Genomic DNA, 57,671 nt, shown 5'->3' with positions numbered 1-57,671 from the left:
AAGACCCTGGATGAGGCTGTCACCATCAGCAACACCCAGCTGGCCGAAGAACTGGCCCTGCCGCCGGTGAAAATCCACTGCTCGGTACTCGCAGAAGACGCCATCAAGGCGGCCGTTCGCGACTACAAGCAGAAGAAAGGCTTGATCTAAGCATTTGGCGACGAGTAAGGAGTCAACGATGGCTATCAGCATGACAGAAGCGGCTGCACAGCACATTCGCCGCTCCCTGAATGGGCGCGGTAAAGGTGAGGGGATTCGTCTGGGTGTTCGCACCACAGGCTGCTCCGGCCTTGCCTACGTGCTGGAGTTTGTCGACGAGGTGGTTGCGGAAGACCAGGTGTTCGAAAGTCACGGCGAGAAAGTGATCATCGACCCTAAAAGCCTGACCTACCTGGACGGCACCGAGCTCGATTTCGTCAAGGAAGGGTTGAACGAAGGCTTCAAGTTCAACAATCCCAACGTGCGCGGTGAATGTGGCTGCGGCGAAAGCTTCAACATCTGAGGCTATTCGTGGGTACTCCTTGTCATTTCGCTTTATTCGAGCTGCAGCCGAGCTTTCGGCTGGACCTTGAGCAGCTTGCCACGCGCTACCGAGAACTGGCGCGTGGCGTGCATCCGGACCGCTTCGCTGACGCCTCCGAGCGTGAGCAACGCCTGGCACTGGAGCAATCGGCCAGCCTCAACGAAGCCTATCAGACGCTCAAAAGCCCCCCCAAGCGCGCGCGTTACCTGCTCGCGATGAATGGGGGCGAGTTGCCGCTGGAAGTCACGGTTCACGACCCGGACTTCTTGATGCAGCAGATGCAGTGGCGCGAAGAACTCGAAGACTTGCAGGACGAGGCCGATCTGGCCGGCGTCGCAGTCTTCAAGCGTCGTCTGAAAACCGCCCAGGACGAGCTCAACGAAAGCTTCGCAGCCTGTTGGAACGATGCAGCGCAACGCGAACAGGCCGAACGCCTGATGCGGCGCATGCAGTTCCTCGACAAGCTCACCTACGAAGTGCGCCAGCTAGAAGAGCGCCTCGACGATTAACCCAGTGTGCTGCCCGTGATGCACGCCTGATAGACAGATAAGACCTGATTACCATGGCCCTACTGCAAATCGCCGAACCCGGCCAAAGTCCTCAACCGCACCAGCGTCGCCTGGCGGTCGGGATTGACCTGGGCACCACCAATTCCCTGGTTGCTGCCTTGCGCAGCGGCCTGTCCGAGCCGTTGCCCGACGCTGATGGCCAGGTGATTCTGCCGTCTGCCGTTCGCTACCACGCCGACCGCATCGAAGTCGGTGAGTCGGCCAAGCTGGCGGCGTCTACCGATCCGTTGAATACCGTGCTATCGGTCAAGCGCTTGATGGGTCGTGGTCTGTCCGACGTCAAGCAATTGGGCGACCAGTTGCCGTACCGCTTTGTTGGCGGTGAATCCCACATGCCGTTCATCGACACCATCCAGGGCCCGAAAAGTCCGGTGGAAGTGTCGGCCGATATCCTCAAGGTGCTGCGCCAGCGCGCGGAAAAAACCCTGGGCGGAGAACTGGTCGGCGCAGTGATCACTGTTCCAGCTTATTTCGATGACGCTCAGCGCCAAGCCACCAAGGACGCGGCAAAACTCGCCGGCCTGAACGTGCTGCGCTTGCTCAACGAACCGACTGCGGCGGCCGTGGCTTATGGCCTGGACCAGCACGCCGAAGGCCTTGTCGCTATTTACGACCTGGGCGGGGGTACCTTTGATATTTCGATCCTGCGCCTGACCGGCGGCGTCTTCGAAGTGCTTGCCACCGGTGGCGACAGCGCCCTGGGCGGCGATGACTTCGACCACGCCATCGCGGGCTGGATCATCAGCAGCGCTGGCTTGTCTGCCGACTTGGACCCGGGCGCGCAGCGCAACCTGCTGCAAACCGCTTGCGCGGCCAAGGAAGCGCTGACCGATGCTGCAAGCGTTGAAGTTTCCTACGGCAGCTGGTCGGCCCAGCTGACGCGCGAAGCCTTCGATGCGTTGATCGAACCGATGGTTGCCCGCAGCCTGAAAGCCTGCCGCCGCGCGGTGCGCGATTCCGGTATCGAGCTGGAAGACGTCGGCGCCGTGGTCATGGTCGGCGGCTCCACCCGTGTGCCGCGCGTGCGTGAAGCCGTCGCCGAGGCCTTCGGTCGCCAGCCGCTGACTGAAATCGACCCGGATCAAGTGGTCGCCATTGGCGCTGCGATCCAGGCCGATACGCTGGCCGGTAACAAGCGCGATGGTAGCGAACTGCTTTTGCTTGACGTGATCCCGCTGTCCCTGGGGCTGGAAACCATGGGTGGCTTGATGGAGAAGGTGATTCCACGCAACACCACCATCCCCGTCGCCCGCGCCCAGGACTTCACTACTTACAAAGATGGCCAGACGGCCATGATGATTCACGTGTTGCAAGGTGAGCGCGAGCTGATCAGCGACTGCCGCTCCCTGGCGCGCTTTGAATTGCGCGGCATTCCGGCGATGGTGGCGGGTGCGGCGAAGATTCGCGTGACCTTCCAGGTCGACGCCGACGGCTTGCTCAGCGTCGCCGCGCGTGAATTGGCCTCCGGTGTTGAAGCCAGCATCCAGGTCAAGCCGTCCTACGGCCTCACCGACGGTGAAATCGCCAAGATGCTCAAGGACTCGTTCCAATATGCCGGTGACGACAAGGTCGCCCGTGTATTGCGTGAGCAGCAAGTCGACGCCCAGCGCCTGCTCGAAGCGGTGCAGGGCGCGCTGGATGCTGACGGCGAGCGCCTGTTGGATGCCGAAGAGCGCATGGTCATTGACCTGCAAATGCAGGAACTGGCCGAACTGATGAAAGGCGACGATGGTTATGCCATCGAGCAACAGACCAAGCGCCTGTCCCAAGTGACCGATGCCTTTGCCGCCCGTCGTATGGACCAGACGGTCAAAGCCGCCCTGGCGGGACGCAACCTGAATGAAATCGAGGAATAATTAATGCCGCAGGTCATTTTTCTGCCACACGCCGAGCATTGCCCGGACGGTATGGTCGTGGAGGCTGAGACCGGCAAGTCCATCCTCGAAGTTGCCCATGACAACCACATCGAGATCGAAAGCGCCTGCGGCGGTGTGTGCGCTTGCACCACGTGCCACTGCGTCATCCGCGAGGGCTTCAACAGCCTGGAAGAGGCTGACGAGCTGGAAGAGGACTTCCTTGACCGCGCGTGGGGCCTGGAAGCGACTTCGCGTCTAAGCTGTCAAGCAAAGGTCGGGACGGAAGACATCACCGTTGAAATTCCGAAATATTCCCTCAACCATGCCGCCGAAGCGCCGCATTGATTCAAGGAAGTGTCATGAGTCTTAAATGGGTTGATGTACAAGAGATCGCTATCCTGTTGGCCGATGCCAACCCGGATCTGGATCCTTACTCCCTGAACTTTGTAGCTTTGCGTGACATGGTCATGGCGTTGCCAGGGTTCGAAGATGAGCGTGATCGCGGTGGTGAGAAGGTTCTGGAAGCTATCCAGACTGCCTGGAAAGAAGAACAGGACTGACGCCTCCCTTTACGCAGTTAGGCAATACCCAATAACCCGCGTATAATTCGCGGGTTTAATTTTTCGTAAATTACCGTTTCTGGAGTTACACCATGGCTGTTCAACGTACTTTCTCCATCATCAAGCCTGACGCTGTTGCAAAAAACGTCATCGGCGAGATCACCACTCGTTTCGAAAAAGCCGGCCTGAAGGTTGTAGCTTCGAAACTCAAGCAACTGTCCAAAGCAGAAGCTGAAGGCTTCTACGCTGAGCACAGCGCTCGTGGTTTCTTCGGCGACCTGGTTGCCTTCATGATCTCCGGTCCTGTTGTTGTTCAGGTTCTGGAAGGCGAAAACGCTATCGCTCTGAACCGTGAGCTGATGGGCGCTACCAACCCTAAAGAAGCTGCTGCCGGCACTATCCGTGCTGACTTCGCTGAATCCATCGACGCCAACGCTGTACACGGCTCGGACTCCGAAGCTGCCGCTGCTCGCGAAATCTCGTACTTTTTCGCTGCTACTGAAGTAACCGCTCGCTAAGCATCGGCTTAAAGAGTGAGGGTGAATCCATGACTACATCGACTGTTAAAACCAACCTGCTGGGTCTGACCCAGCCGGAAATGGAGAAATTCTTCGACTCAATCGGGGAGAAGCGTTTCCGTGCCGGTCAGGTAATGAAGTGGATTCACCACTTTGGCGTCGACGATTTCGATGCCATGACGAACGTCAGCAAGGCCCTGCGCGACAAGCTCAAGGCCATTGCTGAGGTCCGTGGTCCCGAAGTGGTCAGCGAGGACATCTCCAGCGACGGCACCCGTAAGTGGGTGGTGCGCGTGGCGTCCGGCAGCTGCGTCGAGACCGTGTACATTCCCCAGGGCAAACGTGGCACCTTGTGCGTTTCGTCCCAGGCAGGCTGTGCCCTGGATTGCAGCTTCTGCTCCACCGGCAAGCAAGGCTTCAATAGCAACCTCACCGCCGCCGAAGTGATCGGCCAGGTGTGGATTGCCAACAAATCCTTTGGCAGCGTCCCGGCGACCGTCGACCGTGCCATCACCAACGTGGTGATGATGGGCATGGGTGAGCCGCTGCTGAACTTCGATAACGTCATTTCGGCCATGCACCTGATGATGGACGACCTGGGCTACGGCATCTCCAAGCGCCGTGTGACCCTGTCGACCTCCGGCGTGGTACCGATGATCGATGAGCTGGCCAAGCACATCGACGTCTCCCTGGCGCTGTCGCTGCATGCACCGAATGACGCATTGCGTAACCAATTGGTGCCAATCAACAAGAAGTATCCGCTTAAGATGCTGCTCGAATCTTGCCAGCGCTATATGGCAACGTTGGGCGAGAAGCGAGTGTTGACCATTGAGTACACCCTGCTCAAGGACATCAACGACAAGGTCGAACACGCGGTCGAGATGATCGAGTTGCTCAAGGACACCCCGTGCAAGATCAACCTGATTCCGTTTAACCCGTTTCCACATTCTGGCTACGAGCGGCCGAGCAACAACGCTATCCGCCGTTTCCAGGATCAACTGCACCAGGCCGGCTACAACGTCACCGTCCGCACCACCCGTGGTGAAGATATCGACGCCGCCTGTGGCCAATTGGTAGGGCAGGTGATGGACCGCACCCGCCGCAGCGAGCGTTATATCGCCGGGCGTGAGTTGAACGCCGCCGACGATCTGCCGCTGATTGCTGTGAATCGAATCTGAGAGAGGATCTCTATGCCCTTGCGCCTTGCGCTGCTTTTGCTTGTTACCGGTCTCGCGGCCGGTTGTGTTTCATCGGGTCATGAGAGCCCTTTGCAAACCGGTAAAGGCCGTGACGAGGCGCGGGTTGCCTATGTGCAACTGGGCTTGGGTTACCTTCGACAAGGCATGAGCGAACAGGCCAAAGTGCCGCTGCAGAAGGCCCTGGAGCTGGACCGCGACGATGCCGACGCCAATGGCGCACTGGCGTTGGTGTTCCAGGCCCAGGCCGAGCCTGAACTGGCCGAACAGTATTTCCATAAGGCCCTGGCCTCCCGTCCTGCCGACCCGCGGCTGCTGAACAATTACGGCAGCTTCCTGTTCGAGCATAAACGTTATGACCAGGCCGCCCTTTATTTCCAGCAAGCCAGCGCTGATACCCTCTATCCTGAGCGCTCGCGGGTATTCGAGAACCTTGGGGTGACCTCGATGCGCTTAGGTCAACGCGACAGCGCCCGCCAGCAACTGGAAAAAGCCCTGCATTTGAACAGTCGCCAGCCTCGGGCATTGCTCGAAATGGCTGAGATATCCTTTGATGACAGGCATTATGTGCCAGCACGTGACTATTACGAGCGTTTTAGCCTGCTCAGTGGGCAAAATGCACGTAGTCTATTGCTCGGCGTGCGCCTGGCGACGGTTCATGAAGAACGCGACACGGCCGCACGTTTTGGCCAGCAACTCGAACGACTCTATCCCGGTACGCCGGAATATCAGCAATACCTGTCGGAGCAATGATGAAAGCGGCGCACCCGGAAGTTGTAGCAGCTAATCGCGTAAACCCAGGCGACACCTTGCGCCAGGCCCGCGAAAGCAATGGTTGGTCGCTGGCGGAAGTGGCCCTCAAGCTCAATTTGACCACGACGTCCCTGGGCAACTTGGAAGCTGGCGCGTTCGATAAGCTGCCTGGGCACACCTTTGCCCGCGGCTATATCCGTGCCTATGCCAAATTGTTGGGTATCGACCAAGCCATACTGGTCCAGGAATTCGACCAATTCACCGGCACCGACTCCCAGGGCAGCAATGTCCACGGCCTGGGGCGCATCGAAGAGCCGGTGCGGGTTTCCCACACGATTTTGCGAATAGTCAGCCTGTTGCTGCTGATCGCGGTCATTGGTGGCGGTTTCGTCTGGTGGCAAGACCAGACCTCCCAGCGCGCCAAGGACTTGACCAGCAGCGCAATGGAGCACGTCGAAGTCGAGAGCGCTGACGGCACCACCCAGATTCACCCGCTGGATGAGCCAGAAGACCAGGCCGTTGCCGAAAGCCAGGCCGCGCCGGAAGCACCGGCTGCCACCGAGCAGCCAGCCGCACCGGAAACCGCGCCAGCCGCGACTGCTGCCGCACCGGCTCACACTCCGGCCGCTCCAGTGCAGGCGCCAGCGACTCCGGCTCCAGCCGCTCCCGCTGCCCCTGCGATTTCGCCGCCCACCACCCCAGCGTTGATCGCCGGTGATGGCCGTGTACAGATTACCTTCATCGCTGACTGCTGGACACAAGTCACCGATGGCAACGGCAAAGTGCTGTTCAGCGGTCTGAAGCGTAAGGGAGATACGCTCGACCAGGGCGGCAAGCCTCCTTTGACGCTGCGTCTGGGCTTTGCCCGTGGCGCGCAAGTGGCCTACAACGGCCAGCCTGTGGACGTAGCGCCGTTCACCAGTGGCGAGACCGCTCGCCTGAAGTTGGGACAATAGTCATGCACGGCGAATCTCCAATCAAACGTCGCGTATCGCGCAAGATCTGGGTCGGCTCGGTGCCGGTGGGTGGCGATGCCCCCATCGCGGTACAAAGCATGACCAACAGCGACACCAATGATGTGGCCGCCACGGTTGCCCAGATCAACCGTCTGGAAGCAGCCGGCGTGGACATCGTGCGCGTCTCCGTGCCGGACATGGATGCTGCCGAAGCCTTTGGCCGCATCAAGCAATTGGTCAAGGTGCCATTGGTTGCTGATATTCACTTCGACTACAAGATCGCATTGCGCGTGGCCGAGCTGGGTGTGGACTGCCTGCGTATCAACCCGGGCAACATCGGTCGTGAAGACCGTGTGCGTGCGGTGGTTGATGCGGCTCGCGACCGTGGCATTCCAATCCGTATCGGCGTCAACGCCGGTTCCCTGGAAAAAGACCTGCAAAAGAAATACGGCGAACCTACCCCAGCGGCGCTGGTTGAATCGGCGCTGCGCCACGTTGAGCACCTTGAACGCCTGAATTTCCAGGACTTCAAGGTCAGCGTAAAGGCCTCCGACGTGTTCATGGCGGTAGAAGCCTACCGCCTGCTGGCCAAGGAAATCGTGCAGCCGTTGCACCTGGGTATCACTGAAGCGGGCGGTTTACGCTCAGGCACAGTGAAATCTGCGGTAGGTCTCGGTATGCTGCTCGCCGAAGGGATTGGCGATACTATCCGCATCTCGCTGGCAGCAGACCCTGTAGAGGAAGTGAAAGTCGGTTACGACATTCTCAAATCCCTGCGTTTGCGTTCCCGTGGCATCAATTTCATTGCCTGCCCGAGCTGCTCGCGGCAGAACTTCGACGTGGTTAAAACCATGAACGACTTGGAATTGCGCCTTGAAGACCTGCTGGTGCCGCTGGATGTTGCAGTGATCGGTTGCGTGGTCAACGGGCCGGGCGAGGCCAAAGAGGCCCATGTGGGCCTGACCGGTGGTACGCCGAACCTGATCTACATCGACGGCAAGCCGTCGCAGAAGTTGACGAATGACAATCTGGTGGATGAGCTGGAAAAGCTGATCCGCGAGAAAGCGGCCGAAAAGGTCGCGGCTGACGCAGCGCTGATCGCGCGCGGCTGATTGAACGAATTTAAGGATTTGATGTGAGCAAGTCTCTGCAAGCCATTCGTGGCATGAACGACATCCTGCCGGAACAGACGCCGCTGTGGCGCTATTTCGAGGGCACTGTCGCGCGCCTGCTGGATAACTACGGTTACAAGCAGATCCGCATGCCGATCGTCGAGTTCACCGAGCTGTTCAAGCGCTCCATCGGTGAAGTGACCGACATCGTCGAAAAAGAGATGTACACCTTTGAAGACCGCAACGGCGACTCCCTGACCCTGCGTCCGGAAGGCACTGCCGCGTGCGTTCGCGCCGTACTTGAGCATGGCCTCACCGGTGCTGGCCAGCCGCAGAAGTTGTGGTACATCGGCCCGATGTTCCGCCACGAGCGTCCACAGAAAGGCCGTTATCGCCAGTTTCACCAGATCGGCCTGGAAGTGTTCAACATCGACGGCCCGGACATCGACGCCGAGCTGATCGTCCTGACCTGGCGCCTGTGGGGCCTGCTGGGCATCCGCGACGCGGTCAAGCTTGAACTCAACAGCCTGGGCACCAGTGAATCCCGCGGCCGCTACAAAGTGGCCCTGGTCGAGTACTTGTCCGCCCACCTGGACAAGTTGGACGAAGACAGCCAGCGCCGTCTGAAGACCAACCCATTGCGCGTCCTCGATACCAAGAACGCCGATACCCAGGCCGTGCTGGTCAATGCGCCGAAAATGGCCGACTACCTGGACGACGAGTCCCGTATTCACTTCGAGGGCCTCAAGGCTCGCCTGGATGCGGCCGGTATTCCGTTCGTGATCAACACCAAGCTGGTGCGCGGTCTCGATTACTACAGCAAGACCGTGTTCGAGTGGGTCACCGACAAACTCGGCGCCCAGGGCACCGTGTGTGCTGGTGGTCGTTACGACGGCCTGGTCGAGCAGATGGGCGGCAAGCCGACCACCGGCGTGGGCTTCGCCATGGGCATCGAGCGGCTGATCCTGCTGCTGGAAACCCTGGAGCAGGTCCCGGAAGAGATCTCCCGTCAAGTGGATGTGTACCTGTGCGCCTTTGGCGAGGCCGCCGAACTGGCTGCCCTGGCCCTGAGCGAAAAGGTTCGCGACCAACTGCCCAACCTGCGCCTGCAAGTCAATGCCGGCGCTGGCAGCTTCAAGAGCCAGTTCAAGAAGGCCGACAAGAGCGGTGCGCTGTATGCACTGATCCTCGGCGATGACGAGCTGGCCCAGCAAGTGATAGGTTTCAAACCCCTGCGTGGCCAGGGCGAGCAACAGAACATTGCCTTTGATGCGCTCGCTGCGCACTTGGCCACCTGCGTCGTGCAGGGTTGAAGCTGTCGAACAGCCGAATTTAGCGATTAAGGAGTATTGGGGTGTCGAGTTCTGATGATGATCAACTGGCCGAGTTCAAGGACTGGTGGCAGCGTAACGGCAAGCCCCTGGTTACTGGCGGTCTGCTGGCTTTAGTGGTGGTGTTCGGCTGGCAAGCCTGGACCAAGTATCAGGCTAACCAGTCCCAAGGCGCCTCGATCCTCTATCAGCAATTGCTGGAAACCACCCTGACGCCGGACGGCAAGCCTGATCCTGCGCAGGTTGCAGACCTGGCCGGCAAGCTGAAGAATGAATTCGGCGGTAGCACCTACGCCCAATACGGCAGCCTGTTCGTCGCGAAAGTCGCGGTCGACACCGGCAAGCTGGATGACGCCGCCGCTGAGCTGAAGGCCATCGCCGACAAGCCGACCAACCCGACCCTGGGTGAAATCGCACGTCAGCGCCTGGCTCAGGTACTGGCGGCACAGAACAAGGCTGACGAAGCACTCAAACTGCTCGACGGCGATGCTGACAAGGCATTTGTAGCCACTCGCGAAGAGCTCAAGGGCGACCTGTTGGTCCAATTGGGTCGTACCGACGAAGCCAATGCTGCGTACCAAAAAGCCAAGGCGGCGCTGTCTGATGAAGCGGCGGTCGGTGGCTTACAAATCAAGCTGGACGACTTGGCCAAAGGGGATGCGTGACGTGATCCGTTGGAAACATGCAGCATTGCTGGCTCTGGCCGTTCTGGCCGCGGGTTGCAGCAGCAACAGTAAAAAAGAACTGCCTCCGGCCGAGCTGACCAGCTTCAAGGAAGAAGTGGTCCTGCAAAAGCAGTGGAGCCGCTCCATCGGTGACGGTCAGGGCGACACCTACAACATGTTGGTACCGGCAATCGACGGTGACAACATTGTGGCCGCTGACGTGACCGGCGTGGTGATCTCCATGGATCGCATGAACGGCGACGTGAAGTGGAAGAAAGACCTCGAATTGCCAGTCTCCGGCGCCGTCGGCGTGGGTTACGGCATGGTGATGCTCGGCACGCTGAAAGGCGAAGTCGTGGCCCTGGACTCCAGCACCGGTGAAGAGAAATGGCGCGCTCGCGTGACCAGTGAAGTCCTCGCACCGCCTGCCACCAACGGCGATATCGTCGTGGTGCAAACCCAGGACGACCGTGTAATCGGCCTCGACGCCAGCACTGGCGAACAGCGTTGGTTGTACGACAGCACCCCAGCGGTGCTGACGTTGCGCGGTACCAGTGGTCCGATTGTGACCAACAATCTGGCCGTTGCAGGCCTGTCGACCGGTAAAGTGGTCGCCCTGGATACCCAGAACGGCGTGCCGGCCTGGGAAACCCGTGTGGCCATCCCGCAAGGTCGCTCCGAGCTGGACCGCGTAGTGGACATCGACGGCGGCCTGCTGCTGTCCGGTGAAACCCTCTACGTCGCTACCTACCAGGGCCGTGTTGCCGCACTGGACCTGCAGAGCGGCCGCGTTAACTGGCAGCGTGATGCTTCCAGCTACGCCGGTGTCGCCCAAGGGTTTGGCAGCGTCTACGTAAGCCTCTCGTCCGGCACCGTTGAAAGTGTCGACGAACGTTCCACTACCGCGCTGTGGAGCAACGACTCCTTGGCTCGCCGTCAATTGTCGGCACCGGAAGTGTTTTCCAGCTACGTCGCCGTGGGTGACTTCGAAGGCTACCTACACCTGCTGAGCCAGGTGGACGGTCGCTTCGTGGGTCGCGAGCGTATCGACAGCGACGGCCTGCGTGCGCGTCCGCTGGTCGTGGGTAACATGCTTTATGTGTTTGGCAACAGCGGCAAGCTGGAAGCCCTGACCATCAAGTAAGAACTATGCTTGGGGTAACACCCAGGCGGCCCCGCTTCGGCGGGGCATGCGGCATTTGATTATGCTGCCCCGAGCACCAGCCGCTGCCCTGCAGCGGCTTTTGTATTTTCTGAAATAACGAAGTGGAGAGCCGCATGGTTCCCGTAATCGCCCTGGTGGGCCGACCTAACGTCGGCAAGTCCACCTTGTTCAACCGCCTGACCAGGACTCGCGACGCCATCGTCGGCGACTTGTCCGGTCTGACCCGTGATCGCCAATACGGTGAGGCAAAGTGGCAAGGGCGCTCCTACATTATTGTCGACACCGGTGGTATCTCCGGTGACGAGCATGGCATGGACGAAAAGATGGCCGAGCAGTCTCTGCTCGCCATTGAAGAAGCCGATGTCGTGTTGTTCCTGGTGGACGCCCGTGCGGGCTACACCGCTGCTGACCAAATGATTGGCGAGCACCTGCGCAAGCGCAACAAGCGTTCCTATCTGGTCGCGAACAAGATCGACAACATCGATCCTGAAGCGGCCCGTGCCGAATTCAGCCCGATGGGCCTGGGCGATGCGATTCCGGTCGCCGGCGCTCACGGTCGCGGTATCACCCAGATGCTGGAAATCGCCCTGCGCGATTTCCCCAAGGATGATGTCGAGGAAGAAGAAGGCGAAGAGGAAATCGTTGCCGAAGGCGAGGAAGCCAAGCGCATTCCTGGCCCGAGCGAAAAAGACGGTATCAAGATCGCCATCATCGGCCGCCCTAACGTCGGCAAGTCGACGCTGGTCAACCGCATGCTCGGTGAAGATCGGGTTATCGTCTACGACCAACCCGGCACCACCCGCGACAGCATCTACATCCCTTTCGAACGCAACGAGGAAAAGTACACGCTGATCGACACCGCCGGTGTGCGCAAGCGCGGCAAGATCCATGAGGAAGTTGAAAAGTTCTCGGTGGTGAAAACCCTGCAGGCGATCAAAGACGCCAACGTGGTGATCTTTGTGATGGACGCCCGCGAAGGCGTGGTGGACCACGACCTCAACCTGCTGGGCTTTGCCCTGGAGGCCGGTCGGGCACTGGTGATCGCGATCAACAAGTGGGACGGCATGACGCCGAGCGAGCGCGATTTCGTCAAGATCGAGCTGCAACGCCGACTGTTTTTCGTCGAGTTCGCCGATATCCACTTTATCTCGGCACTGCACGGCACCGGCGTGGGCAACCTCTACGCGTCCGTACAGAACTCGTTCAAGTCCGCGGTCACCCGTTGGCCGACCAATCGCCTTACCCAGATCCTGGAAGACGCCGTTGGTGAGCACGCGCCGCCGATGGTCAACAACCGCCGGATCAAACTGCGTTACGCCCACTTGGGTGGTGCCAACCCGCCGATTATCGTGATCCACGGTAACCAGATCGAGAAGGTGCCGAAGTCCTATGTGCGTTACCTGGAAAACACCTACCGCCGTGTCTTGAAACTGGTCGGTACGCCGATCCGTATCGAGTTCAAAGGTGGCGAGAACCCATACGAAGGCAACAAGAACACACTGACTGACCGTCAGGTGAACAAGAAGCGTCGTTTGATGACTCACCACAAGAAGGCCGACAAAAAGCGCCGTGACAAGAAATAACGGCAGCTTCAAGTTGTGAGAGAGGGCTCCTTTGGAGCCCTTTTTTGTGCGCGATGGTTTGTGCCTTGACCCGGTGCAGTTGGCAGCTTAAAACTTGGGGCTCACCTGCAGGGGCCTTTCGATGATCACCAGTAAGCTGCCGAATGTCGGCACGACCATTTTCACCACCATGTCGCAACTCGCTGCCGAAACCGGCGCGCTCAACCTGTCCCAGGGCTTCCCGGACTTCAATGGCCCCCAGGCTTTGCTCGACGCGGTGGGCAAGCACATCGCCCTCGGTCACAACCAATATGCCCCTATGACCGGTCTGCCGGTGCTGCGTCAGCAGGTGGCCGCCAAGATTGCCCGCAGTTACGGCGCCACGGTCAATGCCGACAGTGAAGTGACCATCACCCCTGGCGCCACCGAAGCGATCTTCTGCGCGATCCAGGCAGTGATTCGCACGGGCGATGAAGTGATCGTGTTCGACCCCAGCTACGATAGCTATGAGCCTTCGGTGGAGCTGGCTGGCGGTTGCTGCGTGCATGTGCAACTGAGCCTGAACGGCTTTACCCTCGACTTCGAGAAGGTCAAGGCGGCGCTGTCACCGCGCACGCGCATGATCATTCTCAATACCCCGCACAACCCTACAGGTGCCTTGATCAGCCGCGCCGAGCTGGACCAATTGGCCGAACTGATCCGTGACCGTGATATCTATCTGGTCAGCGACGAAGTCTACGAACACTTGGTATTCGACGGCGTGTCTCACGTCAGCGTGTTGGCTCACGAAGAACTCTACCAGCGCGCGTTTGTGGTCAGCTCTTTCGGCAAGACCTATCACGTCACTGGCTGGAAAACCGGCTATGTCGTCGCGCCGCCAGCCCTCACCGCCGAATTGCGTAAGGTGCACCAATACGTCAATTTCTGCGGCGTGACCCCACTGCAATACGCGTTGGCCGATTTCATGGCCGAACACCCGGAACACGTCGACGAATTACCGGCGTTCTACCAGGCCAAGCGTGACCTGTTCTGCGACCTGTTGGCGCCGTCCCGTTTCAGCTTTACCCGAGTGACCGGTACCTACTTCCAACTGGTGGATTACTCACAGATCCGCCCGGACCTGGATGACGTCGCCATGTCCTTGTGGATGACCCGCGAACACGGTGTGGCCACCATCCCGGTTTCGGTGTTTTACCAGACCCCACCCCAAGGCCAGCGCCTGGTGCGCCTGTGCTTTGCCAAACGCGAGGAAACGCTGCGCCAAGCGGCCGAAAAACTATGCGTGATCTGAGTGCACTGCCAGACCTGAACATCGCTCTGGTCCAGACCAGCCTCGCCTGGCATGACCGCCAGGCCAACCTCGAACATTTCGAACTGCTGTTGGAGCAAGCCAAAGGCGCCGACCTGATTGTGTTGCCGGAGATGTTCACCACCGGCTTCTCGATGGAGTCGCAAGCCCTTGCAGAGCCTGAAAACGGCCCGACCCATCATTGGCTCCAGGCCCAGGCGGCGAAGTACAACGCGGTGATTACCGGCAGTGTGATCATCCAGGCCGCCGACGGCAGCCACCGCAACCGCCTGCTGTGGGCGCGTCCGGATGGCGAGGTGCTGCATTACGACAAGCGCCATCTGTTCCGCATGGCGGGTGAGCATAATCACTACACGCCGGGCGAACGCCAGGTGCAGTTCGAATTGAAGGGCTGGCGTATTCGCCCGTTGATTTGCTACGACCTGCGCTTCCCGGTATGGAGCCGCGACGCCCAGGACACCGACCTGCTGCTGTACACCGCCAACTGGCCGGGTGCGCGGCGTTCACACTGGAACCGGCTGCTGCCGGCGCGGGCTATTGAAAACCTGTGCTACGTGGCGGCAGTGAATCGGGTGGGCACGGATGGGAAGGGCTTTGCTTACACTGGGGATAGCCAGGTGTTGGACTTCCAGGGTGAGACCCTGCTGAGTGCGGGGGAGGCGGACGGTGTATTTGCAGTGAGTCTGGACGCGGCGGAGTTGGCGGCTTACCGCACGCGGTTTCCCGCGAACTTGGACGCCGATACATTCGAGTTCACTTAAACCCGGTGACGAAAAAGGCCCCAGGATTCTCATCCAGGGGCCTTCCTCATTTCAGCAGGTAAATTATGCCGCCTTGGCTTCCTGCTGGCTCAACGAGCGGTTCAGCGCACTGAACAGCGCCTTGAAGCTGGCGGTGGTGATGTTTTCATCAATACCCACGCCATGCACCGGACGCTCACCGTTCACACGCAGCTCGATGTAGGCCGCCGCTTTGGCGTTGGTGCCTGCGCCGATTGCATGTTCGTTGTAGTCCATGATCTCCACACCAATCGGCAGGCCTGCCACCAGCGCTTCCAACGCGCCGTTGCCTTTGCCTTTCCAGTGCAGGTTGGTTTCGCCCTGGCCCTTGCCGGAGACTTCCACCTCAACAAAGCTGTTACCGTTTTCTTCCTGCAGGCGATGGCTGACCAGCGCGTACGGGGTGTTGGCTTGCAGGTACTCACGCTGCAGCAATGCGTAGATCTGCGGCGCTGTCATCTCCAGGCCCACACGGTCGGTTTCGGCCTGTACCACTTGGCTGAACTCGATCTGCATGCGACGCGGCAAGCTGATGTCGTATTCCTGCTCCAGCAGGTAGGCGATGCCGCCTTTACCCGACTGGCTGTTCACGCGAATCACCGCCTCGTAGCTGCGGCCGATGTCGGCCGGGTCGATCGGCAAGTACGGCACTTCCCACAGCGCATCGTCTTTCTGCTGGGAGAAACCTTTGCGGATCGCGTCCTGGTGAGAGCCGGAGAACGCGGTGTGCACCAGGTCGCCGACGTACGGGTGACGTGGGTGCACCTGGATCTGGTTGCACTCCTCGACGACCTTGCGCACGCCGTCGATGTCGGAGAAGTCCAGCTGCGGGTCGAGGCCCTGGGTGTACATGTTCAGGGCCACAGTGACGAGGTCGACGTTACCGGTACGCTCGCCGTTGCCGAACAGGCAGCCTTCGACACGGTCGGCGCCGGCCATCAGGCCCAGCTCGGTGGCGGCCACGCCAGTGCCACGGTCGTTGTGGGTGTGCAGGCTGATGATCACGCTGTCACGACGGTTGATATGGCGACCGAACCACTCGATCTGGTCGGCATAGATATTCGGCGTGGCGCATTCCACGGTAGCCGGCAGGTTGAGGATCATCTTGTGCTCAGGCGTCGGGTTCCACACCTCGATCACCGCATCACAAACTTCCTTGGCGAACTCCAGCTCAGTGGCACTGAACGTCTCCGGGGAGTATTCGAAGGTCCACTGGGTTTCCGGCTGCTGGGCGGCGTATTTGACGAACAGCTTGGCCGCGTTGACCGCGATGGCCTTGATGCCGTCCTTGTCCTGGTTGAACACGATGCGGCGGAAGGACGGCGACGTGGCGTTGTACAAGTGCACGATGGCCTTCTTGGCGCCGCGCAGGGATTCGAAGGTGCGTGCGATCAAGTCTTCACGGCCCTGGGTCAGCACCTGGATGGTGGTGTCCTCGGGGATGTGGTTGTCTTCGATCAGGGTACGTACGAAGTCGAAGTCGGTTTGCGAGGCGGCTGGGAACGAGGCTTCGATTTCCTTCACGCCGACGGCAACCAGAGTCTTCCAGAAACGCAGCTTTTTCACCGCGTCCATCGGCTCGATCAGCGACTGGTTGCCATCACGCAGGTCCGAGCTGCACCAGATCGGCGCTTCGGTGATGGTCTTCGACGGCCAGGTGCGGTCCGGGATGTCGATAGTCGGGAACGCGCGGTACTTCGAAGACGGGTCTTTGAGCATGCTCATCGGGAAATCCTTTGTTGTAGGGGCCGAGAAAAGGCGGCCTGCCGTGGAACTGTTATTGGGGATAAATCGCGGGACGAGGCAGATCGATTCAGCCAGGCAGTCGTGCGCTGACGAGGCACAGGCTGCGGTGCTGGCGGAGCTGAATGAGGGTGTGAGAGGTTTTCATAAGCCCAACCCTAACCGTCGGGGTGAAAGATGGCAAGCAGTCGCGAAAAATTGAGAGAAGTTCTGCTATCTACGTAGGAAACGAGATTTTGTGCCTGGGGATTTGCCGAGGGTTGGTTTTAATTGCGCGCCCATTATCAGGCGCGCAATCTAGCGTTTCAGGGCTGGAACGCGCCAATGAAGATCGCCGGGTCGACTCGCGCGTCGTTCAGGCTGACGTTCCAGTGCATGTGCGGCCCGGTCGCGCGGCCCGTGGCACCGACTTTACCCACCACCGCGCCACGCGTGAGCGGGTCACCGACTTTCACGTCGATCTTCGACATGTGGCAGAACATGCTGATAAAGCCCTGGCCGTGGTCGACGAACACGGTATTGCCGTTGAAGAAGTAGTTGCCTACCAGAATCACTTTGCCGTTGGCCGGCGTCTTGATCGGTGTACCGGCCGGCACGGCGAAGTCCAGGCCCGAATGGGGATTGCGCTCTTCACCGTTGAAGAAACGCCGCACGCCAAACTTGCTCGACAGCGGCCCGTTTACCGGTTTGTCCAGCACCAGGTTGCTCGGCAGGTTCGGGCTGAAACTTCGGTAAGCCTTGATCTGCACCGCCAACTCCGCCTCGATGCGTTTCAGCTGCGCCGGGTCGGGGTTCACCTGGCTTTTGTTTTTCAGGGTGATGCGCTGTTCCGGGTACTTCTTGTAGCCGACGATAAACGGCAGGTTACGCCCGCCGCTGCTGATGAGTTCGTTGCCGGGCTTGACTGTCAACGGGATGCCGACAATTGCCAGCCAGTTGTCCGCCTCTTTCACCACCAGCACAGGCTTGCCCAAGTACGTGGCCTTGGGTGCAGCGGCGGAAGGGCCCAGTTCGACAACGGCAACACCACCTGGCACCGGCTTGTTCAAGGTGCGGGTGATGTAGCTATCGGCATGAGCGTTAACGGCAAGGCACAGCAGCATCAACACACTAAAGAGACGTGGCATCAATCAATCCAATAACGAAAGGGTGACGGGTGTCAGGTGGTTGTCTTCCACCCGCACTTGCAATTGGCCTTCACCGAGACGCGCGGTGAGGCGCTGGCCGGTGTGGGTCTGCGCAGCATTGCGAATGGCATGGCCGCGCTCGTCCAGCAGGATGCTGTAGCCACGGCCCAGGGTCGCCAGCGGGCTGACCACGTGCAGCGTCTGCATCTGACTTTGCAGTTGCAGGCGTCGCGCCTTGAGGCCTTCGCGCATGGCGCGGGGCAGGCGTTCTGCAAGGCTGTCCAGGCGCTGGCGCAGCAGTGCCAGTTGGCGACCGGGGTGCTGGCCGGCAAGGCGGGTTTCCAGGCGGATCAGGCGCTCGCGGCGGGTATTGAGGCTGCGCTCGAATGCACGGCGCAGGCGCATGTCCAGGTCATCGAGGCGCTGGGCTTGCTGGCGCAGGCGTTCGCCAGGGTGGCGCAGGCGTCGCGCCATGCCCTCCAGTCGCAGGCGGTCATGGCTCAGGCGATTGCGCATCAGCATCACCAGGCGGCGGTGCAGGTTCTCGACCTGGCGCACCAAATGGCTGGCGTCCGGTGCCAGTAATTCAGCAGCCGCAGAAGGGGTAGGGGCGCGCACGTCGGCCACGAAGTCGCTGATGGAGACATCGGTTTCATGGCCAACAGCGCTGACGATTGGCGTGACGCAGGCGTCCACCGCGCGGGCTACGGCTTCTTCGTTGAAGCACCAGAGGTCTTCCAGCGAGCCGCCGCCACGGGCCAGGATCAGCGCATCGAAGCCGCGTGCATCTGCCAGTTTCAGTGCGCGCACAATCTGCGGGATGGCTTCGCGGCCTTGCACGGCGGTGGGGATCAGGGTCAGTTCAATGTTTGGCGCACGACGGCGGAACACGCTGATGATGTCGCGAATCACCGCGCCGGTCGGCGAACTGATAATGCCGATGCGCCGAGGGTGCGCCGGCAGCGGCACTTTGCGCTCGGCGCTGAACAGGCCTTCGGCGCTGAGCTTTTCCTTCAGCGCGTCGAACGCCAGGCGCAGTGCCCCATCACCGGCTGGCTCCACGGTGTCGAGGATCAGTTGGTAATCACCACGCCCCTCGAACAGCGAAACCTTGCCGCGTACCTTCACCGCCAGGCCGTCCTTCAGCGCCTGGCGTACCCGCGCGGCGTTGTTGCGAAACAGCGCGCAACGCACCTGGGCGCCGCTGTCCTTGAGGGTAAAATACACATGGCCAGAGGCCGGGCGGGCGAGATTGGAGATCTCGCCTTCGACCCAGATATTGGTGAACACGTCTTCCAGCAACACCCGCGCACGGCCGTTCAGCTGGCTGACAGTCAGGACTTCGCGGTCCAGGCCCAGACGGGCAAAAGGATCTTTAATCATGGGCGGCAGTTTATAGGCATTCGTGCAAGGTTTGACAGAATTGCTCCACCAGCGCGCTCGGCCGTTGTGCGCAGGCCAGGGCCACGGTGCTAAGGCAGTCCGGGTCGGCCAGGGGCAAAAAGTGCACAGTGGCAGGGGCGATGTCCTGCATGGATTTTGGTAACAAGGCAATACCGAAGCCGGCCTGGATCAACTGCAATTGGGTGGTCTTACGTGACATCACCCGTGCAGCCTTGGGGAAAAATCCCGCACGCATGCACAATTCGGCTGACAGATAACTCAAGCCGCCCCGCTGGGGATGGGGGATCGAGATAAACGCTTCGTCCTTCAATTGCCCCAGTTCGATGGGCGCATTGCTGCGCGCCAACCCATGATTCGGCGGCACCGCCAGCAACAGTTGCTCGCTATATAAAGGCACGACTCGCACGCCTTCGCGCTGGCGCAACACGGGCAGGCGCAACAGCCCGACTTCCAGCCGACCGTCGGCGATTTCTTCCAACTGCGCTTCGGAGGACAGTTTGACGATGTCCATCGACACCCCAGGGCAGCGTTCCAGCCAGGTGCTGATGCCTTGCAGCAATGGGCCGCTCATCGGCACAGTGCTTGAATGGCTCAGGCGCAGCGTGCCCAGTTCGCCATTGCCCACTTGTTTGGCCATCTCGCTGGCCTTGATCAGCTCACTCAGCAGGTTGCGTGCTCGCGGATAGAAGGCCTCACCCGCAGCGGTGAGTCGTGGTTGGCGTGCAGTACGCTCGAACAGGGGTGTTTGCAACTGGGCTTCCAGCTCCTTGATCTGCCGGCTCAAGGCGGACTGCGCCACAAACAGGCGTTCGGCGGCGGCGCTGAAGCTGCCGCTGTCGGCGATTTCGACGAAGTAACGCAGTTGGCGGGTAGAAATCACGCGTCATGCCTTTTCGAGATGGGTGGAGGGCTTTGAAGATATTAGTCGCATCTCTCGGCGCTGGCTAAAGTGAAGGCCATCTCTAATAAGGAATGACCCATGAACCCGGTTGAGCTGATGAGCCAGTGGTCGTTTGGTGGTGTGGATTGGCTGGTGATCGGCCTGGGCATTGTCGTGGCCTATATCGTGTTCGGTATCGCGGGATTTGGCACCGCCTTGGTGGCGGGGCCGTTGCTGATCCTGTTCATGCCGCTGTCGAAGATCATCCCACTGCTGGTGCTGCTGGATTTTGTCGCAGCGTTTGGCAACCTGCTGCAATCGCGGCAGGACGTGAACAAGCCGGAGCTGCTGCGCTTGCTGCCGTGCATGGCGATCGGTTGCACACTGGGCGTGGTGTTTTTGCTCAATCTGCATTCGGACCTGCTACTGCTGCTGATGGGCTTGTTTATCAGCGTCTATGCGGTCTACAGCTTGGCAGTGAAGGCACGGCCAGCCCAACTGGCGGCGGGTTGGTCGGTTCCCATGGGCACCGTCGGTGGTTTGTTCGGCGCATTGTTTGGCAGTGGCGGCTTTCTCTATGCGATCTATCTCAATAGCCGCCTGCCCAAGGACGCCGCGCGCGCCACCCAGAGTGCGTTGATCAGTTGCAGCACGGTGGTGCGTCTGAGCCTGTTCCTGGTAGCCGGGGTGTATGCTGATTTGCCGCTGTTGATGTTGGCGGTGTGCCTGCTGCCGGCGATGGCCCTCGGGCTGTGGTGCGGGCGTAGGCTGACGATGCGCATGTCGCGTGAGGCGTTTGTAAGGTTGGTGACGTGGTTGGTGCTGGCGAGTGGGATTGCGTTGATTGGGCGTTACTTGAGCACTTGACCTCATTTTTTCAGGGATTAAGCTGCCAGCCTTCAGGGCCTCTTCGCGGGCAAGCCCGCTCCCACATTCGACCGCATTTCTCCTGTAGGAATGCGGTCACCTGTGGGAGCGGGCTTGCCCGCGAAGGCGTCAGACGCCACACCGCAGGACTCTCATGAATTCCCAAAGCATCCTTGTCCCGAAAATCTCCACTTTGCCCGTCCACGAACCCCGCGCCCGGGCAATCGTGCGTTGGCTGGTGCGCAAGAACATCATCAAGGAAGAACTCACCACTTGCGGCCGTACCGGCAACCGCATGGGCTATGCCCTCGCCGATGGCGCTCGCGCCGTGGTGTTGTACCCCGAGGCGCTGCCGTTCAACGAGCCGATCAACGGCCTGGAGATCATCTACAAGCGCTGCATCTACACGCCGGCCAAGGGTTTTCTCGAAGAAGCCGGTTGCCCGGAATGCCGCAAGGAAGTCGGTGAAGCCCTGTTCGAAAGCCTCGAAGACTGGATGCCCGGCCACACCGACAACTTCACCTGCCCGCTGTGTGGGCATGAAGACGACATCAATGGGTTCCTGTTCCTACAGCAATGCGGGTTTTCCAACCTGGGATTTATCTTCAACAACTGGGCGGAGGCCGGGTTCAAGCAGAGTTTTATCGACGAATTTGCCGATTGGCTGGACCAGAAGATGAGTTGGGTCAAAGTCGAGTTGTAACTCACTGCGGCGCCCCCCTGTAGGAGCCCGGCTTGCCGGCGCTGGCGCCCAATGGTCGAGCGCCAGGCTCAAGGGCCTCATCGCCGGCAAGCCGGCTACTAAAGAGGGCTGTTTTTCCCCATCTATCAGTATTACCAAGTTTGTCAGAGTTTTACATTGAGCCCGGCAGGGTGCATGTATATAATGGCGCGCTTCCATTTTCCCGCTCGGGAGCCCCCGCGATGCTGCGTATCAGCCAAGAAGCTCTGACATTCGACGACATTCTCCTAGTGCCCGGTTATTCCGAGGTGCTTCCTAACGAAGTCAGTCTCAAGACCCGCCTAACCCGTGGCATCGAGCTGAATATTCCCCTTGTTTCCGCTGCCATGGACACCGTCACTGAAGCCCGTCTGGCCATCGCCATGGCTCAGGAAGGCGGCATCGGCATCATCCACAAGAACATGACCATCGAGCAGCAAGCTGCCGAAGTGCGCAAGGTCAAGCGTTACGAAGCCGGTGTGGTGAAAGATCCGATCACCATCGAAGCCGACGCCACCGTGCGTGACCTGTTCGACCTGACCCGCCTGCACAACATCTCCGGTGTTCCGGTGCTGCACGATGGCGACCTGGTCGGTATCGTCACTTCCCGTGACGTGCGTTTTGAGAACCGTCTTGAAGTCACCGTCCGTGAAGTGATGACGCCCAAAGAGCGTCTGGTCACTGTCAAGGAAGGCGCCGACAAGAACGATGTGCGCGAACTGCTGCACAAGCACCGCATCGAGCGTGTGCTGATCGTCGACGACAAATTCGCCCTCAAAGGCATGATGACCGTCAACGACATCGAAAAAGCCAAGGCTTACCCGCTGGCCAGCAAGGATGACCAAGGTCGTCTGCGCGTTGGCGCGGCGGTCGGCACCGGTAAAGACACGGGCGACCGCGTTTCGGCCCTGGTCGCTGCCGGCGTTGACGTGGTGGTGGTCGACACCGCCCACGGTCACTCCAAAGGCGTGATCGACCGCGTGCGTTGGGTCAAACAGAATTTCCCTGAAGTGCAAGTGATCGGCGGCAACATCGCCACCGGCGCTGCCGCCAAGGCCCTGGCCGAAGCGGGCGCGGATGCGGTCAAGGTCGGTATCGGCCCAGGCTCGATCTGCACCACTCGTATCGTAGCGGGTGTGGGCGTGCCGCAAATCAGCGCCATCGCCAACGTCGCCGCAGCCCTTGAAGGCACTGGCGTACCGTTGATCGCCGACGGCGGCATCCGTTTCTCCGGTGACCTGTCCAAGGCCATCGTAGCCGGTGCTTCCTGCGTGATGATGGGCTCGATGTTCGCCGGTACTGAGGAAGCGCCAGGCGAGATCGAACTGTTCCAGGGCCGTTCGTACAAGGCTTACCGTGGCATGGGTTCGCTGGGCGCCATGTCCCAGGCGCAAGGCTCTTCCGATCGTTACTTCCAGGACTCCTCGGCAGGCGCCGAGAAGCTCGTCCCGGAAGGCATCGAGGGCCGTGTTCCTTACAAAGGCACCCTGAGCGCGATCATCCACCAACTGATGGGCGGCCTGCGTTCCTCGATGGGCTACACCGGCAGCGCCGACATCGAAGAGATGCGCACCAAGCCAGAGTTCGTACGGATCACCGGCGCCGGCATGGCTGAATCCCATGTCCACGACGTGCAGATCACCAAGGAAGCGCCAAACTACCGCGTAGGTTGATGCTTCCAGCAAACTGTTAAGTAACCGGGGCTGTTCTTCAGCCCCGAGTTGTTTCTGATTCATTAGACGAGACTGACTTCATGGCCCTCGACATTCACGCCCACCGCATCCTGATCCTCGATTTCGGTTCCCAGTACACCCAACTGATCGCCCGCCGCGTGCGCGAAATCGGCGTGTACTGCGAACTGCATCCGTTCGACATGGACGACGAAGCGATCCGCGAATTCGCACCGAAAGGCGTCATCCTCGCCGGTGGCCCCGAGTCCGTGCACGAAGCCAACAGCCCGCGCTGCCCGCAGGCCGTATTCGACCTGGGCGTACCGGTCTTCGGCATTTGCTACGGCATGCAAACCATGGCCGAGCAACTGGGCGGCAAGGTCGAAGGTTCCGAGCTGCGTGAATTCGGTTATGCCCGTGTCGACGTGGTCGGCAAGAGCCGCCTGCTGGACGGCATCGAAGATCATGTCGACGCCGACGGCCTGTTCGGCCTCGACGTGTGGATGAGCCACGGTGACAAGGTCACCAAGATGCCGGAAGACTTCCATATCCTGGCCAGCACCCCGAGCTGCCCGATCGCCGGCATGTTCAGCGACGAGCGCCGCTACTACGGCGTGCAGTTCCACCCGGAAGTGACCCACACCAAGCAAGGCGGCCGCATCCTGTCGCGCTTCATCCTCGACATCTGCGAGTGTGAAGCCCTGTGGACCCCGTCGAAGATCGCTGAAGACGCCATCGCCCAGGTTCGCGCCCAGGTCGGCACCGACAACGTATTGCTCGGCCTGTCCGGCGGCGTTGACTCCTCCGTGGTCGCAGCCCTGCTGCACAAAGCCATCGGCGACCAACTGACTTGCGTGTTCGTCGACAACGGCCTGCTGCGCCTGCACGAAGGCGAGCAAGTAATGGCCATGTTCGCCGAGAACATGGGTGTCAAAGTGATCCGCGCCAATGCTGAAGATCAGTTCTTGAACAACCTGGCCGGCGAGTCCGACCCGGAGAAGAAGCGCAAGATCATCGGTCGCACCTTCATCGACGTCTTCGATGCCCAGTCCAACAAACTGGACAACATCAAGTTCCTCGCCCAGGGCACCATCTACCCTGACGTGATCGAGTCGGCCGGTGCCAAGAGCGGCAAGGCCCACGTGATCAAGTCCCACCACAACGTGGGTGGCCTGCCTGAGGAAATGAACCTCAAGCTGGTAGAGCCGCTGCGCGAACTGTTCAAGGACGAAGTCCGCCGTCTGGGCCTGGAACTCGGCCTGCCGTACGACATGGTCTACCGCCACCCATTCCCAGGCCCGGGCCTGGGCGTGCGGATCCTCGGTGAAGTGAAAAAGGAATACGCCGACCTGCTGCGTCGCGCCGACCACATCTTCATCGAAGAACTGCGCAAGGCCGACTGGTACCACAAAGTCAGCCAGGCATTCGTGGTGTTCCAGCCGGTGAAATCGGTTGGCGTTGTCGGTGACGGTCGTCGTTACGCCTGGGTCGTGGCCCTGCGTGCCGTAGAGACCATCGACTTCATGACCGCACGTTGGGCACACCTGCCGTACGAACTGCTGGAAACTGTCAGCGGCCGTATCATCAACGAGATCGAAGGCATTTCGCGCGTGACTTACGACGTGTCGAGCAAGCCGCCGGCGACGATTGAGTGGGAGTGATCCTGCAGTAGCAGGTGAACGCTGAACAACAAAACCCCGGCCATGTGCCGGGGTTTTGTGTTTATGGAATACGGTAAATGGATCGCCCCGATTCTCTGTAGGAGCTGGCTTGCCAGCGATGAGGCCCATGAATGATGTGGCGGGTTCAAGGATGCCATCGCTGGCAAGCCGGCTCCTACAGAGGGCGCGTCAGGCTGCTCAGCGCCGCGCAATATCCGAAAAGTAAAACTTATCCAACGTATGCCGCGACTCGGTGTACTCGAACTGCCGCCCGTCCTGCAAAAACGTCTGGTTACTCACCACGATCACATGGCTCTGCCCTTCGAGGTCGAGGTGTGTCTGGTCGTCCTTGCCGCGTGGCAGGGCTTCGATGGTGCGTTGGGCGTAGGCGATTTGCAGTTGCAACGTCTGTTCGATAAACGCGTAGATCGACTGTTCGGCGATGTCGCGGTCCAACCCCGGAATCACCTCGGCAACGAAATGGTTGATGTCGAGGATCACCCGTTTGCCGCCGATGCGCCGTACCCGTTTGATGCGGGTGATCAGGGTGCCGGGTTCGGCTTCGATGTGTTGCAGCAGTGAGCCTTCCAGCGGGAATTGAGTGAACTCGACCACTTCGGTGCGTACGTCATCGCCCAGGTCGGCGTGGGTTTCGTGGAAGCTGACGATGCCGCCCAGTTGGAACTCGATCGGGTTGGGCGACAACACGAAAGTGCCCTTGCCGTGGATTTTTTGCGCAAAGCCACGCTCCTGCAACTGCTCGATGGCCCGACGCACGGTGCCTCGGCTGGCCTGGTAGCTGTCCATCAGTTCTGTTTCGGAGGGAAGGCGTGTGCCGCGCTGCAGGCGTTCGGTGGTGATGCTGGCAAGCAGATCCGTATAGATCTGGTTGTATTTGCTCATGGGGATGGCTCTTTGCCGGGGTTGCGGTCAAGGCAGGAACCTTAGTGGCAGAGCGGGGGTTTGTCCATTAGACCCTTGGATTTATGCGGCTTGTAGCCATGCGCTGTCCTACAAAAAATAAACAAAATGTAACTCGTACAGACGAGTTGTTGCTTTAACTCGTACAGACGAGTACTTTTGCCCTCGGCGTGCTGCCAATGACTGCCCCCAAATAAAAAAATCAAAGTGGAAACCAAGCATGAGCCACGACTATTCGACTATCGCCCGCGAGATTCTCGAGAACCTCGGGGGCACAGGCAACCTTGAGCAAGCTGCCCACTGCGTCACCCGTCTGCGCCTGGCGCTCAAGGACCCGAGCCTGGTCAACGGCAGTGCGCTGAACCAAGTGGATCTGGTCAAGGGCTCGTTCTTCACCGGCGGCCTGTTCCAGGTGGTGATCGGCCCCGGCGAAGTGGAAAAAGTCTACGCCGCCCTGCGCGAGCAGACCGGTCTCGCTGCCGCCACCATCGCCGACGTGAAGAAGAAGGGCGCCGACAAGACCAACGCCATGCAGCGTCTGGTGCGGGTGTTCTCCGACGTGTTCATGCCGATCCTGCCCGCGCTGATCATTGCCGGCCTGTTGATGGGCGTGAACAACCTGATGGGCGCCAAGGGCATGTTCATCGAGGGCAAGACGTTGCTGGAGGCCTACCCGAATCTGGATGGCCTGTGGAGCCTGATCAACCTGATGGCCAACACCTCGTTTGTGTTCCTGCCGGCGCTGGTGGGCTGGTCGGCGGCCAAGCGGTTTGGCGGCAGTGAAATCCTCGGCATCGTGCTTGGCCTGATGCTGGTGCATCCGGACCTGCTCAACGCCTGGAACTACGGCAAGGCGGTCGCCGGTCTCGACGGCCAGAGCCTGCCGTACTTCGATATTTTCGGCTGGTTCCAGATTGAAAAAGTCGGCTACCAGGGGCAGATCCTACCGATCCTGATGGCCGCCTATGTGATGAGCGTGATCGAGAAATGGTTGCGGGCGCGAGTGCCCAACGCGATTCAATTGCTGGTCGTGCCGATCACCACCATCGTCGTCACCGGCGTGCTGGCCCTGGCCATTATCGGTCCGGTAACGCGTCACCTCGGCATCCTGATCACTGAAGGCGTGGTCACCTTGTTCGACCTGGCACCGATGGTCGGCGGGGCGATTTTCGGCCTGCTGTATGCGCCGTTGGTGATCACCGGCATGCACCACATGTTCCTCGCCGTGGACCTGCAGCTTATTTCTACTCAGGGCGGCACCTTTATCTGGCCAATGATCGTCATGTCCAACCTGGCCCAGGGCAGCGCTGCGCTTGCGGTGTTCTACATGACCCGTAATGCGCGGGATAAAAGCATGGCGTCGACCTCGGCGATTTCGGCTTACTTCGGCATTACTGAGCCGGCGATGTTCGGGGTGAATTTGCGTTTCAAGTTTCCGTTCTATGCCGCCCTGGTGGGCTCGGCGCTGGGCAGCATTTTCCTGTCGTTGAACAAGGTGCAGGCATCGGCGATCGGCGTGGGTGGCTTGCCTGGGTTCATTTCGATCGTGCCGCACTCCATCGCCATGTTTGTGATCGGGATGGTTATCGCGATTGTCGTGCCGTTTGTTCTGACCTGTGCGTTGAGCATGAAGATTGTTCGGCCGGGGTATCGCGTTGCCTGAACTATCGCTATCGGGGGCAAGCCCCCTCCCACATTTGAAATGCGTTCCCATGTGGGAGGGGGCTTGCCCCCGATGAGGCCAGAGAGGCCAGCACCAAATCAACTGAAGGAACCCACCATGCAAGACTGGCAACACTCGGTGATCTACCAGATCTACCCGAAAAGCTTCCACAGCCATGCGGGTAACGCCACCGGTGACCTGCTGGGCATCGTGGACAAACTCGACTACCTCAAATGGCTGGGTGTCGACTGCCTGTGGATCACCCCGTTCCTGCGCTCGCCGCAACGGGACAACGGCTACGACATCAGCGACTACTACGCCATCGACCCCAGCTACGGGACCATGGCCGATTGCGACCTGCTGATCAGTGAAGCGGCCAAGCGCGGCATCAAGTTGATGCTGGATATCGTGGTCAACCACACCTCCATCGAACACGAATGGTTCCAGCAGGCACGCAGTAGCCTCGACAACCCTTACCGCGATTTCTACATCTGGCGCGACCAGCCGAACAACTGGGAATCCAAGTTCGGCGGTTCGGCTTGGGAATACGAGGCGCAAACCGGCCAGTACTTCCTGCACCTGTTCGACCACACCCAGGCCGACCTGAATTGGGACAACCCCAAGGTGCGCGCCGAAGTGTTCAAGCTGATGCGCTTCTGGCGCGACAAGGGCGTGGGCGGCTTCCGCCTGGATGTGATCAACCTGATCTCCAAGCCCGCCGATTTCCCCGAAGACAACACCGACGGCCGCCGCTTCTACACCGACGGCCCGAACGTGCACGACTACCTGCAGGAAATGCACCGCGAAGTCTTCGAAGGGCACGACTTGATCAACGTCGGCGAGATGTCGTCCACCAGCCTGGAACACTGCATTCGCTATTCGCGACCGGAGTCGAAGGAGCTGTCGATGACCTTCAACTTTCATCACCTGAAAGTCGATTATCCGAACCTGCAGAAATGGGTGAAGGCCGATTTTGACTTCCTGCAACTCAAGCGGATCTTCTCCGACTGGCAACTGGGCATGCAGGCCGGTGGTGGCTGGAATGCGCTGTTCTGGTGTAACCACGACCAGCCACGGGTGGTCTCGCGTTTCGGCAATGACGGCGAGCATCGCGTGGTCTCGGCCAAGATGTTGGCGACTGCGCTGCATTTCCTCCAGGGCACGCCGTATGTGTACCAGGGCGAAGAGCTGGGCATGACCAATCCGGGCTTCGACCGGATCGAGCAGTACCGAGATGTGGAGACCCTGAACATCTTCCGCCTCAAGCGCGATGCGGGTGAGTCCAAGGCATCGAGCATGGCCGCGATCATGCAGAAGTCCCGCGACAACGGCCGTACGCCGATGCAGTGGAGTGCCGGGGAAAACGCCGGTTTCAGCAGCGGTGAGCCGTGGATTGGCATTCCGGCCAACGCGGCGCAGATCAACGTCGAAAGCCAACTGGATGACCCGGACTCAGTGCTGCATCACTACCGCGCGCTGATCGCCTTGCGTCGTCACGAACCGCTGATCCAGGAGGGCGTGTATCGCGAACTGCTGCAGGAGCATTTGCAGGTCTGGGCCTACCTGCGCGAGGGCCATGGCGAACGCCTGCTGGTGCTGAACAACTTCTACGGCACGCCCTGCGAAATCCAGCTGCCGGACAACGTGATCAACCCGGCCGGCGAACAGCGCCTGCTGATCAGCAACTACCCCGACTGCCCGCAACGTACCGCCACGGTAGCGCTGCGTCCCTATGAATCCTTCGTCCTGCACCTGAAAGACTGAAACACCGCCACCCACTGTAGGAGCCGGCAAGCCGGCTCCTACAAGGGAGCGTGCACCAAGCAATAACAATAAGAAAAAATATTAGGAGCGTTTTATGAAAACAAAAATAAAGCTGGGCCTCGTTGCGTCTTGTCTAAGCCTGCCGTTTGGCGCTCAAGCCCTGGAATTTGCCGGTTACCTGCGCAGCGGCGCGGGCACCTCGACGGGCAGCGGTCCACAGCAATGTTTCCAACTGCCGGGGGCGCAAACCAAATACCGCCTGGGTAACGAATGCGAACAATACGCCGAGCTGGAACTGCGCCAGGATCTGCTCACCCTCGACGACGGCTCGGTGCTCAGCGTCGATGCCATGGCATCGCTCTACAACAAGTACGACCGTGAGCTAAAGTTCCAGGGCGAAAACAATGGCTCGGCGCGCATGCCGCAGATGTATGCGCAATGGTCCAACCTGCCCAGCCTCAATGGCGGTTCGGTGTGGGCCGGTCGGCGTTACTACAAACGAAACGACATCCATATCTCAGACTTCTACTACTGGAACCAGAGCGCCACGGGTGGAGGTATCGAGGACGTGCTGATCGGCGACCTCAAGTACAGCTACGCGATTTCCCGCAAGGACAACCTGTACCAGAAGGTATACGCCACCCGTCACGACTTCAACGTCGCAGGTTTCAAGACCAACCCCGGCGGTGAGCTGGAATTGGGCTTGAGCTATATCGAAAAAGCCGGCGGACGCGACACCAACAGCGGTTGGGCGATCACCGCGCAGCACGTGCAAAAACCTTTCCTCGGCGGCAAGAACAAGTTCGCTTTGCAGTACGGCGAGGGCCCCGGCACCGGCCTGGGTTACACCGGCAATACCTTCCTGGACAACAGCAGCAAAAGCTACCGCGCCGTGGAGTTTTTCGACTGGCAGGTGACCCCGCGTTTTGGCGGGCAGATCGAGGCCGTGTATCAGAAAGACATTCGCCCAGGCTCAAGCGACCAGACCTGGATGTCCCTCGGTGTGCGCCCGGCATACGCCATCAGCGAGCAATTCAAACTGGTCACCGAGCTTGGGCATGATCAAGTCGAGGCCACGGGCGGAACGCGCAAGCTGAGCAAATTTACCTTCGCCCCGACCTGGTCGCCCAAAGGCCCGGATTTCTGGGCTCGTCCGGAGGTGCGCTTGTACTACACCTATGCAACCTGGAACGAAGCGGCCAAGCGTGCGGCGAATGAATTGGCGGCGGGGTCGGCGTTGTCCGATACCGGTGCCTATGGCACGGCGCGACATGGGTCGAACTTTGGCGTGCAGGTTGAGTACTGGTGGAAGTAATCCTTCCTCCGCTCAATGATATCTACAGAACAAAACAACAGGTGAAGTCATGACCACAACTCAACCCCTGGAATTGCTGGCGCCCTTGTCGGGTGTGCTGCTGGCGCTGGACAAGGTGCCGGACCCGGTTTTCTCCAGCCGCCTGATCGGCGATGGCCTGTGCATCGACCCCACGTCGCAGACGCTCTGCGCGCCGCTGGCCGGGGTGATCAGCAATATCCAGGACAGTGGGCATGCGGTCAGTGTCACCGACGACAACGGCGTCCAGGTGCTGATGCATATCGGCCTGGACACCGTGAACCTGGCGGGCCAGGGTTTCACCCGGTTGGTGCAGGAAGGCCAGCGGGTGGAGGTCGGGCAGCCGTTGATCGAATTCGATGCCGACTACGTGGCACTCAACGCACGCAGTTTGCTGACCTTGATGCTGGTGGTCAGCGGCGAGCCCTTCAGCCTGTTGGCGGACGGCCTGGTGGAAATGGGCCAGCCGCTGTTGCAGTTATCCCCAAGTGCGGTCGTGGAAGCAGCGGACGAAGAGGAGGGCGATGCATTGTTCTCCAAGCCGCTGACCTTGCCCAACGCCAACGGCCTGCACGCCCGCCCGGCAGCGGTATTTGCCCAGGCGGCGAAAGGTTTCAACGCCAGCATTTACCTGCACAAGCAAACCCAGAGTGCCAACGCCAAATCGCTGGTGGCGATCATGGCGTTGCAAACCGTGCAGGGTGATACCTTGCAAGTGAGCGCGGCGGGCGAGGACGCCGAGGCGGCGATCAAGGCGCTGGTGGTCTTGTTGGCTGAAGGCTGTGGCGAGGTAGTGGCAAGCATTGCCGAGCCGGTCGCAACGCAGTCGCCGGCAACCTTGCTGCGGGGCGTGTGTGCATCACCGGGCTCGGCGTTTGGTCAGGTCGTTCAAGTGACCGAACCGGAGCTGATCATCACGGCGCAAGGCACGGATGAAGCAACGGAACGCGCTGCTTTGACGCGCGGCTTGCTCGCCGCCACTGAAGCGTTGCAGGTGTTGCAGGACAAGGCGGCTGGCAGCGCTCAGGCCGAGATTTTTCGCGCGCATCAGGAGTTGCTCGAAGACCCGACCTTGCTGGAACATGCCCACCGCCTACTGGCTGAAGGCAAGAGTGCCGCGTTCGCCTGGAACAGTGCGACGCTCGCGACCATCAAGTTATTCCAGGGGTTGGGCAACGCGCTGATCGCTGAGCGTGCGGCAGACTTGGCGGACGTCGGCCAGCGCGTGCTGAAACTGATCCTGGGCATCCAAAACAGCGCCTGGGCGTTGCCGGAGCGCGCGATCCTGATCGCCGAACAACTGACGCCTTCACAGACCGCCAGCCTGGACACACGCAAGGTGCTGGGGTTTGTCACTGTCGGTGGTGGCGCGACCAGCCACGTCGCAATCCTCGCCCGTGCCCTGGGCCTGCCGTCTATCTGCGGTGTTTCGGCTCAGGTGTTGGCGGTGGCCAATGGCAAGCAGGTGCTGCTCGACGCCGACAAAGGCGAGCTGCACCTCGAACCGAACCTGGCCGAAATCGAGCAGCTGGACGTTGCGCGTAAACAACAGGTGCTCCGCCATCAGCGCGATGTGGCGCAGGCGTCGTTACCCGCCACTACCCGCGATGGTCATCACGTTGAAGTCACTGCCAACGTGGCTTCGTTGCAGGAAGTCGAGCAATCCCTGACCCTCGGCGGCGAAGGCGTCGGCCTGCTGAGATCGGAGTTCCTGTATCTGGATCGCAACCGTGCCCCAAGTCCTGACGAACAGGCAGCGACCTACACCGCGATCGCCCGTGCCCTGGGCCCCGAACGCAACCTGGTGGTGCGCACCCTCGACGTGGGTGGCGACAAACCCTTGGCCTATGTGCCGATGGACGCCGAGACCAACCCCTTCCTCGGTCTGCGCGGCATCCGTTTGTGCCTGGAACGCCCGGAACTGCTGCGCGAACAATTTCGCGCGATCCTCGCCAGCGCCGGTTTTGCACGGCTGCACATCATGTTGCCGATGATCAGCCTGCTGTCGGAACTGCACCTGGCGCGCAGGATCCTTGAAGAGGAAGCATTGGCGCTGGGGCTCACCGAGTTGCCAAAGCTGGGCATCATGATTGAAGTGCCGTCCGCCGCGCTGATGGCGGATGTGTTCGCGCCCCATGTGGATTTCTTTTCTATCGGCACCAACGACCTGACCCAGTACACGCTCGCCATGGACCGCGACCACCCGCGCCTGGCCAGTCAGGCCGACAGCTTCCATCCGGCGGTACTGCGCCTGATTGCCGCCACGGTCAAGGCTGCCCACGCCCATGGCAAGTGGGTGAGTGTGTGCGGCGCGTTGGCGTCCGAGGCGCTGGCGGTACCCGTATTGCTCGGGCTGGGTGTGGACGAGTTGTCGGTCAGCGTGCCGTTGATCCCCACCATCAAAGCCACCGTGCGCGAGCTGGACCTGGCTGACTGCCAGATCATCGCCCGCCAGGTCCTGGGCCTGGAAGGAGCCGCCCAGGTGCGTGAGGCCTTGCGCCAATATCACGCGGCCACCGTAGAAACCTCACCTGTCGTGGAGCACTGAGTATGTTCGAGAAATTGCAGCGGGCGTTCTGGAAGGCCCTGACGCCGGATTTGATTGCCGAGACAGTCACTGCGCCGACGCAGAGCCTGTTGTCGGCCGAGGTGCTGAACGCATTGGGTGGGGCGGATAACCTCAAGTCGCAGCAGCGTGTGGCGCTGACGCGGGTGAGGGTGCAGTTGCAGGAGGCGGCGAAGGTGGATGCTACGGCGTTAAAGGCAGCGGGGGTGCCAGGTGTGATGGTGCTGACGGGCGGAGTGGTGCATCTACTCACCGGCCTTTGAGCCAGCTCGAAATCCAAATGTGGGAGGGGGCTTGCCCCCGATTGCAATGTATCTGTCAGCTTATTTGTAGCTGACACACAGCTATCGGGGGGCAAGCCCCCTCCCACATGAATTTTGCTGTGTTCTTACAGTTGCGGGTTATCTTCTGGCGGCTTGGTCTTGTCCACACCCGGCACATGCAAGTTGCCTTCGACCACCTGGTTGCCTTCCAACTGCGGCTGGGTCACCCAGGTGAGGATGTCGTAGTAACGCCGGATGTTTGCCACGAAGTGCACCGGCTCCCCACCGCGGGCGTAGCCGTAGCGGGTCTTGCTGTACCATTGCTTCTGCGACAGGCGCGGCAGCATCTTCTTCACGTCCAGCCACTTGTTCGGGTTCAGGCCTTCACGTTTGGCCAAGGTGCGGGCATCTTCCAGGTGACCGGTGCCGACGTTGTAGGCGGCGAGGGCAAACCAGGTGCGATCCGGCTCGGCAATGCTGTCGTCCAATTCATCCTTGATCTTGGCCAGGTACTTGGCGCCACCCATGATGCTTTGCTTGGGATCCAGGCGGTTGGACACGCCCATCGCCTGGGCGGTGTTCTGGGTCAGCATCATCAGGCCGCGCACGCCGGTCTTGGAGGTGACGGCCGGCTGCCATAGAGATTCCTGATAGCCGATAGCAGCCAACAGGCGCCAATCGACCTTTTCTTCCTTGGCATAGGCGCGGAAGTGTTTCTCGTACTTGGGCAAACGCTGCTGCAGATGTTGGGCGAAGGTGTAGGCGCCTACATAACCCAGAACATCGACATGCCCGTAGTAGCGGTCTTTCAGACGCTGCAACGTGCCGTTCTTCTCGACTTTATCCAGGTAACTGTTGATCTCGTTGAGCAGGCTGTTGTCTTCGCCGGCGGCCACCGCCCAACTCTGGTTGCTGGCGTTGCCCAGGTCGAACGCCACGCGCACGTTGGGGAAGTACACCTGGTTCATCGCCACTTCGTTGGAGTCCACCAGGGTCAGGTCGATTTGCCCTTCGTCCACCATGCGCAGCAGGTCGACCACCTCAACAGCGTCGGATTCTTCGTATTCAATCGCAGGATTCTGCTTTTTCAGCGCCGCCAGTTGCTCGGCGTGGGTGCTGCCCTTGAGCACCATGATCTTCTTGCCCACCAAATCGGCCGCGTTGGTCGGGCGCGACTGGCCGTTGCGGTAGATGATCTGCGGGGTGACTTCTAAATAAGGGTGGGAGAAACGCACCTGCGTCTGGCGCTGCTCGCTGCTGACCAGGCCGGCCGCTGCGAGAACCGGGCCGTTGGGCTTGCCCAGTTGGCCGAACAGGTCGTCGAGGTTGTCGGCGGTCTCGATCTCCAGCTTCACGCCCAGGTCATCGGCAAAGCGCTTGACCAGTTCGTATTCGAAACCGGTTTCACCGTTGCGGTCCTGGAAATAGGTCGCCGGGCTGTTCCGGGTGACCACCCGCAATACGCCATCCTCCTTGATTCGCTCGAGCGTGCTGGGTTTATCAACACAGGCGCTGAGCATCAGGAAGAGTCCGGTGGCGATGAGCCATTTGGCGCATCGCGGGCGCAAAGCAGTTGGGGAGAACATCTGCGCAGTATACGCAAACGGCCCACGGCGCCATATCTCGACAGCGCGGGTCTTGTCTGCTAGCGCCGGTAAAACTGTGCTGCAGCCCGCAGAAACGGGGCTTGGCGAGGGATTGTGACGGTTAAAATAACTGCGCCGGATGCCGGGCATGCCCCCTCTAAAGGGGTGTAATCCGGCCAACTGACGTCCGGCAGCAGCCACCGGTAGCGTTTCGGGTGCCGTTGGCGGCGGTTTACGCTAGAATGCACGGCCTCAAAGCACACCCCCTTCCCGAGGCTGTCCCGAAGATGTTGATCCTGCGCGGCGCTCCTGCCCTTTCTGCCTTTCGCCACAGCAAACTCCTTGAGCAACTGAGCCAAAAGGTTCCAGCTGTTACAGGCCTGTACGCTGAATTTGCTCACTTCGCCGACGTTACCGGCGTGTTGACCGCCGACGAACAGCAAGTGCTGGCACGCCTTCTGAAGTACGGCCCAAGCGTTCCGGTTCAAGAGCCTAATGGCCGCTTGTTCCTGGTTCTGCCGCGGTTCGGCACCATCTCGCCCTGGTCGAGCAAGGCCAGCGATATCGCCCGCAACTGCGGCCTGGAAAAAATCCAGCGCCTGGAGCGTGGTATCGCGTTCTACGTCGCCGGCCAGTTCAGCGATGCCGAAGCCGAGCTGATCGCCAGCAGCCTGCACGACCGCATGACCCAGATCATCGTCAGCCAGCTGGAACAGGCTGCCGGCCTGTTCAGCCACGCCGAGCCCAAGCCGCTGACCGCGATTGACGTGCTCGGCGGTGGCCGCGCCGCCCTCGAGAAGGCCAACACCGAGCTGGGCCTGGCCCTGGCTGAAGACGAAATCGACTACCTGGTCAACGCCTTCAACGGCTTGAAGCGCAACCCGCACGACATCGAACTGATGATGTTCGCCCAGGCCAACTCCGAGCACTGCCGTCACAAGATCTTCAACGCCAGTTGGGACATCGACGGCGAAAGCCAGGAAAAAAGCCTGTTCGGCATGATCAAGAACACCTACGTGATGCACAGCGAAGGCGTTCTGTCGGCTTATAAAGACAACGCCTCGGTGATCGTCGGCTCCGTCGCCGGCCGCTTCTTCCCGGACCCTGAAACCCGCCAGTACGGCGCGGTGCAGGAGCCGGTGCACATCCTGATGAAGGTTGAGACCCACAACCACCCGACCGCGATTGCCCCGTTCCCGGGCGCAGCCACCGGTTCCGGCGGCGAAATCCGTGACGAAGGCGCTACCGGTCGAGGCGCCAAGCCAAAGGCGGGCCTGACCGGCTTCACCGTGTCCAACCTGCAGATCCCAGGCTTTGAACAGCCGTGGGAAGTGCCGTACGGCAAGCCTGAGCGCATTGTTACCGCGCTGGACATCATGATCGAAGGCCCGCTGGGCGGCGCCGCGTTCAACAACGAATTCGGACGTCCGGCGCTGACCGGTTACTTCCGTACCTTCGAACAATCCATCACCACCCCGCGTGGCGATGAAGTGCGCGGCTATCACAAGCCAATCATGTTGGCCGGCGGCATGGGCAACATCCGTGAAGAACACGTCAAGAAAGGCGAGATCCTGGTCGGCTCCAAGCTGATCGTGCTCGGCGGCCCGGCGATGTTGATCGGCCTGGGCGGCGGCGCGGCTTCCTCCATGGCCACCGGCACCAGCTCGGCAGACCTGGACTTCGCTTCCGTACAGCGCGAAAACCCAGAGATGGAGCGTCGCTGCCAGGAAGTCATCGACCGTTGCTGGCAGTTGGGTGACAAGAACCCGATTAGCTTCATCCACGACGTCGGCGCGGGTGGTCTGTCCAACGCCTTCCCGGAACTGGTCAATGATGGCGACCGTGGTGGCCGTTTCGAACTGCGCAACATTCCTAACGACGAGCCGGGCATGGCCCCGCACGAAATCTGGAGCAACGAATCCCAGGAGCGCTACGTTCTGGCAGTCGGCGCTGAAGACTTCGCACGCTTCCAGGCCATCTGCGAACGCGAGCGTTGCCCGTTTGCGGTAGTCGGCGAAGCCACTGCCGAGCCACAGCTGACGGTTACCGACAGCCACTTCGGCAACAGCCCGGTGGACATGCCGCTGGAAGTGCTGCTGGGCAAAGCCCCGCGCATGCACCGTTCGGCTGTACGTGAAGCCGAGCTGGGCGATGATTTCGACCCAAGCCAACTGGAACTGGCCGACAGCATCGAACGCGTGCTGCACCACCCGGCCGTGGCGAGCAAAAGCTTCTTGATCACCATCGGCGACCGCACCATCACCGGCCTGGTGGCCCGTGACCAAATGGTCGGCCCGTGGCAGGTTCCGGTGGCTGACGTTGCCGTTACCGCCACCAGCTTCGACGTCTACACCGGTGAAGCCATGGCCATGGGCGAGCGTACACCGCTGGCCCTGCTCGACGCTCCGGCGTCGGGCCGCATGGCCATTGGTGAAACCCTCACCAACATCGCGGCTTCGCGCATCGGTAAATTGTCCGACATCAAACTGTCGGCCAACTGGATGTCGGCTGCCGGTCACCCGGGTGAAGACGCCCGTCTGTACGACACTGTTAAGGCAGTGGGTATGGAACTGTGCCCTGAGCTGGGTATCACCATTCCGGTGGGTAAGGACTCCATGTCCATGGCCACCCGTTGGAACGAAGACGGCATCGACAAGACGGTCACCTCGCCGCTGTCGCTGATCGTCACCGGTTTTGCACCGGTCACCGACATCCGCCAGACCCTGACCCCGCAACTGCGCATGGACAAGGGCACCACCGATCTGATCCTGATCGACCTGGGCCGTGGCCAGAACCGCATGGGTGCGTCCATCTTGGCGCAAACCCATGGCAAGCTCGGCAGCCAGGCACCGGACGTCGATGACGCCGAAGACCTGAAAGCCTTCTTCGCCGTGATCCAGGGCCTCAACGCCGACGGCCACCTGCTGGCTTACCACGACCGTTCCGACGGCGGCTTGCTGACCAGCGTTGTCGAGATGGCCTTCGCCGGTCACTGCGGTCTTAACATCGTGCTCGACAGCGTTGCCGAGGCAGCGTGCGAGATCAACGGCATCCTGTTCAACGAAGAGTTGGGCGCGGTGATCCAGGTTCGCCAGGACGCTACCCCGGACGTACTCGCCCAATTCAGCGCCGCTGGCCTGGACGACTGCGTGGCCGTGATCGGCCAGCCGATCAACAACGGCGAGATCAACATCTCGTTCAACGGTGACACGGTGTTTGCCGGCCAGCGTCGTCTGCTGCAACGTCAGTGGGCCGAGACCAGCTACCAGATCCAACGCTTGCGTGACAACGCCGACTGCGCCGAACAGGAATTCGACGTGATCCTGGAAGAAGACAATCCGGGCCTGAGCACCAAGCTCAGCTTCGACGTCAACCAGGACATCGCCGCGCCTTACATCAAGAAAGGTATCCGCCCACAGGTTGCCGTACTGCGTGAGCAGGGCGTCAACGGCCAGGTGGAAATGGCGGCTGCGTTCGACCGCGCCGGCTTCAATGCGATCGACGTGCACATGAGCGACATCCTCGCCGGTCGCGTTGACCTCAACGAGTTCAAAGGCCTGGTAGCCTGCGGCGGTTTCTCCTACGGCGACGTGCTGGGTGCCGGTGAAGGCTGGGCCAAGTCGGCCCTGTTCAACAGCCGTGCCCGCGATGCGTTCCAAGGCTTCTTCGAGCGCAACGACAGCTTCACCCTGGGTGTGTGCAACGGTTGCCAGATGATGTCCAACCTCAGCGAACTGATCCCGGGCAGCGAGTTCTGGCCGCACTTCGTGCGTAACCGTTCCGAGCAGTTCGAAGCCCGTGTCGCCATGGTGCAGGTGCAGGAGTCCAACTCGATCTTCCTGCAAGGCATGGCCGGTTCGCGCATGCCAATCGCCATCGCTCACGGTGAAGGCCATGCCGAGTTCGAAAGCGAAGAAGCGTTGCTGGAAGCCGACCTGTCCGGCACCGTCGCCCTGCGTTTTGTCGACAACCACGGCAAGGTCACCGAGACCTACCCGGCCAACCCGAACGGCTCGCCGCGCGGCATCACCGGCCTCACCAGCCGCGACGGTCGCGTTACCATCATGATGCCGCACCCGGAGCGTGTATTCCGCGCCGTGCAGAACTCATGGCGTCCGGAAGAGTGGAACGAAGACGGCGCCTGGATGCGCATGTTCCGCAACGCCCGCGTGTGGGTGAACTAAGACGGTGTACAAGCTCGCCTTCTTTGTACCCGCAAGCCATGTGGAGACGGTGAAAACCGCCGTCTTTGCCGCTGGCGGCGGGCGCATCGGCAACTACGACAGCTGCGCCTGGCAAGTGCTGGGCCAGGGCCAATTCCGCGCGTTGGATGGCAGCCAGCCGTTTATCGGGCAGGTGGGTCAGGTTGAAGTGGTTGAAGAATGGAAGGTTGAGCTGGTGGTGACGGATGAATTGATCGTGGCTGTAGTGGCTGCGCTCAAACTCAGCCATCCGTACGAGACACCGGCCTATGAGGTGTGGCAGTTGGCGGATATCTGATTCGTTGGCTGCATAAACAAGAAACCCGCTGGGCCAGTTTGGTCAGCGGGTTTTTTGTCGGCTGTTAGGGCCTCATCGCGGGCAAGCCCGGCTCCCACATTCGACCGCGTTGTCATGTCGTACATCAATCACTGTGGGAGCTGGCTTGCCTGCGATGGCGTCGGTACAGGCGCCTCAGATCTTTCCCACAGGTCTTTCAGGTTGTCCCTCGGAACTCCTCTCACTAATCTTCGCCAGTCGCTGCCAATTCAGCGACCGGGACTGCAAGCCCGCCGAAATCATGTTGGGAGCTAAGAAGCGCCGCTATAATCGTGGCGTTTTTCATGGTCATCATTTTGTGGTGGCTGTGCGTGGGAGACCTTCGGGTCTGCCGAGATGCTCCTGACTCGGTCTTGCAGACCCGCGCACAGCTGCCTCCCATCATCTGCAAGTGATGTAGGCAGCTCCTATTTTTCAGGAGTTTTGCCATGATCAAAGACAGTCCAAATCCCCCATCCAATTCTCTTCACACAGACCAACTCTTTACCCTAAGACTCAGCCTCGACAGCGAAACCCTGCTCGCCAATGCCGCCCAGGATATTGCTTCAGTGCAGGCACTGACGGGCCATTTGGCCTTTGAAGTCGACGGTGTCCAACGAGATATCGCACTAGCAGTTCACCGGATGCTCGAAGGTATCCAATTGATGGTGGATCGAGTGTTGGACATGAATGAGAGTCCTGGTCTCAACACTCCAGTCTCCAGTTAAGGCCAATCGCAGGCAAGCCAGCTCCCACATTTTGAATGTATTCACAGATAAAAAATGTGGGAGGCGGGCTTGCCCGCGATGGGGCCTGTTCAGGCAAAGATTTGTTAGGCCCCAGCCCCAATCTGGCGACCGCTGACCAACCGCTCCAACGCGTCACCCAAGCCCGACGCTTTGTCACCAACCAACAGGTGCCAAACACCGCTGTCCAACTGGCTCACACCCTGGCAACCCAGCGCGGTCAGGTCCGCTTCAGACAACACCGAGTCATCCCCCAATTCCACCCGCAGCCGGGTCATTGCCACGGCGTCCAGTTGGCGAACATTGCCTCGGCCACCCAAGGCATTCAGCCATTTCTCGGCCTCTTGCACATTCACTGCTACGGGCTTATCCACAGGCGCCAGTTGCACGGGTGCGCTGGCAACAAACGAAGGCATGGCCAAGCGAATCTCATCAGCAATGCTATCCGCCATCGGCCCAACCACCACCTGCAAGCTCCCGCCGTTCCCCGGCCGAACCACGGCCATGGCACCCAGCGCTTTCAGCTCCGCGTCCACCGCTTTGTTGCGATCCACCATGTCCAACCGCAGGCGGGTTGTGCAGGCGCCGACGCTCAGCAGATTCTCCGCGCCGCCCAGCGCCTGGATGTAAGCCGTGGCCCGCTGGTTTTCACTCATCGCTTCGGCCTGCACCACCTGGATATCTTCACGCCCCGGTGTTTTCAGGTTGAAGCGGCGAATGCAGTAGTTGAACACGCTGTAATAGATCAGCGCATAGGCCAACCCAACCGGGAACACCAGCCAACCATTGGTGGACTTGCCCCAACCCAGCACCATGTCGATAAACCCACCGGAGAAGGTAAAGCCCAGGTGGATATTCAGCATATTGGTGACCGCCATCGACAGGCCGGTCAGCACCGCATGGATCAGGTACAGGAACGGCGCGAGGAACATGAACGCGAACTCAATCGGCTCGGTCACGCCCGTCAGAAACGAGGTCAACGCCATGGACAGGAAAATCCCGCCCATCACTTTACGGCGTTCAGGCAACGCATTCCGATACATCGCCAAACACGCAGCCGGCAGGCCAAACAGCATCACCGGGAACATGCCGGTCATGAACTGGCCGCCTTTCGGGTCGCCGGCAAAATAACGGGTGAGGTCGCCAGTGACCACCGCGCCGGTCACCGGATCAGTAAAGGTGCCAAACACAAACCAGGCCATATTGTTGAGGATGTGGTGCAGCCCGGTGACGATCAGCAGGCGGTTGAACACGCCAAACACAAACGCACCCAGGCTGCCGCTTTCCATCAACAACACGCCGAAGCTGTTGATGCCGTGCTGGATCGGCGGCCAGATCAAACCAAAGATCACGCCCAATCCGACCGCACTGAACCCGGTGACGATCGGCACAAACCGTCGCCCACCAAAGAACGCCAGGTACTCCGGTAGCTTGATGTCCTTGAAGCGGTTGTAAAGCCCGCCCGCCATCAGGCCGCTGGCGATACCGGCAAGCATGCCCATGTTGATAGACGTGTCCATCACCTTGAGCGTGGAGACCATCACCAGGTAACCAATCGCACCCGCCAAACCGGCCGTGCCGTTGTTGTCGCGGGCAAACCCCACGGCGATGCCGATAGCGAAGATCAGCGCCAGGTTAGCGAAGATCGCTTGCCCGGCGTCGTGCATCACCGCGATGTTCAAAAGATCGGTGTCGCCCAGGCGCAGCAAGAGGCCGGCGATCGGCAGGATCGCAATCGGCAGCATCAGTGCACGGCCCAGGCGTTGCAGGCCTTCGATGAAATGTTGGTACATGGCGAGTCTCCTTTTTTCTTGTTGTTGTCAGCTCAGCGGCCAGTGGTGTTGACAGGCTTGGCGAACGGCTTTGGCGCTGCTCAGGTCGAGCAGCCCTTGGCTCAGTTGCCGGCATTGCGCCGCATCCAGGTGGCGGACGCGGTCCTTGATTTCTCCGATCTGCGGCGGGCTTACCGACAGCTCGCTGACCCCCAGGCCCACCAGGACTGGCGTGGCCAACGGGTCGGAGGCGAGGGCGCCGCACACACCGACCCAACGGCCGTGTTTTGCAGCCCCAGCACAGGTCTGGGCGATCAGCCGCAGCAGCGCCGGGTGCAGCGCATCGACGCGCGCGGCAAGGCCGGCGTGGTCGCGGTCCATGGCCAGGGTGTACTGGGACAAGTCATTGGTGCCGATGGACAGGAAATCCGCGTGCTTGGCCAACTGCTCGGCCATCAGCGCGGCGGCGGGCACTTCGATCATCACGCCCAGGTCGGGGCGCTGGGTCAGCTCCAGCTCCACGCACAACTCATCCAAACGCTGGCGGATCTGCAGCAGCTCATCCACTTCACTGACCATCGGCAGCAGTATGCGGCAGCGCTCCAGTGGGGAGACCTGCAGCAGCGCGCGCAGTTGCTGGTCGAGCAGTTCCGGGCGCACTTGGGCCAGGCGAATACCGCGCAGGCCCAGCACCGGATTCGCTTCGACCGGCAGCGGCAGGTAGTCGAGCTGCTTGTCGCCGCCCACGTCGATGGTGCGGATGATCACCGACTTGTCGCCCATGGCATCCAGTACTGCTTGGTAGGCCTGGCGCTGCTCCTGTTCATCCGGTGCAGTGCGACGATCGACGAAGAGAAATTCGGTGCGCAGCAGGCCGACGCCATCGGCGCCATTTTCAAACGCCACCTGGGCTTCGGCACTGGAAGCGACATTGGCGGCCACTTCGATGGTCACGTCATCGCTGGTGCGCGCCGGCTGTTGCGCCTGGGCCTGTTGCTGCTGGCGACGCAGTTTCTGCGCGTCACGAATCTGGTGCACTTCGGCGTGGCGCGCGTCGCTGGGTGCCAGTTCCAGGCGGCCGTTGGCGGCGTCCAGCACCACACGTTGACCTTGGGGCACATCGAGGACTTCGGCACCCAACGCCACCACGCAGGGCAAGCCTTTGCCGCGAGCCAGGATCGCCACGTGAGAGGTGGCGCCGCCTTCGGCCATGCAAATGCCGACGGCCTGTTGCGCGCTGAGTTGCAGCAGGTCTGAGGGGGTCAGTTCATGGGCGCTGACAATCGACCCCGCGGGCAATTCGAAATGCCAAGCCTCACCCAGCAACGCACGCAGTACCCGTTGTTGCAAATCACGCAGATCGTTGGCGCGTTCGGCAAACAGTGGTTTGCCCAGGGCCAGCAATACCGCGCATTGCGCCTGGATTGCATCGCGCCAGGCGTGAGTCGCTGCGCTGCCTTTTTCGATGGAGCCGGTCGCGGCTTCCAGCAGGTTAGGATCTTCCATCAGCGCGAGGTGGGCGGCGAAGATGTCTTCTTCCTCGATGTTCTTGCGCTGGCGCGCTTGATCCAGAGTCATGCGAATTTCGCTGCGCACTTGCTCCAGGGCGGTGTCCAGGCGTTGCAGTTGTTCGTCGGCAGCATGGTGGCCGGCGTCTGCCGGCAGTTCGATACCCGTCAGGCGGAACAGCGGCCCGCATACGAGACCCGGAGCAGCACACACACCTTGCAACACGCCGGCTTCGGTGTTGGCTCGGCGTGGGGTGGCAACGATGGGGGCGTGGTGTTCTTCCTTGATGGCGGCGGACAAGGCCGCGACCAGTGCCTGCAACGCCGCCTCCGCATCCCTGCCGCGACAGCTCACACGCACTTCATCCCCTTCGCCAATACCCAGCCCCATCAAGCCAATCAAGCTGTCACACGAAGCTGATTTATCACCGAAATGCAGCTGTGCCTGGCTGCTGAACCCCTGGGCCGTCTTGCGGATCAACGCCGCCGGACGCGCATGCAAACCACCGCGATGCGTGATGCGCACGCTGGCGCTGACTTCAGCGTCCGAGTTATCCACAGCGGTTTGAACCGCTGCCGCCGAACGCGCCACGACCTGCAACAACGGCTCGCCGACCTTGACCGATTGCCCGGCTACCGAACGCAATTCGAAACGTTCGCCATTGGTCAGGATGATCAGGCTGATCAGGCTCTTGCACTGACGCGCAATGCGGTCCAGGTCAAACTGCACCAATGCTTGCCCCTTGCTCACCTTCGCGCCTTCCTTCACCAGCAAGGCAAAGCCTTCGCCGTTCAGTTCCACCGTATCGATGCCCACATGCATCAACACCTCGGCACCGTTCTGGGCGCGAATCGTCAGGGCGTGCCCGGTGCGCGCGACATGGATGATTACGCCGTCACAGGGCGCATGCAGGCAATCGTTCAGGGGGTCGATGGCAATACCATCGCCCATGGCGTGGCTTGCGAACACTTCATCAGGAACGTCGCCCAGGGTCAGCACGGGCCCGCTTAACGGGGCGCTGAGGGTCAATTCATTATTGTTGTAGGACATGGGCACGGTACTCATCAGGAAAACGCCACTCAGTGAGTGCGGGTAACTTTGCTCAGGTGACGCGGCTGGTCCGGGTCCATGCCCCGGGCCTCTGCCAAACCTGCCGCCATCACGTAGAAACTCTGGATCGCCAGGATCGAATCCAGGGTCGGGTGTTCGGCGCGGCTCAGGGTCAGGTCGCGCTCGACGATGTTATCCGGCGCAGCCAGCAATACACGGGCGCCGCGCTGGCGCATGTCGGCGGCCAGGCTCAGCAGGCCGGCTTGCTCGGCGCCGCGCGGGGCGAAGACCAGCAGGGGATAGTTGTCGCCAATCAGGGCCATCGGTCCGTGACGCACTTCGGCGCTGCTGAAGGCTTCGGCCTGGATCGCCGAGGTTTCCTTGAGCTTGAGTGCAGCTTCCTGGGCGATGGCGAAACCGGCGCCGCGACCGATGACCATTAATTGCTGGCAGTCGCGCAGGGCGTCGATGGCAACCGTCCAATCTTGTTGGGCGGCGGCACGCAGGTCATCGGGCAGGGCGCGGCAGGCGTGCAGCAACTCGGTTTCTTGGTTCCAGTGGCCAATCAGCTGCGCGCTGGCGCTGAGGGTGGCGATGAAGCTTTTGGTCGCGGCCACGCTGTGTTCCGGCCCGGCGCACAGCGGCACATGGAATTCGCAGGCGGCTTCCAGCGGCGAGTCTTCGGCGTTGACCAGCGAAATGCTCAGGGCACCGCGTTTGCGTAGCAGACGCAGGCTGTTCACCAAGTCCGGACTTTGCCCCGACTGGGAGAAACCAAACGCTACCTGGCCGCTGACTTTCATTGGTGCCTGCAACAGGGTCACTACCGACATCGGCAACGACGCCACCGGAATGCCGACGTGCTGCATGGTCAGGTAGGCGAAATAGCTGGCGGCATGGTCCGAGCTGCCACGGGCGATGGTCATCGCCACCTGCGGCGGCTGACGGCGCAGGCGGCCGGCGATTTCCTCCAGCGCCAGGTCCAGGCGTTGCAGTTGGGCGGCCACGGCGTCGCAGGAGGCCAGGGCCTCTTCAAGCATTTTTGAAGTCAATGGTTTCTCCTTCGACCATTACGTCGGTGAGTGTCAGGGAGCGGTCCAGGCGCACGCAGTCGGCAAAGCTGCCGGGTTGCAGGCGGCCGCGTTCTTCCAGGCCCAGGTAGTCCGCAGGAAATTGCGACAGGCGTTGTGAGGCTTCGCTGATGGGCAGGCCGATCTTCACCAGGTTGCGCAGCGCCTGGTCCATGGTCAGCGTGCTGCCGGCCAGGGTGCCGTCGGCCAGGCGTACGCCGCCCAGGCATTTGGTCACGGTGTGGCTGCCCAGCTTGTATTCACCGTCGGGCATGCCGGCGGCGGCGGTGGAATCGGTGACGCAATACAGGCATGGGATCGAGCGCAACGCCACGCGCATGGCGCCGGGGTGAACGTGGAGCAGATCCGGGATCAGTTCGGCGTATTTGGCGTGGGCCAACGCGGCGCCGACGATGCCCGGCTCGCGGTGATGCAACGGGCTCATCGCGTTGTACAAATGGGTAAAGCTGGTGGCTCCGGCGGCGAGGGCGGCGACGCCTTCTTCGTAGCTGCCCAGGGTGTGGCCGATCTGCATGCGCACGCCACGTTCGCTGAGGGCGCGGATGAGGGCGTCGTGGCCGGCGATTTCCGGCGCGATGGTGATCACGCGGATTGGCGCCAGGCGCAGGTAGGCTTCCACTTCGGCCATCAACGCGGTGTGGGCGAAGTTGGGTTGGGCGCCGAGTTTTCCGGGATTGATGTAGGGCCCTTCCAGGTGCACGCCGAGTACACGGGCGCTGCCGGTAGGACGTTGCTCGCAGAAGGTGCCGAGCTGGCCGAGCACGCTGGAGATTTCCTCCACCGGAGCGGTCATGGTGGTGGCCAGCAACGAGGTGGTACCAAAGCGCACATGGGTGCGAGTGATCGTCTCGAAGGCATCGCGGCCTTCCATGATGTCCGCGCCGCCACCGCCGTGCACATGCAGGTCGATAAAGCCCGGCAGCAGGTAGGGCAACTCGTTTTCAGCCGGGTCACAGGGCGTGCCTTCGATGGCGACGACCTTGCCGTGCGCGTGCACCAGGCGGCCGCGAATCCAGCCGCTGGGCGTGAGGATGTTGTCTTCGGACATGGGCAGTTCTCTAAATTCGCAGTTCAGCGGAATAGTCGTGGCGACGCAGTTCTGCGACGAAGTCGTAGTAGTCGTTGCGGCAGTAGGTGTCGGTGATTTCGATCGGCGTGTTATCGGCGGTGTAGCCGACCCGGGTCATCAGCAGCATGGCGGTGCCGGGGGCGATGCCGACCAGCTTGGCGAACTCGTCCGAGGCGTTGATCGCCTGGATATGCTGCAGGGCGCGCACCACCGGTTTGCCGATGCCTTCCAGGTACTCGTACAACGAGTGGCCGATGGCTTGTGGCTGTGGCAGCACCGAGGCGGGCATGGTGGTCATTTCAATTGCCATCACCGTGTCATCCGCCTTACGCAAGCGCTTGAGGCGAGCCACTTTGTCGGCGGGCGACAGGCCCAGGCGGATCATCTCTTCGTGGGTCGGCTGGGTCAGTTCACGCTCCAGCCATTGGGAGCTGGGCACAAAACCCTTGAGCCGCAGCATTTCGCTGAACCCCGACAGGCGCGACAGCGGCTGTTCCAAACGTGGCGAAATATAGGTGCCGGAACCTTGGTTGCGGCGGATCAGCCCTTGGGCAAACAACACTTCCAACGCCTTGCGTGCGGTGACGCGCGAAATGCTCAATTGCTCGCTGAGTACGCGTTCTGACGGCAGTGCCTGCTCGGACGTCCACTGGCCGGCATGGATCGCCGCTTCCAGTTTGCGCGCCAATTGCAGGTACAGCGGCGTGGATTGTTTGTCGTCGGGGCGCAGGGCCAGGATGGGATTCATCGTTAAGGTTTCCGATGCGGTTATTGGAGTGTTGTCGCCCGGTATGGGCCGGAAATTAATACCACTTAAATACCATGTCAATGCAGTCAAAATGGTGCAGGCATTGGTTGTAGGGCCCCGTAATGGGGCCTGGTATCAAGTGGTATTAGAGAGGTCTTTATCACGCGCAGAACTGCGCAGCCCGCGGGGGTGAACTGGTATTCACCGGCGGGCGCGGGGCAGGGCAGGAATTTTTTTCGAATTATTTTACGAACGGTACGAGATTACGGACGAATCTCGATGAGGGTGCCGTCTTTGACCAGGTTCCACACTTCGCGCATGTCCACGTTGCGCATGCCGATGCAGCCGTCGGTCCAGTCCAGGGTGTGGAACCACTGTTCCGGGTAATCCTCGGTGTCGGGGGTGCCGTGGATCATGATCATGCTGCCGGGCTTCACGCCTTCGCGGCGGGCGCGGGCGGCGTCGCTGATGTTCGGGTAGGAGATGTGCATGGCCAGGTTGAAGCGGTCACTGGTCTTGCGCCAGTCGATCCAGTACAGGCCCTCTGGCGTGCGGCGGTCGCCCTCGATCAGCTTGTGGCCCTTGGGGTTCTTGCCCAGGGAAATGCGGTAGGTCTTGAACGGTTTGCCGTCGTTGATCAACTGCAACTGATGGGCGGACTTGAGCACCAGGACTTTTTCGACAGGCTTGCCGCCCAGGGTTTGCACCGTAGAGGCTGGTGACAGCGTGGTGAACGACAGGCAGAGCAGGGCAAGCACCCAACGCATCAAAGACGGTATCCCCATTGTCATGGCGCGGGCTTTCCCATGGGTGGCACGGCTTCGCTGCGCACCGGGAACGACTGTTGCCTGCGGTCAGCGAAAAAGTATTCCAGGGTACGCCCGACCGTGCGGAAAGCCAGCTCGGACCACGGGATGTCAACTTCGTCGAACAGCTGCACTTCCAGGCTTTCGGGGCCGGCGGCGAAGTCCAGGTCGAGCAGGTCGGCGCGGTAGAAAATATGCACCTGGTTGATGTGTGGCACGTCGATCAGCGTATAGATGTTCAGGTTGTGCACGCGGGCGCAGGCTTCTTCCAGGGTTTCGCGCATGGCGGCCTGTTCCACGGTCTCGCCGTTTTCCATGAAGCCGGCGGGCAGGGTCCAGTAACCCAGGCGCGGTTCGATGGCGCGACGGCACAGCAGCACTTTATCGCCCCACACGGGTACGGTGCCGGCGACGATATTGGGGTTCTGGTAGTGGATGGTCGAGCAGTGATCACACACAAAGCGCAGGCGGCCGTCGCCTTCGGGGATGCGTTGGGTGACCGGTTTACCGCACTGGCTGCAGAAATTCATGCTGGGGTTCCTGGAAAGTGCGTCTATCTTGGCGTGACGGGCAGGGCGCTGCAACAAGTTGTCGTTTAGCGACACGGCGCGGGTTTTGGGGTTGGGCGTCCGCGAGCTTTGGTGCATGATGCAAGGTAGCCAACAGACCGAGATGACTCATGCTGGACGAGCTACTTCGCCGGGTAAGCAATCACACCCCCCACACGCTTGAAACCGACGGGCGTTTCCCCGAGGCCGCGGTGCTGGTGCCGATTACCCGCAGTGACGAACCTGAGCTGATCCTGACCCTGCGCGCCAGTGGCCTGTCGACCCATGGTGGCGAAGTGGCCTTTCCCGGCGGGCGCCGTGATCCGGAAGACCCGGACCTGATCTTCACCGCGCTACGTGAAGCGGAAGAAGAGATCGGCCTGCCACCCGGCCTGGTGGAAGTCATCGGCCCGCTCAGCCCATTGATCTCCCTGCATGGCATTCGGGTTACGCCGTATGTCGGCGTCATCCCCGATTACGTCGAATACCTGGCCAACGATGCCGAAATTGCCGCCGTCTTCAGCGTGCCTTTGGACTTCTTCCGACAGGACCCGCGCGAACATACCCACAGGATCGATTACCAGGGTCGTAGTTGGTACGTGCCCAGCTATCGATTCGGCGAATACAAGATCTGGGGGCTGACGGCGATCATGATCGTCGAGTTGATCAACCTGCTCTATGACGATGCCAAGATCAGCCTGCACCAACCACCCAAGAGTTTCATCAACATCTAAGCCATCGCTTGAATGGCAACGCCGTGAGGAAACACCATGAAATACCGCCTGGGCGACGCCCGCGTCGAGACGCATCCACACAGCTGGGTGGCGCCGAATGCCACGCTGGTGGGCAAGGTCAAGCTGGAGGAGGGCGCCAATGTCTGGTTCAACGCGGTGTTGCGTGGCGACAACGAACTGATCCTGATCGGCAAGAACAGCAACGTGCAGGACGGTAGCGTGATGCACACCGACATGGGCTACCCGCTGACCCTGGGCACCGGCGTGACCATTGGCCATAACGCGATGTTGCACGGCTGCACGGTGGATGATTACAGCCTGATCGGCATCAACGCGGTGATCCTCAATGGCGCCAAGATCGGCAAGCACTGCATCATCGGCGCCAATTCGCTGATCGGCGAAGGCAAGGAAATTCCCGATGGTTCGCTGGTGATGGGTTCGCCGGGCAAGGTGGTGCGTGAATTGACCGACGCGCAGAAACGCATGCTTGAAGCCAGCGCTGCGCACTATGTGCATAACTCGCAGCGTTATGCGCGTGACCTGGTTGAGCAGGAAGAATGAACCCGATCGAGCGCCCCGTTGCGTCGCCGTGCGTGAGCATTTGCGCATTGGATGACGACGATATTTGTACTGGCTGCCAGCGCACGGTGGATGAGATCACGCGTTGGAGCCGCATGGATAACGCCGAGCGCCGGGTGGTGTTGGGCTTGTGTCATGAGCGGGCGGTGGCGAGTGGGATGGTGTTTATGGTTTTCGGGAAATCTGGCGGCTGAACCACCGCTATCGCAGGCAAGCCAGCTCCCACATTGTTCGACGCCAGCCAAGACGACTCGGTCAATTGTGGGAGCCGGGCTCGCCCGCGATAGGGCCCTCCCAGACGACATATTTCCAAATGTGAAGTACCCTGTGCCCCTTGTTCACAGGTCCATCCCCCATGCTCTTCCTGATTGCCTACATCAGCAGCGTCGTGCTGATCAACTTCGCCTTCTCCACCGCCCCGCACCTGGACGTTATCTGGTCCGCTTGGGGTGGCCTGGTTTTTATCCTGCGCGACATGGTGCAAACCCGCTTCGGCCACGGTGCGATCATCGCCATGCTGGCTGCGCTGGTGCTGTCGTATGTCACGTCCGACCCAGCCATCGCCCTGGCCAGCGCCACGGCGTTCGCGGTGTCCGAGTGCATCGACTGGCTGGTGTTCAGCATCACCAAGCGCCCGTTGCACGACCGCCTGTGGATAAGTTCGGCGCTGAGTATTCCTCTCGATACCTTCATCTTCTTCGGCTTGATCGGCGCGCTCACTCCAGCGGTAGCGGGCACCGCGCTGGTGTCGAAATTCGCCGGGGTCACGGTGGTGTGGTTGATCATGGCCTGGCGCATCCGCAAGCGCGCCGTCGTCAACTGAGGCCAATTGCTGCAGTTCATGTAAAATGCCGGCCTTTCTCCCAATGATCCGCTCCCCTGAGGACCTGAGATGACCCGAATCGGAACTCCATTGTCGCCAACCGCGACCCGCGTTTTGCTGTGTGGCTGCGGTGAGCTGGGCAAGGAAGTGGTAATCGAACTGCAACGCCTGGGCGTTGAAGTGATTGCCGTGGATCGCTACGCCAATGCGCCGGCCATGCAGGTGGCGCACCGTAGCCACGTGATCAACATGCTCGACGGCGCTGCGTTGCGTGCGGTGATCGAGGCCGAGAAGCCGCACTTCATCGTGCCGGAAATCGAAGCCATCGCCACCGCGACCCTGGTAGAACTGGAAGCCGAAGGCTTCACCGTGATCCCGACCGCGCGCGCCACCTCGTTGACCATGAACCGTGAAGGCATCCGCCGCCTGGCCGCTGAAGAGCTGGATCTGCCGACCTCGCCGTACCACTTCGCCGATACCTTCGAAGACTACAGCAAGGCCGTGCAGGACCTGGGCTTCCCCTGCGTGGTCAAGCCGGTGATGAGTTCGTCGGGCAAAGGCCAGAGCCTGCTGCGCAGCGCCGATGACGTGCAGAAAGCCTGGGACTACGCCCAGGAAGGTGGTCGTGCCGGTAAAGGCCGCGTGATCATCGAAGGCTTTATCGACTTCGACTACGAAATCACTCTGTTGACCGTGCGTCACATCGGCGGCACCACGTTCTGTGCGCCGGTTGGTCACCGTCAGGAGAAGGGCGACTACCAGGAATCCTGGCAGCCGCAGGCCATGAGCCCGATTGCCCTGGCAGAGTCCGAGCGTGTTGCCAAAGCGGTGACCGAGGCCCTGGGAGGTCGTGGTCTGTTTGGCGTTGAGCTGTTCATCAAGGGCGATCAGGTGTGGTTCAGCGAAGTCTCGCCGCGCCCGCATGACACCGGTTTGGTGACCTTGATTTCCCAGGACCTGTCGCAGTTTGCGCTGCATGCGCGCGCAATCCTGGGCTTGCCGATCCCGTTGATCCGTCAGTTCGGGCCTTCGGCCTCGGCGGTGATCCTGGTAGAAGGCCAGTCGACCCAGACTGCGTTCGCCAACCTCGGTGCTGCGCTGAGCGAGCCGGACACGGCGTTGCGTCTGTTTGGCAAGCCTGAGGTGAACGGTCAGCGTCGGATGGGTGTGGCGTTGGCGCGGGATGAGTCGATTGAAGCGGCTCGGGCTAAAGCGACCCGTGCTTCGAAGGCTGTTGTTGTAGAGCTCTAAACCGCGTCGCGCCCATCGCGGGCAAGCCCGGCTCCCACACTTGAATGGGTTCACAAGTCAAAATGTGTGAACCCGATCAAATGTGGGAGCTGGCTTGTCGGGCCGCCGCATCGCTGCGATAGCGGTCTATCAGGCGACTCTGTTCAAATCGTTATCCCGCGTCTCTTTCAGGCACAGCACAGCAATCAAGCTGAGCAGCGCTGCCGCCGACACATACCCGCCGACATAACTCAGCCCACCCATCGCCACCAGCTTGGTCGCGAAAAACGGTGCGGCCGACGCGCCCACAATCCCGCCCAGGTTATACGCCGCCGAAGCACCGGTATAACGCACGCGGGTCGGGAACAGTTCCGGCAGCATGGCGCCCATCGGTGCGAAGGTCACGCCCATCAGGAACAGCTCCAAGGCCAGGAACAGCGCTACGGCCCAGGTCGAACCGTGAGTCAGCAGCGGCTCCATGGTGAAGCCCGACAGGATCGCCAGGATCGCGCCGACAATCAGCACCGGCTTGCGTCCGTAGCGATCACTGGCCAGCGCCGCCAATGGCGTCGCCAGCCCCATGAACAGCACCGCAAAGCACAGCAGGCCGAGGAAGGTCTCGCGGCTGTAGCCCAGGGTTGAAACGCCATAACTCAGGGAAAACGCGGTGGTGATATAAAACAGCGCGTAACACACCACCATCGACGCAGCGCCCAGCAACACCGGCAGCCAATGCTGGCTGAACAATTCCACCAGTGGCACCTTGACCGGCGCTTCCTTGGCGACGGCGTTGGCGAACACCGGCGTTTCGTGCAGCTTCAGTCGCGCGTACAGGCCAACCATCACCAGCGCAGCGCTGAGGATGAACGGGATGCGCCAGCCCCAGCTGCGGAACTGCTCGTCGTTCAGGCTCATGGCCAGGATCAGGAACAAGCCGTTGGCGGCCAGAAAGCCGATCGAAGGGCCCAGTTGCGGGAACATGCCAAACCAGGCGCGTTTGCCCTTGGGCGCGTTCTCGGTGGCCAGCAGCGCCGCGCCGCCCCACTCACCGCCCAAGCCGAGGCCTTGGCCGAACCGCAGCACACACAACAGGATCGGCGCCCAGGCCCCGATGCTGTCATAGCCGGGCAGCAGGCCAATCAGCGTGGTACATACGCCCATCAGCAGCAGTGACGCCACCAGTGTGGATTTACGCCCGATGCGGTCGCCGAAGTGGCCAAACAGCGCCGAGCCCAGCGGGCGGGCGATGAAGGCGATACCGAAGGTCAGGAATGACGCCAGCATCTGTGCGGTGCCGGAGGTCTGCGGGAAGAACACCGGGCCGATTACCAGCGCAGCGGCCGTGGCGTAGATATAGAAGTCGTAGAACTCGATGGCGGTGCCGACGATGCTCGCCGTGGCGACCCGTGCAGTCGAATTGGTCGGGGCGGCGGCGGGCGCGGCCTCGTTGTAGGTGGTGCTCATGGTGGTGTCCCTGATGGTCATTGCGCGTTTGGACGCGGATTATTATTGGTCGAACACCCATGGATCAGGGTTGTGCGCGGGCAGGCTCGGGATGGGAGCGAACACCGGTCGGACACGATAAGGCGGTGCCTGGACACGCTGGGTGCGGGTAGCACGCGGTCGGGCGCGGCTCTGGTAAGCCGCACCGATTATAGGAAGGGGTTTGAACATACAACAAGGGGGCTGGTGAGGATCTAAGGTTTGGAACTGGGTCTGTGTGGGAGCTGGCTTGCCTGCGATGCAGGCATCTCGGTCATTTAGTGAAACCGAGGCGATTTTATCGCAGGCAAGCCAGCTTCCACATGAACCGAGTTGATTCAGGCGGCGACGGGCATTCGGCTGGTGTGCCAGATCAGTACCTTGCTCACCCGGTTGTCCTCGGTCTCGAGGATTTCCAGGCGGTAGCGCCCGATTTTCAGGCACACCGCGCAATCGGGAATGGTCTCCAGCGCTTCGGTGACCAGGCCGTTGAGGGTCTTGGGGCCGTCGCTGGGCAGATGCCAGTTCAGGCTCTTGTTAAGTTCGCGGATCGATGCAGCGCCATCGATGATGTAGCGGCCGTCCGGCTGAGGCTCGATATGCGGGTTGTCGGCACTCTGCTCGCTTTCGAATTCGCCGACGATTTCTTCGAGAATGTCTTCCAGGGTCACGATACCCAGCACTTCGCCGTATTCATCCACCACCATGCCCAGGCGGCGCTGCTGCTTGTGGAAGTTCAGCAGTTGCAGTTGCAGGGGCGTGCTTTCGGGGACGAAGTAGGGTTCGTGGCAGGCGGCGAGCAAGGCCTCCTTGGTCAGGCTGGCGTCGGGCAGCAGGTGCTGGATCTGCCGCGTATTGAGCACCGCCTGGACCTGGTTGATGTCGCTGTGGAACACCGGCAGGCGCGTACGCTGTGAGGTGCGCAGTTGCTCGATGATCTCTTCGATCGAGTCGTCCAGGTTGATGCCGTCCACTTCACTGCGCGGCACCAGGATGTCGTTGACAGTGATGTTGTCCAGGGCGTGGATGCCGGGCATGCCAGGGGTGTGGCCTTCGTCGGATTCGGCTTCCCGCTCGTCGTCATGGTCGGGCAGCGGTTCGTCGCTCTGTTTCACCACGCCGGATTTGCGTGCGAACGGGCGCAGCAGCAACAGGCTGATGCCATTGAGCAGCCAGGCCAGCGGGTAGAGGATTTTCAGCGGCACACCCAACAGCGTATTGCCAAAGCCCAGCACGGCCTGCGGATGGCGGACGGCGAGGGCGCGGGGCAGGTAATCGGCCAGAACCAGCAGGATCGCGCAGGAGATCATCCAACCCAGCCAGGGCCCGTTCTGCGCCCAGGCATAGATGGCCAGCAGCGTGCAGAGGATCACCACGGCGGCGCGACACAGGCTGTTGCACAGGATCAGGCTGTTACGCGGGAAGCTCAGGCGGGCGGCGGCCTTGTCGCCCTGGCGTGTGCCGGGGCGCAGGGCCAGCAGGTGTTGTTGCGCGGCTTCGATGGCGGTGAACAGTGCGGCCCATAAGACCAGCAGGGCGATTACCGCGAGCATCGGCTCTAGGGGCAAGTTGTCCATGATCGCTGCCCGTCAGATATGCAGGATGTATTCGCGGACCAGCTTGCTGCCGAAATAGGCCAGCATCAGCAGGCAGAAACCGGCCAGGGTCCAGCGGATCGCCTTGTGGCCGCGCCAGCCGAGGCGGTTGCGGCCCCACAGCAACACGCTGAACACCACCCAGGCCAGGCACGCTAGCAGGGTCTTGTGCACCAGGTGCTGGGCGAACAGGTTTTCGACGAACAGCCAGCCGGAGATCAGCGACAGCGAGAGCAGCGTCCAGCCGGCCCACAGAAAGCCGAACAGCAGGCTTTCCATGGTTTGCAGCGGCGGGAAGTTCTTGATCAGCCCCGAGGGGTGCTTGTGCTTGAGCTGGTGGTCCTGCAGCAGCAGGAGCAGGGCCTGGAACACCGCGATGGTGAACATGCCGTAAGCGAGGATCGACAGCAGGATGTGCGCGAGGATGCCCGGTTCTTCATCAATCACCTGCACCGTGCCGGTCGGGGCGAATTGCGCCATCAGCACCGTCAGCATGCCCAAGGGGAATAGCAGCACCAGCAGGTTCTCGACGGGAATCCGGTAGCAGGCCAGCAGGGTCAATGCGATGACGGCAGCCGCGATCAGGCTGGCGGCGCTGAAAAAATCCAGGCCCAGGCCGACGGGCGTCATCAAATGGGTAAACAGGCTGGCAGCATGGGCCAGCAGGGCGAGGACGCCAAGGCCGACGAGCAGGCGTTTGTCCGCCTTGGCGCCTTGGGCCAGACGAGTGCCCTGGTAGAGAGTCGCAGCGGCATACAAAATGGCGGCGGCGAGGCTGGGTAGCAAACTGGGTGACAAAGGGAGCATAAATCCTGTTAGGCAAGCCCGAAAGGCGCTGAGTTTGGCATACCCCCGCGTAACACGAAAGACTCTCAAGCCAGACAGCGGGTGTGCATGGCGGCAGTCTTCGCTATAATCCGCGACCTGCCCACGCCGCAGGCTCGCCGAGCGCTGTTTTTAATAGCGATTTACCACAGCCTGGGCCGCCATTACCTCGGTCTATGAATAGGGCCTGAAAGGATCGCGCATGTTTGAAAATCTGACTGACCGTCTCTCGCAGACGCTGCGCCATGTCACCGGCAAGGCCAAGCTGACCGAGGACAATATTAAAGACACCCTGCGTGAAGTGCGCATGGCGTTGCTGGAAGCCGACGTGGCTTTGCCGGTGGTTAAGGACTTCGTCAACTCGGTCAAAGAGCGCGCGGTAGGCACCGAAGTGTCTCGCAGCCTCACGCCGGGCCAGGCCTTTGTGAAGATCGTCCAGGCCGAGCTCGAAAGCCTGATGGGCGCGGCCAATGAAGACTTGAACCTCAGCGCCGTGCCGCCGGCCGTCGTATTGATGGCCGGTCTGCAAGGTGCGGGTAAGACCACCACCGCCGGCAAGCTGGCGCGCTTCCTTAAAGAGCGCAAGAAGAAGTCCGTGATGGTGGTGTCGGCCGACGTGTACCGTCCGGCGGCCATCAAGCAGTTGGAAATGCTCGCTGGCGAAGTAGGCGTGACCTTCTTCCCGTCCGACCTGAGCCAGAAGCCGGTCGACATCGCCAACGCGGCTATTAAAGAAGCCAAGCTGAAGTTCATCGACGTGGTCATCGTCGATACCGCCGGTCGCCTGCACATCGACGAAGAGATGATGGGCGAGATCAAGGCGCTGCATGCCGCGATCAACCCGGTCGAGACGCTGTTCGTGGTCGACGCCATGACCGGCCAGGATGCGGCCAATACCGCCAAGGCCTTTGGTGACGCACTGCCGCTGACCGGCGTGATCCTGACCAAGGTCGACGGTGACGCCCGCGGCGGTGCCGCGCTGTCGGTACGTGCCATCACCGGCAAGCCGATCAAGTTCATCGGTATGGGCGAGAAGAGCGAAGCGCTCGAGCCGTTCCACCCAGAGCGTATTGCCTCGCGCATCCTCGGCATGGGCGACGTGCTCAGCCTGATCGAGCAGGCCGAAGCCACGCTCGACAAGGACAAGGCCGACAAACTGGCCAAAAAGCTGAAGAAGGGCAAGGGCTTCGACCTCGAAGACTTCCGCGACCAGCTGCAACAAATGAAGAACATGGGCGGCCTTGGCGGCCTGATGGACAAGCTGCCGAACATCGGCGGTGTGAACCTGGCGCAGATGGGCAATGCCCAGGGCGCGGCAGAGAAGCAGTTCAAGCAGATGGAAGCCATCATCAACTCCATGACCCCGGCCGAGCGCCGCGACCCCGAGCTGATCAGCGGTTCGCGCAAGCGCCGGATCGCCATGGGTTCCGGCACCCAGGTGCAGGACATCGGTCGCTTGATCAAGCAACACAAGCAGATGCAGAAGATGATGAAGAAATTCTCCGCCAAGGGCGGAATGGCCA

General features: G+C 60.9%; 51 protein-coding genes (2 of these 51 cut by a window edge). 35 read left to right on the top strand and 16 right to left on the bottom strand.

Features of this window, described 5'->3' with window-relative positions:
* The 17 genes from iscU to WH299_RS11735 all read left to right on the top strand — a co-directional run.
* Positions 1–150 carry the 3' portion of a Fe-S cluster assembly scaffold IscU gene (gene iscU / locus WH299_RS11815; protein WP_010207899.1) on the top strand. Its footprint begins 237 nt before the window's first position, so the window shows 150 of its 387 coding nt (coding positions 238–387); its start codon lies beyond the left edge, outside the window; its stop codon occupies positions 148–150.
* A gap of 28 nt (positions 151–178) precedes the next feature.
* On the top strand, positions 179–502 hold the full coding sequence (gene iscA, locus WH299_RS11810) for an iron-sulfur cluster assembly protein IscA (protein WP_003175963.1): 324 nt from the start codon (positions 179–181) through the stop codon (positions 500–502).
* Positions 503–510: 8 nt separating this feature from the next.
* Positions 511–1,032: a co-chaperone HscB gene (gene hscB / locus WH299_RS11805; RefSeq protein ID WP_078050105.1), complete on the top strand. Its 522-nt coding sequence runs from the start codon at positions 511–513 to the stop codon at positions 1,030–1,032.
* 53 nt (positions 1,033–1,085) lie between these two features.
* A complete protein-coding gene (gene hscA, locus WH299_RS11800; RefSeq protein ID WP_339550328.1) occupies positions 1,086–2,948 on the top strand; it encodes a Fe-S protein assembly chaperone HscA in 1,863 nt (620 codons plus the stop codon).
* Between the two features lie 3 nt (positions 2,949–2,951).
* A complete protein-coding gene (fdx, locus tag WH299_RS11795) occupies positions 2,952–3,293 on the top strand; it encodes an ISC system 2Fe-2S type ferredoxin (protein WP_015885743.1) in 342 nt (113 codons plus the stop codon).
* A 14-nt stretch (positions 3,294–3,307) separates the two neighbouring features.
* On the top strand, positions 3,308–3,508 hold the full coding sequence (iscX, locus tag WH299_RS11790; protein ID WP_016977667.1) for a Fe-S cluster assembly protein IscX: 201 nt from the start codon (positions 3,308–3,310) through the stop codon (positions 3,506–3,508).
* Positions 3,509–3,600: 92 nt separating this feature from the next.
* Positions 3,601–4,026 (top strand): nucleoside-diphosphate kinase, encoded by a 426-nt coding sequence (gene ndk, locus WH299_RS11785; protein WP_003175956.1) that lies wholly within the window; start codon positions 3,601–3,603, stop codon positions 4,024–4,026.
* A gap of 29 nt (positions 4,027–4,055) precedes the next feature.
* Complete coding sequence (gene rlmN / locus WH299_RS11780; protein ID WP_122728717.1) at positions 4,056–5,204, top strand: 23S rRNA (adenine(2503)-C(2))-methyltransferase RlmN; 1,149 nt, start codon at positions 4,056–4,058, stop codon at positions 5,202–5,204.
* Positions 5,205–5,216: 12 nt separating this feature from the next.
* Positions 5,217–5,975, top strand: coding sequence for a type IV pilus biogenesis/stability protein PilW (gene pilW / locus WH299_RS11775; RefSeq protein ID WP_123478457.1), 759 nt, complete (start codon positions 5,217–5,219; stop codon positions 5,973–5,975).
* The gene (locus tag WH299_RS11770; protein WP_339550325.1) at positions 5,975–6,931 is read left to right on the top strand and encodes a RodZ family helix-turn-helix domain-containing protein; all 957 of its coding nucleotides are present in this window, start codon (positions 5,975–5,977) and stop codon (positions 6,929–6,931) included. The genes pilW and WH299_RS11770 overlap by 1 nt, the downstream gene beginning before the upstream one ends.
* Positions 6,932–6,933: 2 nt before the next feature.
* Positions 6,934–8,043 (top strand): flavodoxin-dependent (E)-4-hydroxy-3-methylbut-2-enyl-diphosphate synthase, encoded by a 1,110-nt coding sequence (ispG, locus tag WH299_RS11765; RefSeq protein WP_003175952.1) that lies wholly within the window; start codon positions 6,934–6,936, stop codon positions 8,041–8,043.
* 23 nt (positions 8,044–8,066) lie between these two features.
* Complete coding sequence (gene hisS / locus WH299_RS11760; RefSeq protein ID WP_027605419.1) at positions 8,067–9,356, top strand: histidine--tRNA ligase; 1,290 nt, start codon at positions 8,067–8,069, stop codon at positions 9,354–9,356.
* 41 nt (positions 9,357–9,397) lie between these two features.
* Entirely contained in the window at positions 9,398–10,039 is a 642-nt protein-coding gene (locus WH299_RS11755; protein ID WP_016977673.1) for a YfgM family protein, read from the top strand.
* Positions 10,032–11,183, top strand: coding sequence for an outer membrane protein assembly factor BamB (gene bamB / locus WH299_RS11750; RefSeq protein ID WP_122728709.1), 1,152 nt, complete (start codon positions 10,032–10,034; stop codon positions 11,181–11,183). Before WH299_RS11755 ends, bamB begins: the two co-directional genes overlap by 8 nt.
* A 134-nt stretch (positions 11,184–11,317) precedes the next feature.
* Complete coding sequence (gene der, locus WH299_RS11745) at positions 11,318–12,787, top strand: ribosome biogenesis GTPase Der (protein WP_016977675.1); 1,470 nt, start codon at positions 11,318–11,320, stop codon at positions 12,785–12,787.
* Between the two features lie 121 nt (positions 12,788–12,908).
* A complete protein-coding gene (locus tag WH299_RS11740) occupies positions 12,909–14,057 on the top strand; it encodes a pyridoxal phosphate-dependent aminotransferase (RefSeq protein ID WP_028617842.1) in 1,149 nt (382 codons plus the stop codon).
* Positions 14,045–14,836, top strand: coding sequence for an amidohydrolase (locus tag WH299_RS11735; protein ID WP_122728705.1), 792 nt, complete (start codon positions 14,045–14,047; stop codon positions 14,834–14,836). The genes WH299_RS11740 and WH299_RS11735 overlap by 13 nt, the downstream gene beginning before the upstream one ends.
* A 63-nt stretch (positions 14,837–14,899) precedes the next feature.
* Here the strand turns inward: WH299_RS11735 and leuA are convergent, their stop codons facing one another.
* The 4 genes from leuA to WH299_RS11715 form a co-directional block, all read right to left on the bottom strand.
* Entirely contained in the window at positions 14,900–16,579 is a 1,680-nt protein-coding gene (gene leuA, locus WH299_RS11730; protein WP_016977678.1) for a 2-isopropylmalate synthase, read from the bottom strand.
* Between the two features lie 323 nt (positions 16,580–16,902).
* A complete protein-coding gene (locus WH299_RS11725; RefSeq protein ID WP_339550324.1) occupies positions 16,903–17,724 on the bottom strand; it encodes a peptidoglycan DD-metalloendopeptidase family protein in 822 nt (273 codons plus the stop codon).
* Positions 17,725–17,727: 3 nt separating this feature from the next.
* Positions 17,728–19,107, bottom strand: coding sequence for an exodeoxyribonuclease VII large subunit (xseA, locus tag WH299_RS11720; protein ID WP_122728700.1), 1,380 nt, complete (start codon positions 19,105–19,107; stop codon positions 17,728–17,730).
* Positions 19,108–19,117: 10 nt separating this feature from the next.
* The gene (locus WH299_RS11715; protein WP_122728698.1) at positions 19,118–20,008 is read right to left on the bottom strand and encodes a LysR family transcriptional regulator; all 891 of its coding nucleotides are present in this window, start codon (positions 20,006–20,008) and stop codon (positions 19,118–19,120) included.
* A gap of 99 nt (positions 20,009–20,107) precedes the next feature.
* Between WH299_RS11715 and WH299_RS11710 the strand changes: the two genes are divergently transcribed.
* From WH299_RS11710 to guaA, 4 genes are all read left to right on the top strand, one after another.
* Positions 20,108–20,875 (top strand): sulfite exporter TauE/SafE family protein, encoded by a 768-nt coding sequence (locus tag WH299_RS11710; protein WP_068937983.1) that lies wholly within the window; start codon positions 20,108–20,110, stop codon positions 20,873–20,875.
* Between the two features lie 154 nt (positions 20,876–21,029).
* The gene (locus WH299_RS11705) at positions 21,030–21,578 is read left to right on the top strand and encodes a hypothetical protein (RefSeq protein ID WP_028617835.1); all 549 of its coding nucleotides are present in this window, start codon (positions 21,030–21,032) and stop codon (positions 21,576–21,578) included.
* A gap of 221 nt (positions 21,579–21,799) precedes the next feature.
* Positions 21,800–23,269, top strand: a complete 1,470-nt coding sequence (guaB, locus tag WH299_RS11700) for an IMP dehydrogenase (protein WP_010207937.1) — start codon at positions 21,800–21,802, stop codon at positions 23,267–23,269.
* An 80-nt stretch (positions 23,270–23,349) separates the two neighbouring features.
* Complete coding sequence (gene guaA, locus WH299_RS11695) at positions 23,350–24,927, top strand: glutamine-hydrolyzing GMP synthase (RefSeq protein WP_028617834.1); 1,578 nt, start codon at positions 23,350–23,352, stop codon at positions 24,925–24,927.
* Positions 24,928–25,125: 198 nt separating this feature from the next.
* Here guaA and treR read toward each other — a convergent pair whose 3' ends face one another.
* On the bottom strand, positions 25,126–25,830 hold the full coding sequence (gene treR, locus WH299_RS11690) for a trehalose operon repressor (RefSeq protein ID WP_028617833.1): 705 nt from the start codon (positions 25,828–25,830) through the stop codon (positions 25,126–25,128).
* Positions 25,831–26,068: 238 nt separating this feature from the next.
* Here treR and treP point away from each other — a divergent pair, with 238 nt between their 5' ends.
* The 5 genes from treP to WH299_RS11665 all read left to right on the top strand — a co-directional run bounded on the left by treP (position 26,069) and on the right by WH299_RS11665 (position 33,437).
* Entirely contained in the window at positions 26,069–27,511 is a 1,443-nt protein-coding gene (treP, locus tag WH299_RS11685; protein ID WP_323624739.1) for a PTS system trehalose-specific EIIBC component, read from the top strand.
* A gap of 117 nt (positions 27,512–27,628) precedes the next feature.
* A complete protein-coding gene (gene treC, locus WH299_RS11680; RefSeq protein WP_126570709.1) occupies positions 27,629–29,275 on the top strand; it encodes an alpha,alpha-phosphotrehalase in 1,647 nt (548 codons plus the stop codon).
* A gap of 94 nt (positions 29,276–29,369) precedes the next feature.
* Positions 29,370–30,590 carry a maltoporin gene (locus tag WH299_RS11675; RefSeq protein ID WP_339550323.1) on the top strand — a complete coding sequence of 407 codons (1,221 nt, stop codon included), beginning with the start codon at positions 29,370–29,372 and terminating at the stop codon, positions 30,588–30,590.
* Between the two features lie 49 nt (positions 30,591–30,639).
* Positions 30,640–33,156, top strand: a complete 2,517-nt coding sequence (gene ptsP, locus WH299_RS11670) for a phosphoenolpyruvate--protein phosphotransferase (protein WP_339550322.1) — start codon at positions 30,640–30,642, stop codon at positions 33,154–33,156.
* Between the two features lie 2 nt (positions 33,157–33,158).
* Complete coding sequence (locus WH299_RS11665) at positions 33,159–33,437, top strand: PTS transporter subunit EIIB (protein ID WP_123478467.1); 279 nt, start codon at positions 33,159–33,161, stop codon at positions 33,435–33,437.
* A 125-nt stretch (positions 33,438–33,562) separates the two neighbouring features.
* On the opposite strand, the gene mltF is transcribed toward WH299_RS11665, so the two are convergent.
* The gene (gene mltF / locus WH299_RS11660; RefSeq protein ID WP_028617827.1) at positions 33,563–35,023 is read right to left on the bottom strand and encodes a membrane-bound lytic murein transglycosylase MltF; all 1,461 of its coding nucleotides are present in this window, start codon (positions 35,021–35,023) and stop codon (positions 33,563–33,565) included.
* A gap of 287 nt (positions 35,024–35,310) precedes the next feature.
* On the opposite strand from mltF, the gene purL reads away from it, so the two are divergent.
* From purL to WH299_RS11645, 3 genes are all read left to right on the top strand, one after another.
* Positions 35,311–39,207 (top strand): phosphoribosylformylglycinamidine synthase, encoded by a 3,897-nt coding sequence (purL, locus tag WH299_RS11655; RefSeq protein WP_123478468.1) that lies wholly within the window; start codon positions 35,311–35,313, stop codon positions 39,205–39,207.
* Between the two features lie 4 nt (positions 39,208–39,211).
* A complete protein-coding gene (locus WH299_RS11650; RefSeq protein ID WP_323624743.1) occupies positions 39,212–39,523 on the top strand; it encodes an NGG1p interacting factor NIF3 in 312 nt (103 codons plus the stop codon).
* A gap of 467 nt (positions 39,524–39,990) precedes the next feature.
* Positions 39,991–40,269, top strand: coding sequence for a DUF6124 family protein (locus WH299_RS11645; RefSeq protein WP_339550321.1), 279 nt, complete (start codon positions 39,991–39,993; stop codon positions 40,267–40,269).
* Between the two features lie 104 nt (positions 40,270–40,373).
* On the opposite strand, the gene nagE is transcribed toward WH299_RS11645, so the two are convergent.
* The 7 genes from nagE to WH299_RS11610 all read right to left on the bottom strand — a co-directional run bounded on the left by nagE (position 40,374) and on the right by WH299_RS11610 (position 48,862).
* The gene (gene nagE, locus WH299_RS11640) at positions 40,374–42,080 is read right to left on the bottom strand and encodes an N-acetylglucosamine-specific PTS transporter subunit IIBC (protein WP_339550320.1); all 1,707 of its coding nucleotides are present in this window, start codon (positions 42,078–42,080) and stop codon (positions 40,374–40,376) included.
* Positions 42,081–42,107: 27 nt separating this feature from the next.
* The gene (gene ptsP / locus WH299_RS11635; protein WP_339550331.1) at positions 42,108–44,618 is read right to left on the bottom strand and encodes a phosphoenolpyruvate--protein phosphotransferase; all 2,511 of its coding nucleotides are present in this window, start codon (positions 44,616–44,618) and stop codon (positions 42,108–42,110) included.
* A gap of 29 nt (positions 44,619–44,647) precedes the next feature.
* Positions 44,648–45,658 carry an SIS domain-containing protein gene (locus WH299_RS11630; RefSeq protein WP_339550330.1) on the bottom strand — a complete coding sequence of 337 codons (1,011 nt, stop codon included), beginning with the start codon at positions 45,656–45,658 and terminating at the stop codon, positions 44,648–44,650.
* On the bottom strand, positions 45,651–46,757 hold the full coding sequence (gene nagA, locus WH299_RS11625) for an N-acetylglucosamine-6-phosphate deacetylase (protein WP_123478474.1): 1,107 nt from the start codon (positions 46,755–46,757) through the stop codon (positions 45,651–45,653). Before nagA ends, WH299_RS11630 begins: the two co-directional genes overlap by 8 nt.
* 10 nt (positions 46,758–46,767) lie before the next feature.
* Positions 46,768–47,526 (bottom strand): GntR family transcriptional regulator, encoded by a 759-nt coding sequence (locus WH299_RS11620; protein ID WP_016977704.1) that lies wholly within the window; start codon positions 47,524–47,526, stop codon positions 46,768–46,770.
* 263 nt (positions 47,527–47,789) lie between these two features.
* Positions 47,790–48,293 (bottom strand): L,D-transpeptidase family protein, encoded by a 504-nt coding sequence (locus WH299_RS11615; RefSeq protein WP_028617820.1) that lies wholly within the window; start codon positions 48,291–48,293, stop codon positions 47,790–47,792.
* A 20-nt stretch (positions 48,294–48,313) separates the two neighbouring features.
* On the bottom strand, positions 48,314–48,862 hold the full coding sequence (locus WH299_RS11610) for an NUDIX hydrolase (protein ID WP_122728672.1): 549 nt from the start codon (positions 48,860–48,862) through the stop codon (positions 48,314–48,316).
* Positions 48,863–49,011: 149 nt separating this feature from the next.
* Between WH299_RS11610 and WH299_RS11605 the strand changes: the two genes are divergently transcribed.
* The 5 genes from WH299_RS11605 to purT all read left to right on the top strand — a co-directional run bounded on the left by WH299_RS11605 (position 49,012) and on the right by purT (position 52,267).
* Positions 49,012–49,614: a CoA pyrophosphatase gene (locus WH299_RS11605; protein ID WP_016971944.1), complete on the top strand. Its 603-nt coding sequence runs from the start codon at positions 49,012–49,014 to the stop codon at positions 49,612–49,614.
* A gap of 36 nt (positions 49,615–49,650) precedes the next feature.
* Positions 49,651–50,175 carry a gamma carbonic anhydrase family protein gene (locus tag WH299_RS11600; protein WP_028617818.1) on the top strand — a complete coding sequence of 175 codons (525 nt, stop codon included), beginning with the start codon at positions 49,651–49,653 and terminating at the stop codon, positions 50,173–50,175.
* The gene (locus WH299_RS11595) at positions 50,172–50,387 is read left to right on the top strand and encodes a DUF1289 domain-containing protein (RefSeq protein WP_339550317.1); all 216 of its coding nucleotides are present in this window, start codon (positions 50,172–50,174) and stop codon (positions 50,385–50,387) included. The genes WH299_RS11600 and WH299_RS11595 overlap by 4 nt, the downstream gene beginning before the upstream one ends.
* 161 nt (positions 50,388–50,548) lie before the next feature.
* Entirely contained in the window at positions 50,549–51,016 is a 468-nt protein-coding gene (locus tag WH299_RS11590; RefSeq protein ID WP_010207975.1) for a VUT family protein, read from the top strand.
* Between the two features lie 69 nt (positions 51,017–51,085).
* Positions 51,086–52,267 carry a formate-dependent phosphoribosylglycinamide formyltransferase gene (gene purT, locus WH299_RS11585; RefSeq protein WP_017139720.1) on the top strand — a complete coding sequence of 394 codons (1,182 nt, stop codon included), beginning with the start codon at positions 51,086–51,088 and terminating at the stop codon, positions 52,265–52,267.
* A gap of 129 nt (positions 52,268–52,396) precedes the next feature.
* Here the strand turns inward: purT and WH299_RS11580 are convergent, their stop codons facing one another.
* The 3 genes from WH299_RS11580 to WH299_RS11570 all read right to left on the bottom strand — a co-directional run bounded on the left by WH299_RS11580 (position 52,397) and on the right by WH299_RS11570 (position 56,130).
* Positions 52,397–53,710, bottom strand: a complete 1,314-nt coding sequence (locus tag WH299_RS11580) for an MFS transporter (protein WP_016977710.1) — start codon at positions 53,708–53,710, stop codon at positions 52,397–52,399.
* A gap of 356 nt (positions 53,711–54,066) precedes the next feature.
* Positions 54,067–55,305: a transporter associated domain-containing protein gene (locus tag WH299_RS11575; RefSeq protein WP_122728668.1), complete on the bottom strand. Its 1,239-nt coding sequence runs from the start codon at positions 55,303–55,305 to the stop codon at positions 54,067–54,069.
* A 12-nt stretch (positions 55,306–55,317) separates the two neighbouring features.
* Positions 55,318–56,130 (bottom strand): cytochrome C assembly family protein, encoded by an 813-nt coding sequence (locus tag WH299_RS11570; protein ID WP_016977712.1) that lies wholly within the window; start codon positions 56,128–56,130, stop codon positions 55,318–55,320.
* A gap of 220 nt (positions 56,131–56,350) precedes the next feature.
* On the opposite strand from WH299_RS11570, the gene ffh reads away from it, so the two are divergent.
* Positions 56,351–57,671: the 5' portion of a signal recognition particle protein gene (gene ffh / locus WH299_RS11565; protein WP_003193965.1), read on the top strand. The gene runs 56 nt beyond the window's last position; 1,321 of the gene's 1,377 nt are visible here — the first part of the coding sequence; the start codon lies at positions 56,351–56,353; the stop codon falls past the right edge of the window.

Source organism: Pseudomonas sp. MYb541 (assembly GCF_037479595.1).
Classification (GTDB): domain Bacteria; phylum Pseudomonadota; class Gammaproteobacteria; order Pseudomonadales; family Pseudomonadaceae; genus Aquipseudomonas; species Aquipseudomonas canadensis.
The sequence above is the reverse complement of the archived record's forward strand: the minus strand, read 5'-3'. Positions and strand labels throughout refer to the sequence as shown.

Bases quoted from the DNA above. Each gene is read 5' to 3' on its own strand.
- iscA (WP_003175963.1), top strand. From the start codon at position 179: ATGGCTATCAGCATGACAGAAGCGGCTGCACAGCACATTCGCCGCTCC.
- hscA (WP_339550328.1), top strand. From the start codon at position 1,086: ATGGCCCTACTGCAAATCGCCGAACCCGGCCAAAGTCCTCAACCGCAC.
- fdx (WP_015885743.1), top strand. From the start codon at position 2,952: ATGCCGCAGGTCATTTTTCTGCCACACGCCGAGCATTGCCCGGACGGT.
- iscX (WP_016977667.1), top strand. From the start codon at position 3,308: ATGAGTCTTAAATGGGTTGATGTACAAGAGATCGCTATCCTGTTGGCC.
- ndk (WP_003175956.1), top strand. From the start codon at position 3,601: ATGGCTGTTCAACGTACTTTCTCCATCATCAAGCCTGACGCTGTTGCA.
- rlmN (WP_122728717.1), top strand. From the start codon at position 4,056: ATGACTACATCGACTGTTAAAACCAACCTGCTGGGTCTGACCCAGCCG.
- pilW (WP_123478457.1), top strand. From the start codon at position 5,217: ATGCCCTTGCGCCTTGCGCTGCTTTTGCTTGTTACCGGTCTCGCGGCC.
- WH299_RS11770 (WP_339550325.1), top strand. From the start codon at position 5,975: ATGAAAGCGGCGCACCCGGAAGTTGTAGCAGCTAATCGCGTAAACCCA.
- ispG (WP_003175952.1), top strand. From the start codon at position 6,934: ATGCACGGCGAATCTCCAATCAAACGTCGCGTATCGCGCAAGATCTGG.
- bamB (WP_122728709.1), top strand. From the start codon at position 10,032: ATGCGTGACGTGATCCGTTGGAAACATGCAGCATTGCTGGCTCTGGCC.
- der (WP_016977675.1), top strand. From the start codon at position 11,318: ATGGTTCCCGTAATCGCCCTGGTGGGCCGACCTAACGTCGGCAAGTCC.
- WH299_RS11740 (WP_028617842.1), top strand. From the start codon at position 12,909: ATGATCACCAGTAAGCTGCCGAATGTCGGCACGACCATTTTCACCACC.
- WH299_RS11735 (WP_122728705.1), top strand. From the start codon at position 14,045: ATGCGTGATCTGAGTGCACTGCCAGACCTGAACATCGCTCTGGTCCAG.
- leuA (WP_016977678.1), bottom strand. From the start codon at position 16,579: ATGAGCATGCTCAAAGACCCGTCTTCGAAGTACCGCGCGTTCCCGACT.
- WH299_RS11725 (WP_339550324.1), bottom strand. From the start codon at position 17,724: ATGCCACGTCTCTTTAGTGTGTTGATGCTGCTGTGCCTTGCCGTTAAC.
- xseA (WP_122728700.1), bottom strand. From the start codon at position 19,107: ATGATTAAAGATCCTTTTGCCCGTCTGGGCCTGGACCGCGAAGTCCTG.
- WH299_RS11710 (WP_068937983.1), top strand. From the start codon at position 20,108: ATGAACCCGGTTGAGCTGATGAGCCAGTGGTCGTTTGGTGGTGTGGAT.
- WH299_RS11705 (WP_028617835.1), top strand. From the start codon at position 21,030: ATGAATTCCCAAAGCATCCTTGTCCCGAAAATCTCCACTTTGCCCGTC.
- guaB (WP_010207937.1), top strand. From the start codon at position 21,800: ATGCTGCGTATCAGCCAAGAAGCTCTGACATTCGACGACATTCTCCTA.
- guaA (WP_028617834.1), top strand. From the start codon at position 23,350: ATGGCCCTCGACATTCACGCCCACCGCATCCTGATCCTCGATTTCGGT.
- treR (WP_028617833.1), bottom strand. From the start codon at position 25,830: ATGAGCAAATACAACCAGATCTATACGGATCTGCTTGCCAGCATCACC.
- treP (WP_323624739.1), top strand. From the start codon at position 26,069: ATGAGCCACGACTATTCGACTATCGCCCGCGAGATTCTCGAGAACCTC.
- treC (WP_126570709.1), top strand. From the start codon at position 27,629: ATGCAAGACTGGCAACACTCGGTGATCTACCAGATCTACCCGAAAAGC.
- WH299_RS11675 (WP_339550323.1), top strand. From the start codon at position 29,370: ATGAAAACAAAAATAAAGCTGGGCCTCGTTGCGTCTTGTCTAAGCCTG.
- ptsP (WP_339550322.1), top strand. From the start codon at position 30,640: ATGACCACAACTCAACCCCTGGAATTGCTGGCGCCCTTGTCGGGTGTG.
- WH299_RS11665 (WP_123478467.1), top strand. From the start codon at position 33,159: ATGTTCGAGAAATTGCAGCGGGCGTTCTGGAAGGCCCTGACGCCGGAT.
- mltF (WP_028617827.1), bottom strand. From the start codon at position 35,023: ATGTTCTCCCCAACTGCTTTGCGCCCGCGATGCGCCAAATGGCTCATC.
- purL (WP_123478468.1), top strand. From the start codon at position 35,311: ATGTTGATCCTGCGCGGCGCTCCTGCCCTTTCTGCCTTTCGCCACAGC.
- WH299_RS11645 (WP_339550321.1), top strand. From the start codon at position 39,991: ATGATCAAAGACAGTCCAAATCCCCCATCCAATTCTCTTCACACAGAC.
- nagE (WP_339550320.1), bottom strand. From the start codon at position 42,080: ATGTACCAACATTTCATCGAAGGCCTGCAACGCCTGGGCCGTGCACTG.
- ptsP (WP_339550331.1), bottom strand. From the start codon at position 44,618: ATGTCCTACAACAATAATGAATTGACCCTCAGCGCCCCGTTAAGCGGG.
- WH299_RS11630 (WP_339550330.1), bottom strand. From the start codon at position 45,658: ATGCTTGAAGAGGCCCTGGCCTCCTGCGACGCCGTGGCCGCCCAACTG.
- nagA (WP_123478474.1), bottom strand. From the start codon at position 46,757: ATGTCCGAAGACAACATCCTCACGCCCAGCGGCTGGATTCGCGGCCGC.
- WH299_RS11620 (WP_016977704.1), bottom strand. From the start codon at position 47,526: ATGAATCCCATCCTGGCCCTGCGCCCCGACGACAAACAATCCACGCCG.
- WH299_RS11615 (WP_028617820.1), bottom strand. From the start codon at position 48,293: ATGCGTTGGGTGCTTGCCCTGCTCTGCCTGTCGTTCACCACGCTGTCA.
- WH299_RS11610 (WP_122728672.1), bottom strand. From the start codon at position 48,862: ATGAATTTCTGCAGCCAGTGCGGTAAACCGGTCACCCAACGCATCCCC.
- WH299_RS11605 (WP_016971944.1), top strand. From the start codon at position 49,012: ATGCTGGACGAGCTACTTCGCCGGGTAAGCAATCACACCCCCCACACG.
- WH299_RS11600 (WP_028617818.1), top strand. From the start codon at position 49,651: ATGAAATACCGCCTGGGCGACGCCCGCGTCGAGACGCATCCACACAGC.
- WH299_RS11595 (WP_339550317.1), top strand. From the start codon at position 50,172: ATGAACCCGATCGAGCGCCCCGTTGCGTCGCCGTGCGTGAGCATTTGC.
- WH299_RS11590 (WP_010207975.1), top strand. From the start codon at position 50,549: ATGCTCTTCCTGATTGCCTACATCAGCAGCGTCGTGCTGATCAACTTC.
- purT (WP_017139720.1), top strand. From the start codon at position 51,086: ATGACCCGAATCGGAACTCCATTGTCGCCAACCGCGACCCGCGTTTTG.
- WH299_RS11580 (WP_016977710.1), bottom strand. From the start codon at position 53,710: ATGAGCACCACCTACAACGAGGCCGCGCCCGCCGCCGCCCCGACCAAT.
- WH299_RS11575 (WP_122728668.1), bottom strand. From the start codon at position 55,305: ATGGACAACTTGCCCCTAGAGCCGATGCTCGCGGTAATCGCCCTGCTG.
- WH299_RS11570 (WP_016977712.1), bottom strand. From the start codon at position 56,130: ATGCTCCCTTTGTCACCCAGTTTGCTACCCAGCCTCGCCGCCGCCATT.